This is a genomic window from Acerihabitans sp. (assembly GCF_036398755.1).
Taxonomy (GTDB): domain Bacteria; phylum Pseudomonadota; class Gammaproteobacteria; order Enterobacterales; family Enterobacteriaceae; genus Acerihabitans.
In genome coordinates, this window is sequence record NZ_DASWOM010000050.1 from 1 (window position 1) to 53,927 (window position 53,927).

The following is a 53,927-nucleotide window of genomic DNA, read 5'->3' on the forward strand; positions in this document are numbered from 1 at the left end:
CAATGAAAATAGTTTCTTGTTTATTAGTTTAATGGATTCATTAATTGTACAGATTAATTAATTACCTGATGGGAAGTGTTTTGATTGTCCATATATCTGGGGAGCATAATAATGGCTAGCCATCACTCATTTGAAGAAATAAAAAAAACGCTTGCCATGATTTCCGGATATATTGCGGATGATCAGACGGGCCGGCTTAACGTCGATGATGAACAAAACTTCGATGCTATCTACCAGGAACGCCTGACGCGTCTTTTCGCCAGCTATGCCGATGCCCGGCTTGCCGCGCAGCGCAATGACCACAGGATGCTCAAAGCCGCGCTTATGCAGGCCAAGATGCGCACCATGTCGTTAACCACCTTTTTCACCGCCCTGGAAGACGATTGCATCGCCCTGTTGTCTTATTGCGATGCCGATGCTATGCCCGCCGGGCAGGATGCGCAATAGGGCAATAACCGCCATTAACCTCGGTTTTTTAACTTGTTGCCGGTGCGAAACAACCCGTTGGGGACGTTGCCGGACAGGCCGGCCATGCGCCTTTGGCCGCAAGGGGTTCACGCCAGATTCGCGCTGTAAATGTTATCGCCGTACCTGTTTTTACATCAAGTCCATCCCAGGCTTTACTTGCCTACCTCGGGCTAATACTCTGTTGGCGTTGAAGTGACGTTTTAGCGATCAAAGAGGATGCGATGGAACAAACGGAAAAGGGCAAGCAGCGCCTGGCGGTGCTGTTCGGTGGGAAATCCACCGAGCATGAAGTCTCGCTACGGTCGTCGATTAATGTAATCAATGCGGTCGACCGGCAGAAATTTGACCTCACACTCATCGGCGTCGATAAACACGGCCGGTGGACCCTGTGCAATGAAGCCGATTACCTGCTTTACCCGGACGACCCGGCGCGAATAGCCCTGGCTCCTTCTACCCGCTATCTGGCGGTGGTGCCGGGTAGCAACGCCGCGCAGCTGATTGATATCACCAGCGGCCAGGCGCTGCCCGCCGTTGATGTGGCCTTTTCCGTGCTGCACGGCGCCGCCGGCGAGGATGGATCGGTGCAGGGTCTGCTGCGGGTACTGGACATTCCCTTTGTCGGGCCGGATGTGCTGGGCTCCGCGGTCTGTATGGACAAAGACATGACCAAACGGGTGCTGCGCGACGCGGGCCTGCCGGTGACGCCGTCGGTGACGCTTCACCGCAGCGATGCCGCCGCGGCGGATTTTGACGCCGTCGTGGGCCGGCTGGGACTGCCGCTGTTTATCAAGCCGGCCAGCCAGGGCTCCTCGGTTGGTGTCAGCAAGGTGGTGGATGCCGCCGGTTTCAGGCAGGCGCTGGATATGGCTTTTACCTTCGATCACAAGGTCCTGGTTGAAACGGCAATCAATGGGCGGGAAATCGAAACGGCGGTGTTGGGTAACGACACTCCCGCCGTCAGTGTCTGCGGCGAGATTGTCGCTAATGATGAATTTTATGCCTATGACACTAAATATCTCAAGGGCGGACAGGCGGAGCTGGAGATACCGGCACTGCTGGATAGCGCCGTCAGCGATGAAATGCGCCTGATCGCCCAGGCCGCTTTCCGGGTACTGGGGTGCGCGGTCATGGCCCGGGTGGATTTTTTCCTGACGCAAGAGCAGGAAATCATTATCAATGAAGTGAATACCCTCCCCGGTTTTACCTCTATCAGCATGTATCCAAAATTGTGGGAAGCCAGCGGCTTGACCTACCCACAACTGGTCGACAGGCTGATTACCCTGGCGCTGGATCGCGCCCGGGACGCGGCCGATATCAAAACCGACCGATAAAGTCACGTCCTACCACGGCGCCCCCTTTCCAGGGCGCCGCGGCGCTTTTTGCTTCCGCCGTAACATTTCATTACTCCCTACAATAACTAATGACAAATATGATCACGCGTTATATTATTTTTTGCATAACGATCATTAAAGGTGAACTATGACTACTCTACGTTTTAAATGGATTGCCGGTGCGGTATTGACCGCGGGATTAAGCTTTCAGGCGCTGGCCGCGCCGGCGGCGGATAAGGTAACGGTATTTGCCGCCGCTTCGCTGACCAATGCCCTGCAGGATATAGCTAAAAATTATCAACAGGATCATAAAGTCGAGATCGTCTCGTCTTTTGCCTCATCCTCCACCCTGGCGCGCCAGATAGAGCAGGGCGCGCCGGCCAATATGTTTATCTCCGCCGATCAGCAGTGGATGGACTACGCGCAGGATAAAAAGCAGATTGTCAACGACACCCGTTATACCCTGCTGGGTAACGAACTGGTGCTGGTGGCGCCGACATCGAGCACCCTCAAGCCCTTTACCATCGACAAAAAGACCGACTGGACCGCCTTGCTGAAGGGCCAGAAACTGGCGGTGGGCGATCCGGATCATGTTCCGGCGGGTATTTACGCCAAGGAAGCGTTGCAGAATCTGGGCGCCTGGGATCAACTGTCGCCGGTGATGGCCCGCGCCAGCGACGTTCGCGGCGCGTTAGCGCTGGTTGAGCGTGAAGAAGCGCCGCTGGGTATCGTTTATGGCTCGGATGCGCTCTCAAGCAAAGGGGTCAAGGTGGTGGCCACGTTCCCGAAAGACAGCCATAAACCGGTGGAATATCCTATGGCGCTTATCAAGGATAACGCCACGCCGGCGGCCAAAGCCTTTTATGACTACCTGAAAACCCCGGCGGCATCGGCGGTGTTTAAACAGAACGGCTTTACCCCGAGATAATGCCGCTGACAGAGTACGAGTGGCAGGCGGTTGCCTTAAGTCTGAAAGTATCGCTCCTGGCGGTCGCCTGCAGTTTGCCTTTTGGCATCCTGATGGCATGGATACTGGTGCGCTGGCGATTTCCCGGCAAAGCCTTATTAGACGGCATTATTCACCTGCCGCTGGTGCTGCCGCCGGTGGTGATCGGCTATCTGCTGCTGATAGCACTCGGCCGCCGGGGATTTATCGGCTCATGGCTGTACCAGCTTACCGGCTTTAGCTTTAGTTTCAGCTGGCGCGGCGCGGCGCTGGCCTCGGCGGTGGTGGCCTTTCCTTTAATGGTGCGCGCCATCCGCATGTCGCTCGAGGCCATCGACCTGCGGCTGGAGCAGGCGGCCCGCACCTTGGGCGCTGGCCCCTGGCGGGTCTTTTTCACCATTACGCTGCCGCTGTCGTTTCCCGGCATCGTCGTGGGGACGGTATTGGCTTTTGCCCGATCGCTTGGCGAGTTTGGCGCCACCATCACCTTTGTATCCAACATTCCCGGTGAAACCCGCACTATTCCGCTGGCCATGTACACCCTGATCGAAACCCCCGGCGCGGAAGGCGCGGCGGCGCGCCTGTGCGTGCTGGCCATCATCCTGTCGCTGGCCTCGCTGCTGATAGCCGATTGGCTGGCCAATTGGGGCCGCAGGCGGCTGGGGGGCTGATGCTCGAGATCGATATCAGCCAACGGCTCGGTGACACCACGCTCGAGGTCAAGGCCGACGTGCCCGCCAGCGGCATTACCGCTGTTTTTGGCGTTTCCGGCGCCGGCAAGACTTCGCTGATTAATGCCGTTGCCGGCCTGACGCGCCCGCAGCGCGGACATATTATCCTTAACGGACGCATCTTGTTTTCATCACAACGGCGCATCGCCCTGCCGCCGGAGAAGCGCCGGATCGGCTACGTTTTCCAGGACGGGCGGTTGTTCCCCCATTATCGGGTGCGCGGCAACCTGATGTACGGTATGGCGGCGTCCATGCGTCCGGAGTTCGACGCCATTGTCTCATTGCTGGGTATCGATCATCTGCTCGGACGTTTCCCCATCACGCTTTCCGGCGGCGAGAAGCAGCGGGTCGCCATCGGCCGCGCGCTGCTGAGCGCGCCGGAGATACTGTTAATGGACGAGCCGCTGGCGTCGCTGGATTTGCCGCGCAAGCGCGAGCTGCTGCCTTATCTGGAGCGTTTGGCCGCTAAGGTTAACATTCCGATCCTGTATGTGACCCATAGCATGGAGGAGATTGTGCAATTGGCGGAACGGGTGCTGATCCTCGATAACGGCCAGTTGAAAGCCTTCGGCGGCCTGGAGTCGGTATGGGCGAGCAGTGCGCTGCGGCCCTGGCTGCCGCGCGAAGAGCAAAGCAGCGTGCTGGCGGTCAGGGTGGATGGTCAGCATCCGGATTACGCCATGACCGCCCTGTCGCTTGGCCGAGAGCGATTGTGGGTCGGCCGCGTGGCGTTGCCGGCGGGCAGCCCGCTGCGCATTCGCGTTGCCGCCACCGATATCTCCCTGGTGATGACGCCGCCCGCGCGCAGCAGTATCCGCAATATCCTGCCCGCCACCGTGCGTGAATGCCTGACGGTGGGCGACCAGATTGAGGTGCGGCTGGATATCGACGGCCATACGCTCTGGGCGCGCGTAAGCCCCTGGGCCAGGGATGAGCTGGCGCTGGCGCCGGGCATGGCGCTTTATGCGCAGATTAAAAGCGTTTCGATCAACGCGTAAGCCCGGTCATCGCCCGGCCCGTTGCGCCACGACGGGTAATGCGCCGTCCGGCTTAACCGTCTGAAGCGTTAGCCCAGTACTCGCTGATAAATAAAGTCGGCAATGGCCGTGGATTCATTATCGCCGATGGTGGTGTCGGCGCGCGCCTTGATGGCGTCATCGCTATTGCCCATCGCCACGCCCAGGCCCGCCGCTTCCAGCATGCTCAGATCGTTAAAATTATCGCCGAACGCAATGACCTGATCCATGCTTAATCCTTCGGATTCCACCCACTGCTGCAACATCTTGCCTTTACTGTTGCCCTGCTGTGCGATATCCACCTGATCATGCCATGACCATTCGCAGGCCAGCCCCATCTCCTGCTCCACCACGCCGGCAAAGGCGCGCAGTTTTACCGTATCCGGATAGGAAGTGGCGAATTTCCAAATGGAGTCGGCGCGCTCGGCGGCCTCAAACAGGTTGTCCACCTGTACCAGGTTTGGCCGTTGCGCCTCCGGCAGGGTCTGTGCCCAGGCCTGCGAGCGGATCACGTGATCGCTGGGCTGTTCGTAGATCATCGCGTCATCAACATAAATCAAGCCATGGATATCATAGCGCTTAAGCAGCTCCAGCACCCGCCGTGCCTGTGCTTTTTCCAGAGGATTGGCGCTGATGACCCGCTTTGCCTGGTAATCATAAAGATAGGTGCCGTTACAACAAATAGCGGGCGTTTCAATCTTTAGCGCCTGGTAGAAAGGATGGATTGCCACGTGATGGCGACCGGTCACAACGACCACCTGCATACCCGCCGCGCGGGCGTCATTCAAGGCATTAAGCGATTGCGGCAGAATTCTCTTTTGCCGATCCAGTAGGGTGCCGTCAAGATCCAGGGCGATTACGCGATAGGTCATAGTTTTCTCATTATGCGAAAGAGTAAAGTCATGGCAGATGGTACACCGTTAGCCGGGTGTGGAAAACTGGGAAAAATGTCGGTGGATAACAAACAACAACAGTGAGATGCTAAACGCGGAAGAATTGTTAACCTCTTATAAATGCCTGAGCGCTCGTGCCAATAAAGGAGAACCCATGAAGCAGATCGTCTATGTCGCCAGTCCTGAAAGTCAGCAACTGCATGTCTGGCAAATGGATAACGAAGGTCAGCTGGCCCTGCTGCAGGTGGTAGACACCCCCGGGCAGGGGCAGCCGATGGCGATTAACCCGGCGAAAACCCATTTGTATATCGGCGTACGCCCGGATTTTGGCGTGGCCAGCTACCGTATTGATGAACAGGGCCTGTTGACCGAGGCCGGTATGGCGCCGCTGCCCGGCAGTCCAACCCATGTGAGCACCGATCGCCAGGGGCGTTTTTTATTCTGCGCCTCTTACAGCAACAGCTGCGTCAGCGTCAGTCCCATCGATGAACATGGTATCGCCGGCGCGCCGATCCAGGTAGTGCATGACCTGGTTAACTGCCATTCCGCCAATGTCGATCCCACTAATCAGATACTTTGGGTGCCCTGTCTGAAGGAAGATCGCATTCGTCTGTTTGATATCGCCGCCGCGGGCCAGTTAAGTCCGCGCCGGCCCGAGGCGGTGGATACCGTCAGCGGCGCCGGGCCGCGCCATATGGTCTTCCATCCCCAGCGGCAGTATGCCTATTGTATCAATGAGCTTAACAGTTCGGTTAATGTCTTTGCGCTGGATGAGTCGGGAAGCGTGCCGCGCATTATCCAGACGCTGGATCTTATGCCGCCGGGATTCACCGATACCCGCTGGGCGGCGGATATCCATATCACGCCGGACGGCCGTTATCTCTACGCATGCGATCGCACCGCCAGCGTTATTACCCGTTTTGCCGTCTCTGAGGACGGCAGCATACTGGAGATACTCGGCTACCAGCCGACCGAAACCCAGCCGCGCGGCTTTAATATCGATAATGAAGGCCGCTTCCTGATAGCCGCGGGGCAGAAGTCGGGGCATATCGGGGTTTACCGCATAGAAGGCGACACCGGCGGATTGACGCCGCTGGCGCGCTATCCGGTGGGGCAGGGACCGATGTGGGTCTCGATCCTGGAACTGTAGTTTCGTTTGCGGCGGGGTATGAGATAGTGTTTATGCCGTCTCGGTGACGGTTTCGCCGAGGCGGCATAAACCAAGCTGCAAGTCGCGAGCGTCCCGCCGAGGCGGCATAAACCATGCCGCAAGCCCCCGGGGGAACCGTGACCGTGGCGCCATCAGTTATAGGTAACGGTCAGCGTCGCCTTGCCCAACGAATGGAAATGCACGTTAAATCCCACCACCGCGCCGCTGGCGTTCTCATCCACCTCAATGCTCTCTACGTCCAGCGCGTGCACGCTAAACTGATAACGATGAGTATCCCCTTGCGGCGGCGCCGCGCCGCCATAGCCCGCTTTGCCGAAATCGGTACGGCATTGCACCGCCCCGGCCGGCAGATTCACCAGGCCTGACCCGGCCCCCTGCGGCAACGCCCGCGCATCGGCCGGTAAATTGGCCACCAGCCAATGCCACCAGCCGGAACCGGTCGGCGCATCGGGATCATAAACGCTAATCACAAAGCTTTTGGCGCCCTCGGGCGCGCCGTCCCAGGCCAGGTGAGGCGAAATATTCTCACCGCTATAGCCCATGCCGTTAAATACGTGCCGTTCAGGCATCTTTTCGCCATCCCGTAGATCGTTACTGCGCAAGGTAAAAGCCATATCCGCTCCTTATCAGCAATTAAGCAATTTCAACACATTCTGCGCGGTGACCGCCGATGACCCCGGATTCTGGCCGGTGACCAGATGACCGTCTATAACCGACAACGCCTGCCAATCGTCCCCCTTGATATAATCGCCGCCCAGCCGTTTAAGCTCATCTTCCACCAGGAAAGGCACCACCTTGGTTAACTGCACCGCCTCTTCCTCGCTATTGCTAAAACCGGTCACCCGCTTGCCCGCCACCAGCGGCGTGCCGTCTGGTTTCTTCACATGGCGCAGCACGCCGGGCGCATGGCAAACCGCGCCGACCGGTTTGCCGGCGGCGAAGGTATTTTCAATCAGGGCAATCGAATGCTTATCTTCCGCCAGATCCCACAACGGGCCGTGGCCGCCGGGATAAAATACCGCGTCGAAATCCGCCGCGTCCAGGGTCGCCAGTTTAACCGTATTGGCCAACGCCCGCTGAGCGGCGCGATCGGTGCGAAAACGCTCGGTATCCTGGGTCTGGGCATCGGCGTCGTCGCTTATGGGATCGAGCGGCGGCTGGCCGCCCTTGGGCGAGGCCAGGGTAATCTCGATTCCGGCATCGTGGAAAATATAATACGGCGCCACCAGCTCTTCGAGCCAAAAACCCGTGGGTTTACCGGTATCGCCCAATTTATCGTGCGACGTCAGGACTATTGCAACTTTCATCGATTATCTCCGTCATTCAGTCATCGTATTATGGCGGCGGCGAAGGGGATATTTACAGCTGGTCGCTACCGACCCGCACCACCAGCTTGCCGAAATTCTTGCCCTCCAGTAAGCCGATAAAGGCCTGCGGCGCCTGTTCAAGGCCATCGACGATATCTTCGCGCATGACCACCTTGCCTTGGCCGACCCACGGACTCATCGCCTGGATAAATTCGTCGTAACGGTGGGCATAGTCCAGGGTAATGATATATCCCTGCATTCGGATGCGTTTGCGCAGCAGCAGCGCCTGTAAAAAGGGCAGGCGATCCCGGCCTTCGGGCAGCTCTTGCATATTGTAGTTGGCAATCAGGCCGCACAATGGGATACGGGCGGAGGTATTGAGCAACGGTATCACCGCGTCGAACACCGCGCCGCCGACATTTTCAAAATAAATATCGATGCCGTCCGGGCAGGCGCGGGCCAGCTGCCCGGCGAAATCCGGGGCGCGGCGATCGACGCAGACGTCAAACCCCAGCGTCTCCACCGCGTAACGGCACTTGTCCTTGCCGCCGGCGATGCCTACCGTCCGGCAGCCTTTCAGCCGCGCCACCTGGCCGACCACCGAGCCGACCGCGCCGCTGGCGGCGGCCACCACCACTGTTTCGCCGGCTTTAGGCTGGCCGATATCCATCAGGCCCATATAGGCGGTAAAACCGGGCATGCCCAGCACGCCGAGCGCCCATGAGGGATGCGCCAGGGCATCGCCCTGGAGTTTTTTCACATCGCCGCCGTCGGACAGGGCGTAATCCTGCCAGCCGCTATAGCCCAAGACCCAGTCTCCCGGCGCAAAATCCGCATGATTACTGGCCTCGACGCGCGACACCGTGCCGGCGCCCATCACCGCGCCAAGTTCCACCGGGGCGGAGTAGGATTCGGCGTCGTTCATCCGGCCGCGCATATAGGGATCGAGCGACAAATAAACGGTGCGCAGCAAAACCTGGCCATCGCCGGGCTGCGGGATGGCGGCGGTTTCCAAACGTAAATTGTCCGGCACCGGCGCGCCCGCGGGGCGGGAGGCCAGGACAATGCGCCGGTTGGTTTGCTTAGTCTGGTTCATCATATTTCCCTAGGCTACTTTTACCTGTATCAAGCCGGATGCGGATCGCCAGGCGTTGATCGCCGGGTATTGATCATAGCGTATAGACCCTCGACCCGCTTGGCCGGCTACCTTTATCTTGTCGTCACGGCGTTTTCAGGCGGTGAAATGCGCCGGTTCGTCCAATGACGCGGCCAGCGCGCTTATCAGCATCGATAACTGGTCCGGCTGGATAATATAGGGCGGCATGAGATAAATTAAGCGGCCAAACGGGCGGATCCACACCCCGCGTTCGACAAAAAAGCGTTGCAGCGCCGCCATATTCACCGGCGAGCGGGTTTCAATGACGCCGATGGCGCCCAGCACCCGCGCGTCGATAACCTGCGGATGCGCCCGCAGCGGCAGCAGCCCCGCGCGTAGCTGCCGCTCGATCGCCGCCACCTGTTCCGGCCATTCGCCCCGTTCCAGCAGCGCCAGGCTGGCGTTGGCGGCGGCGCAGGCCAGCGGATTGGCCATAAAGGTCGGGCCGTGCATAAAGCAGCCGGCCTCGCCGTCGCTGATGGTATCGGCCACCGCGCGGGTGGTCAGGGTGGCGGACAGGGTAAGGTAGCCGCCGGTCAGGGCCTTGCCCAGGCACATGATATCCGGCGCGATGTCCGCGTGTTCGCAGGCGAACAGCCTGCCGGTGCGGCCGAAACCGGTGGCGATCTCATCGGCAATCAGCAGCGTATCGTGGCGATCGCACAGTTCACGCACCCGCCGCAGGTAGGTGGGATGATAAAACCGCATGCCCCCCGCGCCCTGCACAATCGGCTCCAGGATCACCGCCGCCGGCCGTTCGCCGCCGCGCGCCAGCCGGGCGGCCAGCTCGTCGGTATCCTCTTCCCGCCACGCTTCGCCAAAACGGCACTGCGGCGCCGCGACAAAATCATGTTCCGGCAGGTAACCCTGGTACAGCCGGTGCATGGAGGTGTGCGGATCGCAAACCGCCATGGCGCCGAAGGTATCGCCATGATAGCCCTGGCGCAGGGTCAGCAGGCGTTTGCGGCGCTCGCCCCGCGCCTGCCAGTATTGCAGCGCCATCTTAATCGCCACCTCCACCGCCACCGAGCCGGAATCCGCCAGGAACACGCATTCCAGCGGCGCGGGGGTCATGGCGACCAGGCGACGGCAAAGGGCGACGGCCTGCGGATGGGTTACTCCGCCGAACATCACATGGGACATCCGCCCGAGCTGCGCGCCCACCGCCTGGTTGATTGACGGGTGGTTGTAGCCATGGATCGCCGCCCACCAGGAGGACATGCCGTCCACCAGCCGGCGGCCGTCGGCAAGCTCCAGCTCGCAGCCCGCGGCGGCGACGACCGGGTAGACCGGCAGCGGCTCGGTCATGGAGGTATAGGGATGCCAGATATGACGCTGGTCGAAAGTCAGATCGTCGGGATGCATAAATAAGTTGTAAACCGGATTATAGAATATTTGGTTGACAGTATAACGGCTTGTTTTACACTGGCGAAACTATTTTACGTCATAACGCGAGACGAAAACTCCCATGCAGCATAACCCGCACTGGACACTGCAACAGGCCCAGGCTCTGTTTGCCAAACCCTTCATGGATCTTATGTTTGAAGCGCAGACCGTTCACCGCCAGCACTTTGATCCCCATCAAATCCAGGTCAGCACGCTGTTGTCGATCAAGACCGGCGCCTGTCCCGAGGATTGCAAATATTGCCCGCAAAGCGCCCGCTATAATACCGGCCTGGAAGCGGAGCAGCTGATGCAGGTGGAACAGGTGCTGACGTCGGCGCAAAAGGCCAAGGCGGCCGGATCCACCCGTTTTTGCATGGGCGCGGCGTGGAAAAATCCACGCGATCGCGATATGCCCTACCTTGAGCAAATGGTGGAGGGCGTCAAGGCCATGGGCATGGAAACCTGCATGACGCTTGGCATGCTAAGCGAATCGCAGGCGCAGCGGCTGGCGGCGGCCGGCCTGGATTTCTACAATCATAACCTGGATACGTCGCCGGAGTTTTACGGCTCGATCATTACCACCCGCACCTACCAGGATCGCCTGGACACGCTGGACAAAGTGCGCGGCGCGGGTATCAAGGTCTGTTCGGGCGGCATCGTCGGACTGGGTGAAACCATCGCCGATCGCGCGGGTCTGCTGGTGCAACTGGCCAACCTGCCGGAGCCGCCGGAAAGCGTACCGATCAACATGCTGGTCAAGGTCAAGGGCACGCCGCTGGCGGAGAATGACGAGGTCGACGCGTTCGATTTCATCCGCACCATCGCGGTGGCGCGGATCATGATGCCCCGTTCCCATGTCCGGCTGTCCGCCGGGCGCGAGCAGATGAGCGAGCAGACCCAGGCGATGTGCTTTATGGCGGGCGCCAATTCCATTTTTTACGGCTGCAAGCTGCTGACCACGCCCAATCCCGGCGAGGATCAGGATCTGGCGTTGTTTCGTAAACTCGGCCTCAATGGGCAGCGGCATCAGACCGACGCCGGGGATAACCAGCGTCAGCAACAACTGGCCGGACAACTGCTGGCGGCGGATACCGCGCAGTTCTACAACGCGGCGCGCTGATGGACTGGGGCGAAAAAATCGACCTGGGCCTGCGCCAGCGGCGGGAAGCGGATGCCTACCGTCAGCGCCGGGCCATCACCGACGGCAACCACCGCCTGCTGGAATACCAGGGGCGGCGCTACCTGAATTTTTCCAGCAACGATTACCTTGGCCTGGCACGCGACGCGCGGGTTATCGCCGCCTGGCGGCAGGGCGCGGCGCGCCACGGGGTGGGCAGCGGCGGGTCCGGCCATGTTACCGGCCACAGCGCGCGCCATCAGGCACTGGAACACCGGCTGGCCGATTGGCTGGGCTATGAACGCGCGCTGTTGTTCACTTCCGGCTATGCCGCCAACCAAGGGGTGGTCTGTGCGCTGGCCGGCAAGGACGATCAGATCCTGGCGGACAAACTTAGCCATGCCTCGCTGCTGGAAGCGGCGGCGCACGCGCCGGCGCAGCTGCGCCGTTTTCAGCATAACGACGCCGGATCCCTGGCGCGGCTGACGCAAACGGCGTGCGCGGGCGTGCGCCTGGGTATTACCGAGGGGATATTCAGCATGGACGGCGACGGCGCGCCTTTGGCCGCCCTGCATCAGGTGATGCGCGCCGCGGGCGGCTGGCTGCTGGTGGACGATGCCCATGGCTTCGGCATCCTCGGCGAACAGGGCAGGGGCAGCGCCTGGGCGCAGGGGTGCCATCCGGAACTGCTGGTGGTGACCTTCGGTAAAGCCGCCGGGGTGGGCGGGGCGGCGATATTGTGCGCGCAGCCGGTGGCGGAATATCTGCTGCAGTTTGCCCGCCATCTTATCTACAGCACCGCCTTGCCCCCGGCCCAGGTGTGCGCCATCGACGCATCCCTGGACGCCATCGCCGCCGGTGATGAACTTCGCCACCGCCTGCGGCGCAATATCGCCCGGTTTCGCCAGGGCGCCGCCGGGCTTGGCTACCCGCTCGGACCATCGGAAACCGCCATCCAGCCGCTGCTGGTCGGGGATAACCAGCGGGCGCTGGGCCTTTGCGAACGCCTGCGCGAACAAGGCTGCTGGCTCACCGCCATCCGGCCGCCGACGGTGCCGCCGGGCGGCGCCCGGCTGCGCATCACCCTTACCGCCGCGCACCATGAGGCGGATATCGACAGGTTATTGGAGGCTTTGCATCATGCACGCCAATGCGCATAAAGCGGGCATTGCCCGCGCCTTTGGCCGCGCGGCGGCGGATTACGAACATCATGCCGCCCTGCAGCGGGAAAGCGGCGATCGCCTGACGGCGCTGCTGGGCGCGCAGCCGGGCCGCTGCCTGCTGGATGCCGGTTGCGGCACCGGCTGGTTCAGCCGCCGCTGGCAGGAGGCCGGCAGCCGGGTGGTGGCGCTGGATCTCTCGCCCGCCATGCTCGCCGAGGCGCGGCGCCACCGCTCGGCATCGGTCTACCTGGCAGGGGATATCGAGCGTTTGCCGCTGGCCGACGCCTGCGTCGATATCTGCTTTTCCAACCTGGCGGTACAATGGTGTGACGATCTGCCCCGCGCGCTGGCGGAGTTTTATCGCGTCACCCGCCCAGGCGGCCTGATTGCCCTCTCCACGCTTGCCGAGGGATCGCTTGGGGAATTGCAGCATGCCTGGTCGCAGGTGGACCAGGGGGTCCATATCAACCGCTTCCTGACGGCCGGGACGATTGACCGGGCGTTTGCGCCGTACCGGCACCGGCTGAGCGCGGCGCGCCATACCCTGCATTACCCGCACCTGTCGGCGCTGCTGCACGGGCTGAAGGGCGTGGGCGCCGGCTACCTGCGCGACGGACGTACCCCCGGGCTTACCGGACGGCGGCGTCTGGCGCTTCTGGACGCGGCATGGCAACGGCAGACAGCGGGTTTGCCGCTCAGCTATCAGCTGATTTATGGACTGATTTATCGGGACTGACTATCGTGACACAACGTTATTTTATTACCGGCACCGATACCGATATCGGTAAAACCCTGGCCACCCGCGCCCTGTTGCAGGCGGCCAAAGGTGCCGGGTGGCGCGCCGTCGGCTATAAGCCGGTGGCCGCGGGCTGCCGTCGGACCGCCGACGGGGCGCGCAACGACGATGCGCTGGCGTTGCAGGCCGACAGCGGCATCCGGGTTCCTTACGAACAGGTCAATCCGCTGGCCCTGTTGGCGGCAACCTCCCCCCATCTCGCCGGCCGCGATGAGGGGCGAACCCTCGACCCCGCCGTCATGACGCACGGCCTGGAAATCCTGGCGCGGCAGGCGCACTGGGTCTTTATCGAGGGCGCGGGGGGATGGTTCACCCCGCTTGGCGACAGCCTGTCCTTTGACCAGTGGGTGGCGGACCAGCATCTGCCGGTGATCCTGGTGGTCGGGCTGAAGCTGGGCTGCATCAACCATGCGCTGCTGACGGCGCAGGCGATCCGCCAGGCCGGCCTGCCCCTGGCGGGATGGATAGCCAACGATCTCTCGGCAACGCCGCACCGGCGCGCCGACTACCTGGCGACGCTGCGCCAGCGGCTCGTTGCGCCGCTATTGGGGGAAATACCCTGGCTGGCGGATCCAGACACGGCGGCGCTTGCCGACTTTATTGATTTGGGGCCGCTGCTGGCGCATTCGCGGGAAGACGTTAACGCCGCGGAGAGGGCGTAACGATAACGGCCGGGACGTTAAAACCTGCGCATGTCCCGGCGGGGGGATAAACCTGGGTAATACTTTGCCATGAAGTTTGCTGTGAAATGAGTCATATACCGGCGTCTTAGGTGCGTGGTTGCTATTATACGTATACGGCTATACGGCAAGATAGGTTTGGATCAGGCTGTCATCAAGCTTGTCCAGCGTACCCTGCGCGACGTTGCATCCCCCTTCCAGCAGGCAAAACCGGTCTCCCAGGGCGGGGGTAAAAGGCAGTTGCTGCTCAACCACCAGCAGCGTCAGGCCAAAATCCCGCTGCAGCCGGCGGATATTCAGGCCTATTTCCTCCACCACCGACGGCTGGAAGCCTCCGGTGGGCTCATCCAGGATCAGCAGTTCGGGTTCCAGCACCAGCGCGCGCGCAATGGCCAACTGCTGCTGCCCGCTTTCCGTTAAATCCCCGGCGCGCTGATGGCGCATCTTATGCAAGCCGGGAAACAATTCGTAGACCATGGGGGGAACCTGATGGGTTTTATTGCGGCCCGCCAGCAGGGCGACGCGCAGGTTTTCGTCCACGCTGAGCTGCGAAAAAACCTGGCGGCCCTGCGGGACGTACCCGATGCCCAGCGCGGCGCGGCGCTCCACCGGATGCTGAAGTAAATTCAGTTCCGCCTCACCGGCCGGTTGCCAGGTAACGGTGCCGCTTGAGACCGGCAGATGACCCATGATACAGTTAACCAAGGTGGTCTTGCCGACGCCGTTGCGCCCCAATACATAGGTACAGTGGCCGGGAGGCAACTCCATGCTGATGTCCCGCAATATCTGCTTGGGTCCAAAAAACTGATTCACCGCCTGCAAACGTAACATAAGAATCCTTCCCCCATTTTTTAACATTATTACCCTAACCACCAAGCAACTATCAGGCCAATCTTGGCGCAACCGCGCGCGATAACGGGATGACCGCGCTTGCGGTGGTATGCCGGCGCAGAAACGTGGCGGCGCCCGGCCTTGTTCAGGCAAATCGCGGCCGTTTGCACGCTCAGGGTGCCGGGAAGGATTTTGGTGGTGCAATTCAGCAACGCGCGGCTAAACCAGCACTATACCGGTGCGTGGGCGGGTATTTTTTGCTGAAGACATTCACTCTTTAGCTGCCGGGCAATAGTGCTTTTTAGTATAAGAAAAGTCTTACAGCGGATGAAAAATAGCTAAAAAAACGCCAATTTGTCATTTGCCTGTCATCAATGTCGGCATTGCGGAACACAGGCCACCAGCGGGGCGGTAAGACTTATCCACTATTCCTGTGGATAACCGTGTGCATTAGGTTTAGAAAAGCCCGGCTGAACGAGAGCGGGCGCGGCCTCGTGCGGATTTGCCTGTATTCTCCACGTTTTTTTTAAATGGTATAAATACAAACGGTTAATTAAAATCAAGCGAATTTATAGGAGGCACATCGCCAATGTGTCAAATTGCATCATTCTATGCCTCTTTATTAATTTCATAACGATTTGTAAAAAAATCACCTATTGTACGATCCTGCCGGATCGCATCGCACCGGTCGATGGTTCAATACTATTGCACCCTTTAACGGATAGCGTATTATAATACTGGTTTTGTATCCAGTGCTATCGCGCTGGTAAATTCGCCGCTCTGTTCCCATACTCAAACATGTTCCTCAGCAGGTAGCCCACTAGATATGAGTAAAGCGTTTAAACTGCAATCAAGCTTCAAGCCGTCCGGCGATCAGCCGGAGGCGATACGTCGTCTGGAAGAAGGATTGCTGGACGGCCTGGCCCATCAAACGCTGCTGGGGGTGACCGGTTCAGGCAAAACCTTTACCGTGGCCAACGTGATTGCCGATCTGAACCGTCCCACCATGGTGCTGGCGCCCAATAAGACGCTGGCGGCCCAGCTGTATGGCGAAATGAAGGCGTTTTTCCCGGATAACGCGGTGGAATACTTCGTTTCTTATTACGATTATTACCAGCCTGAAGCCTATGTGCCCAGTTCGGATACCTTTATCGAGAAAGACGCCTCGGTGAACGAACACATCGAACAGATGCGTTTATCCGCCACCAAGGCTTTGCTTGAGCGGCGCGACGTTATCGTGGTGGCGTCGGTGTCCGCCATCTACGGTCTGGGCGATCCGGACGCCTACCTGAAGATGATGCTGCACCTGACGCGCGGGATGATCATCGATCAACGCTCGATCCTGCGCCGGCTGTCCGAACTCCAGTACACCCGCAACGATCAGGCCTTCCAGCGCGGCACGTTCCGCGTGCGCGGCGAAGTCATCGATATTTTCCCGGCGGAATCCGACGAGGTGGCGCTGAGGGTGGAACTGTTTGACGAGGAGGTCGAGCGCCTGTCGCTGTTTGACCCGCTGACCGGCCAGGTGGATCAGGTGGTTCCCCGTTACACCATTTATCCGAAGACCCACTATGTTACGCCGCGCGAACGCCTGTTGCAGGCGATGATAGACATCAAGGTCGAACTGGCGGATCGCCGCAAGCACCTGCTGGAAAATAACAAGCTGCTGGAAGAACAGCGCCTGTCGCAGCGCACGCAGTTCGACCTGGAAATGATGAACGAGCTGGGTTATTGCTCCGGGATTGAAAACTATTCGCGGTTCCTTTCCGGCCGCGGACCGGGCGAGCCGCCGCCGACGCTGTTCGATTACCTGCCTGCCGACGGGCTGCTTATCGTCGATGAATCCCATGTGACGATACCGCAAATCGGCGGCATGTACCGCGGCGACCGCGCGCGGAAAGAGACGCTGGTGGAGTATGGCTTCCGGCTGCCTTCCGCGCTGGATAACCGGCCGATGAAATTTGAGGAATTCGCCGCGCTGGCGCCGCAGACCATCTATGTCTCGGCGACACCGGGCAAATATGAGCTGGAAATGTGCGGCGGCGAGGTGGTCGATCAGCTGGTGCGGCCGACCGGATTGCTCGATCCGCTGATCGAAGTGCGTCCGGTGACGACCCAGGTGGATGATTTGTTGTCCGAGATCCGCAAGCGGGTGTTAATCAACGAACGGGTGCTGGTCACCACCCTGACCAAGCGCATGGCGGAAGATTTAACCGAATATCTTGAGGAGCACGGCGAGCGCGTGCGGTACCTGCATTCGGATATCGAAACCGTGGAACGGGTCGAGATCATCCGCGATTTACGCCTCGGTGAATTCGACGTGCTGGTGGGCATCAATCTGCTGCGCGAGGGGCTCGACATGCCGGAAGTCTCGCTGGTGGCCATCCTGGACGCGGACAAGGAAGGTTTCCTGCGCTCCGAGCGCTCGCTTATCCAGACTATCGGCCGCGCCGCGCGTAACCTCAACGGCAAAGCCATCCTCTATGGCGATAAAATCACCCCGTCGATGGCGCGCGCCATCGACGAGACCGAACGCCGGCGCGTCAAGCAGCATGCCTATAACCAGGAACACGGCATTATTCCCCAGGCGCTTAACAAGTCGGTGGCGGATATCATGGATCTGGGCCAGTCACCGGCCCACGCCAAGCAGAAAAAACGCAAGGCGATGGAGGCGGCGGCCCATTACGGCGATATGACGCCCAAGGCGCTGGATAAAAAAATCACCGAACTGGAAGCGAAAATGCAGGCCCACGCGCAAAACCTGGAGTTCGAGGAAGCGGCCAGCGTGCGCGACGAAATTCACGCGCTGCGCGAACATTTTATCGCCATCTCCTGATCGGTCGCCGCGGCTCAGCCAAGCGCCAGCAGGGCGCTGTCCAGCGCCGCGCGCAGCAACATGCGGTCGTGATGATGGGGCACGTCGGCGGCGGCCAGCGGCTGCTGGATCAGGATACGATCCTGGACGCCGGCGGTATCGGCGGACGGGCCGGTTATCAACGCGGCGATTATCGGCTGCCGACCGATGGCCCGCTCCATCATGTCCAGCTTGTGCTGCAGGCGCATGTTGGCCGCCGCCAGGCTCAGCTCCCGCCCCAGGTTATCGATGAAAAACACCGGCGCCTGGGTGCGGCGCAGGGCCTGGGCTAAATCGGGCAGCAGCAGCAGCGGCATCAGGCTGGTAAGAAAGCTGCCCGGGCCTATCAGGATAAGATCCGCCGCGGCAATGGCCTGCAACGCCTCGCGGGTGGCGCTGACCTGTGGGGTAAGCCGCAGGCTGGCCGGGAGTTCCGCCAGTTGGTCCACCGCCATTTCGCCATGGATGGTTTCACCCGCGACGGTAATCGCCTGCAGGTCCACCGCCTGCTCGGACATGGGGATCAGCAGGGCGTCCACCTTAAGCATATTGCGGATCAGGTTGATGGCTTCCAGCGGGCGCACACTCAGGTTATCCAGTGCCTTAAGCATCAGGTTGCCCAGGTTATGGCCGGCCAGTTCTCCCTGGCCGTGAAAACGGTATTCAAACATCGCCGCCGCGATGCTCGGTTCTGAAATCAGCTGGTTCAGGCAGTTGCGGGTATCCCCCCAGGCGATACCGCCCTCCGACTGGCGTATCCGGCCTGTGGAACCGCCGTTGTCGGTGGTGGTGACGATCCCGGTCAGGCGCGAGCCCAGCGGGGAAAGGGCGGACATTACCCTGCCGAGGCCGTGCCCGCCGCCCAGCGCCACCACCCGATCGAGATCGGACAAGGTGCGATTGCGCATAACATTCCTTTATCAGTGCGGTTTGTTTGCCGCGCCATACCTAGTCAGGCTAAACATAGCCGATGACGGGCCAAAAGCGAAATGCCCCAACCGAATTCGCGTACTGGCTCGCAATATCATGATGTTCCATCACATTTTCAGGCGGCGAAAACCTGCCGCAATAACGCTATATATTTGTTTATATAGCGTTATTTCTCCATCATGTCATGGCGTAAGGTAATAATTAAGGATAGAATAATTTTCAACCAGGTTTCACCGCGCGTATAAACCGCCGGTGAAGTTGACTCCTAGCCTTTAGGCCTAAGTGGCTCTCGCGAGCGATATGGCGTTCAGGCCGTGGCGACAGCCACCAGGGTGCAGGATAGAAATGTCCGCATCTCCCGTATTTGGAAAGGTGTTTAACGGTGCCAGAGCTTATCGATGCGTTTGCGCGCAAGTTTTATTATTTGCGCCTGTCCGTCACGGACGTCTGTAACTTTCGTTGTACCTACTGCTTGCCCGACGGCTACCGGCCCGACGGCAATACCAACAAAAGTTTCCTGTCGCTGGATGAAATCCGGCGCGTTACCCGCGCCTTTGCCGAACTGGGCACGGAAAAAGTGCGCCTGACCGGCGGCGAGCCTTCCCTGCGGCGCGATTTTCGCGAGATTATCGCCGCCGTGCGGTCCCATGCGCAAATCAGCACCCTGGCGGTCACCACCAATGGCTACCGGCTGGCGCGGGATATCGCCGGCTGGCGCGAGGCCGGCCTGACCGCGCTTAACGTCAGCGTCGACAGCCTTGACCCGCGCCAGTTCAGGCTTATCACCGGACAGGACAAGTTCCGCCAGGTGATGGCCGGTATCGACGCCGCGTTCGCCGCCGGTTTCAGTAAGGTAAAAGTCAATACCGTGCTGATGCGCAACGTCAACGATATCCATCTTGATGACTTTCTCGCCTGGATTAAAACCCGGCCCATCCAGCTGCGGTTTATCGAACTCATGGAAACCGGCGACGGCGCCGATTTGTTCCGCACCCGCCATGTGTCCGGCGAGACCCTGCGCCGCCGGCTTGAGCCGATGGGCTGGGAATTGCAGCCGCGCGGCCGCAGCGACGGCCCGGCGCTGGTGTTCCGCCACCCGGATTACCAGGGCGAGATAGGTCTTATCATGCCTTATGCCAAGGATTTCTGCGCCAGCTGTAACCGGCTGCGGGTCTCCGCCGTCGGCAATCTCCATCTGTGCCTGTTTGGCGAAGACGGCATTCCCCTGCGCGATCTGCTGGGCGACGACCAGGGGCTGGCAATGCTTAAAGAGCGTATTACCGGCGGACTGCGGCTTAAAAAACAAACCCATTTCCTGCATGACGGCAATACCGGCGGCACCCGCAATCTGTCTTTTATCGGCGGTTAAGGAAGAGTATGTCATCATTTACCCATATCAACGCCAGCGGCGAAGCCCATATGGTGGATGTTTCCGCCAAGGTCGAGACGCTGCGGGAAGCCCGCGCCGAGGCGTTTGTCACCATGGACGCGCAGACGCTGGCGATGATTGTCGACGGCCAGCATCACAAAGGCGATGTGTTCGCCACCGCGCGCATCGCCGGCATCCAGGCCGCCAAGCGCACCTGGGAACTGATCCCGCTGTGCCATCCGCTGGCGCTCAGCAAGGTCGAGGTCCACCTGACGGCGGACAGCGCGCGGCATCGGGTGCGCATCGAAACCCTATGCCGGTTGACCGGCAAGACCGGCGTGGAGATGGAGGCGCTGACCGCCGCCTCGGTGGCGGCGTTGACCATCTACGACATGTGCAAAGCGGTGCAGAAGGATATGGTTATCGGGCCGGTCAGGCTGCTGACGAAAAGCGGCGGCAAATCCGGGGATTTTACGGCGGAGGATTTATGATTACCGTGCTGTTTTTTGCCCAGGTGCGGGAACTGGTGGGGGTCGACAGCCTGACGCTTGACGCCGGATACGACAACGTCGAAGCGCTGCGCCTGGCGCTTGCGCAAAGGGGGGACCGCTGGTCGCTGGCCCTGGACGCGGAACAGCTGTTGTCGGCGGTAAACCGGGCGCTGGTGCCGCGTGAGCATCCGCTCGCCAGCGGCGATGAAGTGGCGTTTTTCCCGCCGGTAACCGGAGGCTGAATGACTATCGACGAATGGACCGAGAGGTCCGACACCCGTATTTACGTCGGCCCGCAGCCTTTCGACCTGGCGCGGGAGTACGCCTGGCTGGCGGATTGCGACGACGACGGCGCGGTGGTCACGTTTACCGGCAAGGTGCGTGGCCGTAACCTGGGCGACGAGGTCAGTACCCTGACGCTTGAACACTATCCCGGCATGACGGAAAAGGCCCTGGCGGAAATTGTGGCCGAGGCCCGCCGGCGCTTTTCGCCGCGTCGCGTTACGGTTATCCACCGGGTCGGCGCGCTGGCCACGGGCGAGCAGATCGTACTGGTCGGCGTCAGCGGCGCGCATCGCGGGACGGCTTTTGCCGCCGCCGAATTTATCATGGATTACCTCAAGACCCGCGCGCCGTTCTGGAAGCGTGAAACCACCGCCCAAGGCAGCCGCTGGGTGGATGCGCGCGACAGCGATCGTAAGGCGGCGGACCGGTGGCAGGTCACCTGAGGCGCTCATTTACCCGGTGATTTTGCGTTGCGCCTTTGATTCGGCCGGCGGTTTTTGTGGTATGCTATTTTCAGGTGGGCCGGATTATCGGCCTGTGTTTTCCGTTTACGTTAAAGGTGACAGTCATGGACCGATTTCCCCGTTCCCAGGGTTCGATAGTTGAACGCGCTGATGCCGGCATCCAGCCTTTTATGGCCCAGGTATATGGCTGGATGACGTGCGGATTATTATTAACCGCCTTTGTTTCCTGGTACGCCGCCCGCACGCCGGCCGTGCTGAATATGATTTTCTCCAGCCAGATAACCTTCTTTGGCCTGATTATCGCCCAACTGGCGCTGGTGTTCGTGATTTCCGGCATGGTCAACCGCCTGAGCGGCACGGTGGCCACCGGGCTGTTTATGCTCTACTCCGCCCTGACCGGCCTGACGCTTGCGAGTATTTTTATCGTTTATACCGCCTCGTCCATCGCCGGCACCTTTGTGGTGGCGGGAGGCATGTTCGGCGCGATGTCCGTTTACGGCTACACCACCAAACGCGATTTAAGCGGCTTCGGCAGCATGCTGTTTATGGCGCTGATCGGTATCGTACTGGCGTCGGTGGTCAATATCTGGCTGAAGAGCACCGCGGTGATGTGGGCGGTGACCTATATCGGCGTACTGGTGTTTGTCGGTCTGACCGCCTATGACACCCAGAAGCTGAAAAACATGGGTTCGCAGCTCTCCATGGACAACAGGGATCAGTATCGCAAGTATTCCATCGTCGGCGCGCTGACCCTGTATCTGGATTTCATCAACCTGTTCCTGATGCTGCTGCGTATTTTCGGCAACCGCCGATAACGATAGTCGCCCCCTGGCGCGCCAGACCCGCTACACAAAGCCCAATGCGGTGGTGTTCAAGGGAGGGCGCGCCGACGGGGTCGAATCGGGCGTGGCGTTTCCGCCCGACCGAGCGCTCCCCGGCTCGGGAGGCCCGCTAACGCCGAACCCAATGCGGACGTGTTCAAGGGCGAGCGTGCCAACACTGAACTCATAACGATCCTGTTAAAGGAAGCCGCAAATGGATTTATCGCTACAGCTTGCCAACTTTCACCGCCTCGATCTCATCGGGCCGCCAACACCCCTCGAATACCTCCCGCGCTTGTCCGATCATCTTGGACAGGACATTTATATCAAGCGCGACGACATCACCCCGCTGGCGATGGGCGGCAACAAACTGCGCAAGCTGGAGTTTCTCGCCGCCGACGCCCTGCGCCAAGGGGCGGATACGCTCGTTACCGCCGGCGCGATCCAATCCAACCACGTACGGCAAACGGCGGCGGTGGCGGCCAAGCTCGGCCTCCACTGCGTCGCGCTCCTCGAGAACCCGATAGGCACCCGGGCGGAAAATTACCTCACCAACGGCAATCGTCTGCTGCTGGATCTGCTCGACGTGGAGGTTAGCCTGTGCGACGCCCTCGACGATCCCGATAGTCAACTGGCCGACATCGCCGAACGCCTGGAAACGCAAGGGTACCGGCCTTATATCGTGCCGGTGGGCGGCTCCAATACCCTGGGCGCGCTGGGCTATGTCGGCTGCGCGCTGGAGATTGCCCATCAGTGCGCCGGCCAGCTCGCCCCCGGCTATGTCGTCACCGCGTCAGGCAGCGGCGGCACCCATGCCGGGCTGGCCGTGGGCCTGCAGGCGATGATGCCGGAAACACAGCTTATCGGCGTGACGGTCTCCAGGACCGACGCCCGGCAGCGGCCGAAGGTCGCGGGCCTGCAGCGGCAATTGGCCGAGGCGCTGGATTTTACCGCGCCGCTGGCGCCCATCGAGCTGTGGGATGACTATTTTGCGCCCGGCTACGGCGCGCCCAACGAAGAAGGCATGGCGGCCGTCAGGCTCCTGGCCCGGCTTGAAGGGATGCTGCTCGACCCGGTCTACACCGGCAAGGCCATGGCCGGGCTTATCGACGCCATCGCGCAAAAACGCATCGGCCCCGAGCCGGTGATATTTATCCATACCGGCGGCGCGCCGGCGCTGTTTGCCTATCATCCCGGCGTATAATCCGGCGCCGGCACGTTCGCGCCCTTTGCCTGATGCGAACGGCGCGTTCCCATGCTAATCTGCGCCATAGGTTTCAAGCAGGTATCCCGCGGGTCAATGTCGCGCGTCGGATCGGGAGTCGTGATGAGTACTATTGAAGTGAAGCAACTGGTCAAGACCTTCAACGGCCAACGGGTGTTGAACGGCATAGATTTGTCGGTGAATACCGGCGACGTGCTGGCCATTGTCGGCCCCAGCGGCTCCGGCAAGACCACGCTGCTGCGCAGCATCAATTTGCTTGAGGAGCCCGACAGCGGCACCATCCAGGTCGGGTCGATCGTTATCGACGGCGCCAGGCCGCTCAGTGCGCAAAAGCGTCAAATCCGCGCCCTGCGCCAGCAGGTGGGCTTTGTCTTCCAAAGCTTTAATCTGTTTCCCCATCGCACGGTGCTGGAAAATATCATCGAAGGGCCGGTTATCGTCAAAGGCGAACCGCGCGCCGAGGCTATCGAGCGCGCCCGGGCGCTGCTGGCCAAAGTGGGCCTGAGCGGCAAGGAAGACGCCTATCCCAAGCGTCTTTCCGGCGGCCAGCAGCAGCGGGTGGCCATTGCGCGCGCGCTGGCCATGCGTCCCGAGGTGATTCTGTTCGACGAACCCACCTCGGCGCTGGATCCGGAGCTGGTGGGTGAAGTGCTGAGCGCCATCCGCGCGCTGGCGGAAGAAAAACGCACCATGATCATCGTCACCCATGAGATGAGTTTTGCCCGCGATGTGGCCGACCGGGCGATATTCATGGACCAGGGCGTTATCACCGAACAGGGCTCGGCCAAGGCGATTTTTACCTATCCCGAGCACGAACGCACCAAACAATTCCTGGATAAATTCCTTAAAGCCCATTAATGTTTAGGTCATTTTTCCTTGGTTTATCAGCAACAAAAGCCGCCTGTAGCGCCAGTAGGGCAGGCCAGATTACAGTTATTTACCGGATACCCATCCCCTTTTGCCGGTAATTTTGCTACAATCCGTACAATAGTTTTTGTCCGTTCACCATGGTAAGGCTTTGCCTCCCATCTGATTATCCCCCTGAGCGCAGACTGGACAGGCGACGTCGGGGCGGATCTGGAGTTTTTCATTATTATGTCATTTGATTCACTTGGCCTAAGTGCCGAGATTTTGCGTGCGTTATCCGAGAAGGGCTACGACAAGCCGACTCCCATACAATCCCAGGCTATTCCGTTTGTGCTGCAAGGCCGCGATATCATGGCCAGCGCACAGACCGGCACCGGTAAAACCGCCGCGTTTACCCTGCCAATCCTGCAACTGCTGACCCAGAACCTGGCGGTAAAAGGGCGGCGTCCGGTACGGGCGCTTATCCTGACCCCGACGCGTGAACTGGCGGCGCAGATAGGCGAAAATGTCGTTGAATACAGCGCCCATCTTCCTATCCGTTCGCTGGTGGTTTTCGGCGGCGTGAGCATTAACCCGCAGATGATGAAGCTGCGCGGCGGCGTTGATGTGCTGGTCGCCACCCCCGGCCGTCTGCTGGATTTGGCGCAGCAGCGCGCCGTCGACCTGTCGAGCGTCGAAATACTGGTGCTGGACGAAGCGGACCGCATGCTGGACATGGGCTTTATCCACGACATTCGCCGCGTCATGAAACTGCTGCCGGCGAAAAGACAGAGCCTGATGTTCTCGGCCACCTTCTCCGATGAAATCAAGGTGCTGGCCAATACGCTGCTGAGCAATCCGGCCGCCGTCTCTGTCGCGCGCAACAATGCCGCCGCCGATCAGATTGAGCAATGCGTGCATCTGGTGGATAAAAAACGCAAACGCGAACTGCTGTCATATATGATCGGCAAGCATGACTGGCGGCAGGTGCTGGTGTTTACCCGCACCAAGCATGGCGCCAATCACCTGGCGGAACTGCTCAATAAAGACGGCATCACCTCGGCGGCAATCCATGGCAATAAAAGCCAGGGCGCGCGCACCCGGGCGCTGGCGGATTTTAAAGCCGGTCAAATCCGCGTGCTGGTGGCGACCGATATCGCCGCCCGCGGCCTGGACATCGATCTGTTGCCGCACGTAGTCAACTATGAGCTGCCGCAGATTGCCGAAGACTATGTACACCGCATCGGCCGTACCGGCCGCGCCGACGCCACCGGCGAGGCGCTGTCGCTGGTCTGTGTTGACGAATTCGGCCTGCTGCGCGATATCGAACGCCTGCTTAAAAAACCGATTCAGCGCATTGCGGTACCCGGCTATGAGCCGGATCCGACCATCAAGGCCGAACCGCTGCAAACCGGCCGCGGCAGCCGCTCAAGCGGCCCGTCGCGTGGTGGCCCCTCACGTGGCGGCCCGTCGTCCGGCAATGTCGGCGCGCGTGATAGCGGCAATAGCGCGCGCGAAGGCGGCGCCCGCGACGGCCGTCCCCCGCAGCGTCGCCGCCCGGGTGAAGGCGCTTCGCAGCCGGGCCGCAGCGGCGCGCCGCGTCGTTCGGCCGGCGGTTCCTCCGCGTATGCGGGTGCCGGCGCGCGTGGTGACAGCCGCGGCAAGAAATAAGCCGCGCTTGATTGCCTGAGGCCCGGGATTAACCCGGGTTCTCGGGCACCGCCCGGCGCCGCTTGGCCCGCGTTGGATTCCCGGCCCAATCCACCCGAATTTATCTCGTTTCCTGACCGCCCGCGCAAGCGCGGCGGTTTTTTTATGGGCGCAGTTTGTCGCCGACCGAATGGTAAAAACGTTGATTTTGTCAGGTCTAATCACCTACTATGGCGCCTCTCTCCGGCCGGACACTTTATGCGCGTATTACTGGCACCGATGGAAGGCGTTCTCGACTCGCTGTTGCGGGAACTGCTTTGCGAGGTTAACGATTACGATCTTTGCATCACCGAATTCCTGCGGGTGGTGGACAGCCTGCTGCCGGTAAAATCCTTTTACCGCTTGTGTCCGGAACTGCATCACGCCAGCCGCACGCCCGACGGTACGCCGGTGCGGGTTCAGCTATTGGGTCAATATCCCGAATGGCTGGCGGAAAATGCCTGGCGCGCGGTGCAACTCGGCTCCCTGGGCGTGGATCTCAACTGCGGCTGTCCTTCCAAAACGGTAAACGGCAGCGGCGGCGGCGCCACGCTGCTCAAAGATCCCGAACTTATCTACCGGGGAGCCAAAGCCATGCGCGCCGCCGTGCCGGCCCATTTGCCGGTAACGGTAAAAATCCGCCTGGGCTGGGATAATTCCCATCGCAGCATTGAAATTGCCGACGCGGTCCAGCAGGCGGGCGCGACCGAACTGGTGGTCCACGGCCGCACCAAGGAGGACGGTTACCAGGCGGAGCGCATCGACTGGCCGGCGATTGCGGCAATCCGCCGGCGTTTAACCATTCCGGTGATTGCCAACGGGGAAATCCGTGACGGAAAAAGCGCCGGCGACTGCCTGGCGCTAACCGGCTGCGACGCGGTGATGCTGGGCCGCGGCGCGCTAAGCCTGCCGAACCTGAGCCGGGTGATAAAATATCATGAGCCGAGGATGCCGTGGCCCCAGGTGATGGACCTGCTGCAAAAATATGTACACCAGGAAAAGCAGGGCGATACCGGGCTGTACCACGTAGCGCGCATCAAGCAATGGCTTGGATTCCTGCGCCAGGAGTATGACGAGGCGGCCATGCTGTTTGGCGAAGTCAGGGTGTTAAAAACCTCCGCGGACATTGCCCGGGTGATTTGCCGCCGGTAGCCACATCAAACCCTAGGATCCAGGCATGGCCTATGCCCGATGATCCGGTGACACGCCGTAAATAATAAATTATGTAAAACTATTGATGCCTGCTCGCTGAATTGCTTTAGTCTAGCTATGTTTTTTTAGACATCCTGCTTTAGCTATCAAAAATTCAGTGGCCTCATTAATCCAAGGAATTTATTATGCGTGGAGATTATCTTATTTCTAATGCCTCCCTACAAATTTATAATACTTCTAATATCAATTTCATGGCAACAAAATCTCATATCCTAGATGAGCTAAGTCATGTATATAATATGGAGTCAATTTTTTGTGACAATATTAATAATGAGAATAACTATAGTTTAACCTATGGCAAAAAAAATAATGATCACGGGAAAAATATTGACTACCTTTTGGCATGCAGTAATGAACTCAACAGTCGCCAAGAACTTTTATTATATGACCACGATAGACGATATATAAAAGTTGAAGTTGGAAATGATGGCGCATTTGTTACCGCAAAAAAAATTACGCTACCCAGTGGAAATAAAATTTATGTCGGCTTATTCCAGGGAAGGCTTTTGGTGTCAGACGGTACTGATTATCATGTTGAAGACGTTATAGCTAATATCAATGACAGCGTATTTACAGTGTTTTTTTCATTAATCAATCATTTGATCGGCGTGTTCAATTCCTGTTTCCGATTGGCACCCGCAAGGGATACAGTTAATAGCCATAGGACAAATGACCCAGGCCCTTCAGTGCTAGCCGTGCCAGTTGAAGGAGTACGCCTCCACCCACGCGCGCCAATGCTACAATCAGCCACGCCAAAGGTATTCGCATGGCATGCTATTTTGGATAATATGTTTAGTTTTCCTGGCGCGCAGGCCACCGGCGAGACCAGTCCATCAAACCCTGGCCGTGCCGCAGAACAGATAATGTTTGCCGACAGGGACAGCGACAATAGCGATGGTGCTCAATGCTATATCGCCATAAATTTACCTAATGTAAATGCAAATAAATTACATCAGCGTTTTTTCGATGAATTTAGTAAATTGACGCATGAGAACAGCTGGACGACGGCATGGCTGCTGGAATATGATCAGTTTTTAGCAGCAAAGGTGAAATTTATTTTTGACCATTTGACCTATCTGGATAATAAAAGAGAATCCCTTGATACTCTTTTGCTCAAAAAATATTGCGAGAGACTTATCACTCAATGTTTATCCGTTCCCCCATCACTATTAGTGTCAAAAAGCGGGTTTTTTGATAATAGTGATGGTAGAGTTATGTTGGATGATTTTTTCACCGATATTGATAATGACTTTCGGGATGCTTTTAAAAAAATAGATTTTAGTATTATCCGTCAAACCGTTGCTTTAAAAAATGGTATGACCTTTTATGAGGCAAAGGAATACCTCAATAAAATGTTCTTGAATGATGCTACGGAACATGAAAAAAAAACGCAGAAAAAAATTTTTAGCTATATGGTAATACTGGAGGAAACGCATAAACAATACACCAATGAATTATCATTTGAACCTGATTATTCCCCCTTGGAAAAATTATTATATCTCAACGATCGTCAGCTATATATGTCGTTGATAGAAGAAGATATCTCGGGGCTGGCGAAGGCAATAGTTATAAGGTTTTGTTATTATATTTTAGAATATAGCAGGGCTAATGGTATCAGTGTATATGGTAATAATCTAATAATGCCAGGGGAAATTAGTGACTATTGGGAAATATTCAGTGATGTCTACTCAGACATACATCCGGAAAAGCTTAAAGAAAATTTTTGTCAGCAAATATTCTCCTTTCTAAAACAGGAGGTGAATGATAATTCGCATATTAGCAGAGTGATGAAACTAATGGAATTTATCCGGGTAACCGATAACGAAGAGGTTTCATCTCAGGACTGGTTTATTACCAATATAAGAAATTATGATAAAAGCATCGATATAATAGAACAAAGTGTCAGGCGTAATTTGAATTTTTCACCAGATTATGTTGAGCCGAGTCATAATCAGTGGTATATGACAATGAGCCAGCAGATTATATTTGATAAGGAATGTATAATTTTGCTGGAGTATATTAAGGAGATGCAGCATACTTTTAATCAATATGCTGAAGTATTTATCAATAATGAGGTCAGTTTTCAAGTTGTCACCCAGGCACAGCGTTTAGCCATGGCTAAAGTTGCCGCCATGAGAAATATTTTATTTGGACATGTTACGCCTAACGCTACGCAGGATATTCTTATTGAGTATAATAGGCAACTGCAGCAGGGAAATATAAATGTTCTAATCAAATCAGCCACTTTTTGGTACATGGATTTTTTCCCCGAAAGCAGGAATTATATGGCTTCATTAAACGTGATAGATGTCATTAAAGAATACTATCATTATGAACTACTTAATTACAATGATTACGAGCTGCGCAAAAAAGAAAATTATACCAGCATATTTAATGTGGTTTCTTTGCAAGAAATAAAAGATGGCGATTTGTATTTTAATCAATTTGAAGAATACAAGTATCATGACATTTATATGGAGGCAAGAAATATCACTAGGAAGCTCGTTGAGCACTCGAATATTGATTTTTTGGATATAATATTTCCGCCGCGAGAGCTTTATACTTTCAAAATATATTCAAGAAAATACCTGTTGAATCCGCTATCCCATGATACATGGGTCTTTGTGCCGGCGGATAATATAGGTTATATATCCATTGTTAAAACCCAGAACAACAGACTGGCCGTAATATCTACTTTGCTTAATGCGCCATTTACCAAAATACTGGATAATGCGGAAGAAAATTATTTTATCAAACGATTGATGTATGAATGGAATGAGACACTTTTTGATTTGTCAATTAAGAGCAGGCGACAAATCGGTGCTAGCGTGTCTGAAATTTCTTCTTTGTTTTATTCGAATCAAACGATGCAAAATGAAGATAGTGATTTTCTGCGTATGTTACTGATCCATCCAGAAGACAATCAATATACCAATCCAACTACCGCTTATACTCTGATCGCTGATGAGCCAAAAAAATCGCTCACCTCATTACTCGATGTGATGGATTATTGGAATGAACGTACATTAGAGGATGCCGCCCTGATTTTGAAGGAGTCGTTAGTAGAGAAAAATTGGCTGGCCATATTTACTTCTCAAATTCCGTTTTATGATGTCGTTTGGAATTCATGGTATGATGCTGATTATACCGTGCAGTTCAGAGATGTGGTATTTGATATATTCGATATTTTAGTGTCTTTTATTTCAGGCGGGCTGTCAATGCATAAGCTCAGTCGCGATGGAATAAAAAATATCCTAGCCCAGGCTAAGCGGGCAAAAATACCAAATAAATCATTAAAAAATTATATTATCAGTAGTATGACAACATCCACCCACTCAATGAATTTTAAAATAACCGAGGGGATATTTGATACATTAGCCAGTGTGAATCCTTTACCGTTTTATAATGTTATTGAGAATGAGATTAGCCGTTTCTTTCTTTCTAAGGCTGTGCATAAAATAAATTGGCTGAAAGAGTATAGCGGTAATTATCTAAAAAATAAAAACTCAAGACTCAAGGCATGGGCAAGTGAAGCTCATCGGGCGAAAATGATTATCATGGAAGATGATATTTTTTCAGATTCCTCTCAGCTTATCGCTGAAAACAATTTTATCTTGATAGAAAATAACTATTTTTCGATAATTTGGGATTCATCTTTGCTAAGATGGCGGATAACAAATTCTGCTGAATCCAATGGCTACAATTATGCCATCCCCGTCATTAAAAATAAAAATAATACCTGGGTTTCCGCCATGTTTGTCGATCGGGGTCCGATATTTTCTCTAAATGATTTGAACCTGAACACGCAAACACTGTACTCACCGCTTAATGAAATAAAATTTGAGCCAATCAGACAACGGGCTATCCCAGGCATGTTAACTGAAATCAATGAAAATTATATGTTAAGAAATTTACTATCCTATATGATGTATTTAAAGCCAATAATAGTAGCGCTTTCACCAGAGTTGGACGATGACGCTATCATAATAGATACATTATTAGATTATTTTAATAATATTAATAAATTACATGACGAATTGATAAAAAATGAAGATATAAGCAATAAACACAATTTGTTATTGTACAATATAAATATCATAAAAAGTCAAAATATTCAGCACAAATTCAGAATGGTCTATTTTTGGGAAGACGAATATGATCCCGTTGCTTTTACTCATATTGTTCTGAATATCTTTATTGGGACAAGTTCATTTATCGTTGATTTGAAACCGGCTCTTATGCAGCTTGATGGAGCCGTATCGAGTAAATCGGTATTTTTAGAAAATAACTGGCTTGCATATTATGCACGTAACAAAAATACCGAGTCTTATTTGATTAAATACAGAGACTTTAGTAACCTTCAAAAAGTTAAGGAATACTATAATGGATTGTCTGATGCTCCGGGTAAATTTGTTAAAGGTGCTTTTATATTAAGAGAAGCCCTGTGGTATAAGGCCGCAGTAATCAAATATATTGTCAAAAGAAAGCCTCATAAAATAGCTATTGCTGATAATGAAAATTTTTCTATAGTAGATATTGCAAGAAAAATGGCTGCACATTGGAGAGAATATGAATCTCCTCAACAGACGTCCATGGGCAAAGTACATTTCCCATACTATTTTCTCAGGGAGGCCAATTTAATAACCAATGCAGAACTTGACAGGATGGTTGTCATCATAGGTTGGGCGGAGAGGTCGGATACGTCTGTTGATAACTACCTGCGAGAATCAATACAGATAGCTGAGTTTTCCGACTTATTGCGTATCAGCGCTGGTAATTTATTGGCCGTTTTAGATGATAAGGGAGTAATTGTTAATTTATTAATTAGTTTAGGTAAGGGAAAATTTTTCGGCGCGCGGAATAATTATTTTAATGCCCATTTTGAAGAAGGTCCCTGCATCATAGTGGCGGAAGAAATGGGCACCATGGTGTCTGGAAAATTACATCCACGGCATGCATCAAGACAGTATTATTTATTTGCCGGGACCCCTCATGGTGTCTCAAGGCCATTACCCATTTTAATTGAAGACGCCAGCGCTGTAGAGAGTATGAAAACGGCCAGTCAACCCGCGCCCATTGCGGTGGTCGATGAAGCGAAAAAACGCCAGAAACTGCTGCTGGGCCATCAGTGGTCACTGTCTGCGCCAGGAAACGCAAACAACCGATTAGATATTGTTATGCATGTGAAAGGTTTTGGCAGAGATGATATGGATATCGACGAATTCACCCATATACTCCACGCTTTGACATACATCAATCCCACCCTGCCGGTGTTGTCTGAACTCAGATATATAGAGTATGTTTCGTGTTTTGAAGGGTTTGAGATGATAAATAGTACCGGGCAATATTTAGCTGATAAGTTTGGGGTTACCGTGGGTTATTATCCTTATCTAGGCGGTGACAGTATCAGGCGACGGCAGCCACAGTGGTTTTCTATGTTTACACCAACGGAAAAGAAAGCGGTTAATCGCGCCACTATTTATTATGAAACTGAAAAAATTGCCATAAACGAGGAGATTATGTTGAAAAGAGCGCGGCTAATCAACCTGTTGAATATAGTAGTGAGTTTGAAGCACAGCATTGGCACAAGGGCCAGGAAACGAGCGAACCGTTATTTACCCTATATCTATATCAATATTGCCCAGTTTATTCTTGGAGATATAACGCCCGAGGCTTTCGTTGAGCACCATGCGTTAAATGAGCGTTCTGCCAACCTGTTGAACACGGTGAGAATGGATTATGTTTTGACGGAAGATAACTCAGATAATATTTATATTCAATGCTACTTAGATATACTTTCCTCAGTAGACGAGTTTAAGCATCTTTTGAAATGGGTTATGCCAACGCATAGATTGCCCGGCCATACACCTTGATCCCAGTACCGCGTGGCTAATGTCAGCCGGTAGGCCGCAGCTTTTTGCCCATGCCATGATGATACCCGCCTGGTGCTCCCGCAGGGCCAGGGGCACCAGTGTAAAACCCGGACGCCAGCCGCAATTTTTCTGGCGTTGCTTGTTTTTCCGACCTGGCCGCTCTATTTTTATTTTAAACTATATTTCATCTACAGGCCTGGACGATGCCTCGACGTCTCATGGGTTTGCTGTTCTTTCACTAATGACAAGGCCGACCCAGTTTATGCGCTTTCTCCATCCCGTTAAGCACTATTTTACCGCCCGGCCCCGGCTGCTGATTGCCATCGCCGCCGGCGTTTTCTGCTACTGGTGCCTGCCCGCGCCGTTTTCCACGCTGCTGCGCCTGATGATCAGCTGGAACGCCCTGGCATGGCTGTATTTATTATTTTTGTGGTGGGAGATGATGCGCGCCGGGCCGGAGGATATGCACGCCATCGCCTTGCGCCAGGACGAAAGCGCCAGTACGGTGCTGGCGCTGGTGACCTTGACCTGTATGGTCAGCGTAGCGGTGATCCTGCTGGAACTGAGCACGGTAAAACAGCTTTCCGGCTCGGTAAAAGCCTGGCATTTGATCCTGACCGGCGTAACGCTGGTGGTCTCCTGGGCGCTGCTGCCCACCGCCTTTGCCATGCACTATGCCCATCTGTTCTACCGCGACCGGGACGTGGATGAAGTGCCGCTGCTGTTTCCCAAAGAGCCGGAAAAACCGCTGTACTGGGATTTCCTCTATTTTTCGTTCACCATTGCCGTCGCCTCCCAGACCGCGGATGTCGCAACCGGCACCACCGAGGCGCGCAAGGCGACGTTGCTGCAATCTGTTATTTCCTTTATTTTTAATCTCGCCATCCTCGGCCTGTCGATAAACGTCGGCGCCGGCCTGCTGGGATAGCCGTCCGTCGCCAGACACCCGCGGATCCAGCACCGCCCCGGCAACTTAGCGCGGCGGATTGCAGCGCCGCCGGCAACTTAACACGGCGGCTTTCCGCGCCCGCGATCATTATTCCGTCATGCTTTTGTCTTAAAACCGTAAAGCACGCCCCTTAGCATAGGGGCCACTTGACGTCGCCGTGCAGAAGTCTATTTATGTTAAAACGCTTTTTCCCCTATTTGCTGCTGGCGCCAACCCTGGTCTTTTTAGCCGGCTTTACCTATTTTCCCCTGATGCGCTCGCTGGTGGATAGCCTGTATGACTCACGGCTCTCCAGCGATAATCCGCCTTTTGTCGGACTGGACAATTTTGTCCGCCTGTTCCGGGACCCGGTGTTTTGGCTCTCCGTCGGCAATAACCTGATCTATATCCTGATTACGGTGGTGCCCGGCGTGATCCTGGCGCTGTCGCTTGCGGTCTGGCTGGCGCGCAATACCCGTTTCAACCGGCTGCTGCGCGCGGCGTTTTTTTTCCCGACCATTATTCCCCTGGTCAGCGCCGCAACGCTTTGGACCTTTATCTTTATTCCCAACCTGGGCCTGCTGGACTATTACCTGGCTAAAATCGCCGGCCCCATGGGCATTAACTACCTCGGCATGGGCAAGAGCGCGCTGTTTGCCCTGGCGCTGGTCGGCATCTGGAAGTTTGCCGGCTATTATATGCTGTTTTTTCTGGCCGCCCTGCAGGGCATGCCCGCTTCGCCGCGCGAGGCCGCGCTGATGGAAGGGGCGACGGAGCGCCAGATATTCTGGTATATCACGCTGCCGTTGCTCAGGCCGACGCTTAACTTCGTCATCATTATCGCCCTGGTGTATTCCATCACTCAAATCGATCATGTGGCCATCATGACCCAGGGCGGCCCCAATAACGCCACCTCGGTGCTGTTGTATTACATCCAGGATCTGGCCAACAACAGCCACGATTTCGGCAAAGCCTCGGCCGCCACCTTTTTTACCGTGGTCGCGCTGTTTGTGATATCAGTCGTGAATCTGCGTACCCTGGAAAAAGGGGTGCACTATGAGCGCTAATCCTTCGTTTCCGCTGAAAACGTTATTCCTGCTGCTGGCGTGCGCCGCTTTCCTGTGGCTGTCGCCCCTGCTGTGGATGTTTTCCGCCGCCATCAGCCCGGACAGCTTTTCCCCGGCGATGGCCTCGCTGGTCCCGCGCCGGCCGTTGACGCTGGCCACGCTTGCCGGGGCCTGGGACAGCGCCGATTGGCTGCGGCTGTACGCCAATACGCTGATTTTCGCGCTGGGCACCTTCCTGGCGCAGTTGGTCACCATCACCACCGCCGGATATGTGTTCGCCTACCATGAGTTCCGCGGTAAAACCCTGCTGTTTTACCTGTTGTTGATCCAATTGATGATCATGCCGGTAATGCTGATGGTGCCCAATATGATGACCCTGCACCAGCTTGGCCTGCTTAATACCCTGACCGGCGCCATGATGCCGTACTTCGCGTCGGCCTTCGGCGTCTTCCTGATGCGCCAGGCCTTCCTGAATATTCCACGCGAACTGGAAGACGCGGCGCTGATGGAAGGCAGCCGCTGGTGGCAGGTGGTGCTGTATGTGCTGCTGCCCATGACCCGCCCGGCGCTGATGGCGTTTGCCGCCGTGACCATTACCTATCACTGGAACGAATTTCTCTGGCCGCTGATGGTGCTTAACGATCCCGATAAGCAGGTGCTGACCGTCGGGCTGGCGTCTTTCGCCATGGGGGCGGAGTCCGGCGGGCAGTGGGGCATGATCTGCGCCGGCTCGCTGATGGTCTGCCTGCCGTTGATGGTGGCCTTTATATTCTGTCAAAAGCACTTTCTCAGTGGTTTTGGTTTTTCCGGCATCAAATGAGGGGATAGCGATGTATCTCGCCCAATTATCCGATCTGCATTTCCGCAGCCGGGGCGCCCGGCTGTACGATTTTATCGATGTGAACGCCATGAACGCGGAAATCATCAACCGGGTCAACGCCCTGACTGAACGTCCCGACGCGGTCATCATTACCGGCGATGTGGTGAACTGCGGCGAACCGGGCGAATATCGCCTGGCGCGCCATATCCTCGGACAGCTTGACTATCCGCTGTATGTGATCCCCGGCAACCATGACGATAAGGCCCTGTTTCTCGATGCTTTCAGCGGACTTTGCCCAAAGCTTGGTCAGGATCCGGACAATATCGCCTACGCAGTGGATGAGTTTCCGGTACGCCTGCTGTTTATCGATACATCGGTGAGCGGCGCGTCCTGGGGGCACCTGAGCGATTTTACCCTGGGCTGGCTTGAGAACATGCTCTCCCGCGACGATAAGGAAAGCTACGTTTTCATGCATCACCCGCCGGTGGCGTTCGGTTCGGCGCAGATGGACCCGATTGCCTGTCGCAACGGCGAGAAGCTGCTGGCGCTTATCGAGCGCTTTACGCAGCTGACCCGGGTGTTCTGTGGCCATGTACACCGGATGATCGCCACCCAATATCGCCAGGCGCTGATTTGCTCCGCGCCGGCTACCGTGCACCAGGTGCCCTATATGCATACCGACCCGCGCCCGCTTTACAGCCTGGAGCCGGGGGCGATGATGATGCATCACCTGGTGGCGGGCGTCGGCCTGGTGACCAGCTATCATTCCCTGGCCAACTATGCCGGCCCCTGGATCTACGACCCGCGCATCAGCTGCCCGGGCGAGGGGTTCTGATGTCGGTCATTGCTATTGAGGGCTTGGGTAAACAATTTGGCGGCGCCGATGTCCTGCGGGATATCGAACTGGAGATCCGGGATGGGGAGTTCCTGGTTTTGGTGGGGCCGTCGGGCTGCGGCAAAAGTACGCTGCTGCGCCTGCTGGCCGGGCTGGAGCGGGCCAGCAGCGGACGGATCCTGCTCGACGGCGTGGATATCAGCCAGCGCGCGCCGCGGGAGCGCAACTTTTCGCTGATCTTCCAGAACTACGCGCTGTTCCCCCACCTGAGCGTCAGGGACAATATTTCGTTCGGCATGAAGATGCGCGGCGAGCCGAAGGCGGATTTCCCGCGCCGCGTTGCCAAGGTCGCCGATTTGCTGCAGCTGCGGCCGCTGCTGGATCGCAAACCGGCGCAGCTGTCGGGCGGCCAGCGCCAGCGGGTGGCCATGGCCCGGGCCATCGTGCGCGAGCCGGCGCTGTTTTTGATGGATGAGCCGTTATCCAATCTTGACGCCAAGCTGCGCGGCGAAGTGCGCGACGGCATCATGGCGCTGCATCACACCCTGAAAACCAGCACTGTCTATGTGACCCACGATCAAATCGAGGCCATGACCATGGCCGATCGCATCGCGGTGCTAAACGGCGGGAGGTTGCAGCAAACGGGCACGCCCGAGGCGTTGTACCGGCAACCGGCCAATCTGTTCGTGGCCGGTTTTATCGGCACTCCGGCCATGAACATCCTGCGGCTGCCATGTCATGACCAACAGGCCTGGCTAATGGCGCAATCGATTGCCCTGCCGCCGGATTATGGCGAGGACGCGGTGTTTTTCGGTATCCGGCCCGAGCACCTGTCGGAACATCGGGGTGGATCGGGTCCGGTGCTGCAGGGCCGGGTGCTGCGGCGTGAACTGCACGGGGCGGAATACCTCATCACGCTGGATACCCCGGCGGGGCGGGTGCAATACCGCCGGGAAAACCGCGGCGCGGTTGCCGCGGTGGGCCAGGCGCTGACCCTCGGTTTTTCATCCCGCGACAGCTATCTGTTCTCGGTATCAAGTCAACTCAATTTATTACTGGAGCGATAAATGAAGATGTGTGGATGGGTAGTGGTGCTGACCGGTATGGCGTTAAGCCCCGGAGCATTGGCGAAAGAAACGATAGATTTTATGTTCCCGGCGCCGGTGGACGGCAAGCTGACCACCGAGATGACCCGCGTCATCAGGGAATACAATCAATCACAGGATCAGGTGGAAGTGCGCGGCATTTTTACCGGTGGCTACGACACCACCAAAGTGAAGGCCGAGTCGGCGGCCAAAGCCGGATCGCCGCCGGCGCTGGTGATTATGTCGGCTAACTTTACCGTCGATCTGGCGCTGAAACATGAAATCCTGCCGATGGACGAATTATTCAAATTTGCGCCAGACAAAAAGTCGGCCAGCGACTTCCTGCAGGAAAACTTTTTCCCGGCGGTGCGGCAAAACGCCCTGGTAATGGGCCAGACCTATGCCATCCCCTTCCATAACTCCACGCCTATCCTGTATTACAACAAAGAGATGTTTGATAAGGCCGGCATCGACCATCCCCCGCGCGATTGGAATGAACTGGCGGCGGATGCCAAAAAGCTGACGGATAAAGAGAAAGGCCAGTGGGGCATCATGATCCCCTCCACCAACGATGATTACGGCGGCTGGATGCTGTCCTCGCTCACGCATGCCAACGGCGGCGATTTTAATAACGCCGTCTATCCGGGCGAAGTGTATTACAACAGCGCCAGCACCCGCGGCGCGCTGCAATTCTGGCAGAACCTGGTGTACCGCGATGAGGTGATGCCGGCGGGCGTGTTGAATTCCAAACAGATCGGCGCCGCGTTTTTCTCCGGCAAGCTGGGCATGGCGCTGCTCAGCACCGGGGCGCTGGGGTATATGCGCGAAAACAGCCGCGATTTTACCCTGGCGGTGGCGATGCTGCCGGCGAAAGAACGCCTGGCGGTGATTATCGGCGGCGCCAGCCTGGTGAGCTTTAAAGGCATCAGCGAAGCGCAGAAAGAGGCGGCCTACCGGTTTATGACCTATCTGGTCAGCCCTGAGGTCAACGGCGCCTGGAGCCGGTTTACCGGCTATTTCGCCCCGCGCATGGCCGCCTACGACACGCCGGAAATGAAGGCCTACATGGCGCAGGACCCGCGCGCGGCGGTGGCGCTTGAGCAGTTGCAGTACGCCCATCCCTGGTATGCCACCTATGAGACCGTGGCGGTGCGCAAGGCCATCGAAAACCAGTTGGCATCCCTGCTGACCGATAAATCGCGCAAGGTGGATGACGCGGCGCGCGATGCCCAGCGGGAGGCGGACGGGTTGATGAAACCTTATGTGGACCAAACGGCGCTGAAACTGCCGTAGACCACCGGATGCACGGTCAGCCCGTCATGAAGCACAAACCGGGCAGGGCGCGCCGGGCGCATAAAACGTCACGCACCCCTCCGCCGCAAGCGTATTGCCGGCGTCGTTATCCTCTTCCGCGCGCGCCCAACGGACGCCGCTTATGGCATGCCGTTGCGCCCATGGGCCAGATAGCCCGGACGCCGGCTCAGACGCTCATAATAGGCGTTGACCGCGGGCAGTTCAGGATGGGTAATGGGGGTGGAGAACCAGCGGTTCACCGACAGGCCGATGGGGATATCCGCAAGCGTAAAGGATTCGCCGGCCACATAGGCGCCGGTGGCGGCCAACTGCCGGTCAAGGAGGGTCATCGTCCGCGACCAGTCGGCGACCGACCCGGCGATGCGCTGCGCGTCGTTATGGGTGGCAAGGCGTTTTACCAGGGCGCTGAACGCGTAGCTCCAGGAAGGGTTGAGCTCGGAAGCCTGCCAGTCGATCCACTGATCCACCCGCGCCCGGCTTTTCGGCGCCGCCGGATATATCGCTTCGCCCCGGTAGGCGCGGGCCAGGTAGCGGATAATGGAATTGGACTCCCACAACACAAAATCCCCATCCTGGATAACCGGCACCATGGCATTGGGATTTAACGCCAGAAAAGCCGGATCATGAGGGTCTTTATACCCGCTGCCCCAGTCCTCCCGCTCGAATTCGATGCCCAGTTCCACGCAGGTCCACAGCACCTTGCGCACGTTGATGGAAGTTGACTTGCCCAGAATGTTCAGCATAGATATCCCTCTTGTCGCCAGGTCGCCTATGAGGTCGATACCGCATAATGACATTGTTTTCCTCCGCGTTAAATAGCGCGCGCGCGGCATACTTTTCCCGCCGACCCGCGGGCCGGCGCCGGATTATCTGTTATGATTGCCGCCGGGATGGGTTTCGCGCGCGCCGGATGCGCGGCTCGCCCCGGCGCTGAAGGCGCCGCCGGAACTTCCAGGATAAGAGGGTAATATGACCACGGCATTACTGATCATAGATATGCAAAACCATATTCTGCACGGTCTGGCCGATGCGGCTCGCCAGCCGTCGCTCGATCGTCGGCTGAACGAGGTGGCGGCGCGGCTGGCGGCATTGCAGGTGCGGGCGCGCGCCGCCGGTGCGCCGGTTATCCTGGTGCAGCATGACGGCGACGGCGTTCACCGGCTGGCGCGCGGTAGCGAAGGCTGGCGGATACGCGCCGAACTGGCTCCCGCTCCAGGGGATATCGTGGTGCACAAGCGCAGTTGCGATTCATTTTACGCCACCGATCTGGCCGATCGGCTGCGAAGCCTGGGCGTCACGCGTCTGGTGGCCGGGGGGTGCATGACGCAATTCTGCCTCGACACCACCGTGCGCCGGGCGGTTTCCCTGGGGTATGACGTGGTCCTGGCCGGCGACGGCCATACCACGGCGGACAGCGGCGACCTGGGGTTTGAACAGATTATCGCCCATCACAATACCCTGCTGGACGGCTTTGACGCCGGGCCGCACAGCGTCAGCGTACGCCCTGCCGCCGGGATTACCTTTTAAGGCCGGTGCCGGTATGTACCCGGCGTCGGCTTATCATGCCAGCCCCAAGCCATGAGGACAGAATGATGTCGCAGCCTTTAATAATCGTCATGCCGCTTTACCCCGGCGTTACCCAGTTGGATTTCACCGGCCCGCATCAGTTCTTTTCCCGTCTGCCGGATACCCGGGTGATCGCCGCTTCGATGGGCGGCCTGCCGGTCAGCGCCGACGGCCTGGTGTTTTCCGGGCTGGCCGACCTGTCGGCTGTCGCGCGATGCGATATTCTCTGCGTGCCCGGCGGCTCCGGCAGCACGGAAATGATCGCGGACCCGGTGTTTATGGCCGAAATCCGGCGGCTGGCGGGCCAGGCCCGTTATATCACCTCGGTGTGTACCGGGTCGCTGATCCTGGGGGCGGCCGGGCTGCTGGTGGGTAAACGCGCCGCCTGCCACTGGGGTTGGCGCCATTTGTTGACGTTGTTCGGCGCCATTCCCGACGCGGGCCGCGTGGTGCGGGACGGCAATATCATCACCGGCGGCGGCGTGACCGCGGGCATCGATTTTGCGCTGGTGGTAATCAACGAGATAGTCGATAAAGCCACCGCCGAGGCTATCCAGCTCGGACTGGAATACGCCCCGGAGCCGCCATTTAACGCCGGCCGGCCGGAAACCGCCCCAGAGTCGGTGCGGGAGCCGGTGGCGGGGCGGATCGCGGCCAACGTGGCCACGCGCCAGCCTGTGGTCGAAGCGGCAGCCCGCGCCATGTTTGCCGACCGGGTTGGCGGATAACCGCCAACGCGTCCCGCTCGGGATTAGGCGCGGCGCTAAGGGATGGCGAGCATAAGCCGTTCGCGTAGGCGCCGGGTTCCCCGGACAAACAGATCGCTATCATTCAGCGCGCGGGCCAGCGTCAGCGCGCCCTGGATACCGGCGACGATGTCCTCGGCCACGGCGCCCGCCCGCGGTTGACAGACCCCGGCGCGTTGCAGCGCTTGGCGTAACGCCCCGATCCAGCGGGTAAAATAAGCGGCGATGGCGGCGGCAAATCGATCGCGCGTGCCGTCCAGGGCGAAGGCACCCATCAGGCAGATGCGCTGTCCGGACAGGAAATACTCATCCACCGCGCGCCACATGCCGTTAATCGCATCCAGCGCGTCATTACGCTCCAGCGGGTGGAAAATATGGTGGTGGAACCAGGCGTCGACCTCGACAAGCACCGCCGCCGCCATGGCGTCTTTTCCACCGGGGAAAAAGTGATAGAGACTGCCTTTGCCCAGGCCGGTATTTTCGCTGATACGGCTCAGTGAGGCGCCTTCAAAGCCGCATTCGCGAAAAGTCTCGGCAATCCGCGCAATCAGCAGCGCGTTATCCGCGCTTTGCGCGGCCATCTACAGGCCGAAATCGGACAGGCCGGGATGATCGTCGGGACGACGTCCCAACGGCCAGTGGAACTTGCGATCCCGATCGGTAATGGGCAGATCGTTGATACAGGCGAAACGGCGGGCCATCAATCCCTCGGCGTTGAACTGCCAATTCTCATTGCCATAGGAACGAAACCAGTTACCGCTATCGTCATGCCATTCATACGCAAAGCGTACCGCAATGCGTTCGCCGGTATACGCCCACAGTTCCTTGATCAGCCGGTAATCCAGCTCCCTCGCCCATTTACGGCTCAGGAATGCCACGACTTCCTCGCGGCCGGTGACGATTTCCGCGCGATTACGCCATTGCGTATCGGCAGTGTACACCAGCGACACGCGCCGCGGGTCTCGGCTGTTCCAGCCGTCCTCAGCCATGCGGACTTTGGCGGCGGCGGTTTCAAGGTTAAAGGGAGGAACCAGGTTTGCCATGATGGATGCCTTATTTAACTAAGAGGTGCCCAGACTGTACCAATCGGTACAGTTGATGGCAAGCGGTTTTACGCCGCCGGAAAGGCAGCCGCTTGACGGCGGGTTCAAACAGGCAAGGGCCGGGGTATAAACATCTGGTGGCGCGGCGGGATTACGGTCCCGGCGGCGGGCAGGCGCAGCGCCATCCCACCCGGCAGCGCGGCGGCCGGTGGGATCAGCGCAACGGCATCTTGACGAGGTGCGTCCGTCTTTGTCCGGTTAGTTTACCTGCCATTCCGGCGGTGTGTTGGACAGCACGTACAGCGTGACCTCTTTCAGGTTGTCCCAGGCTTCGCGCCAGGAGACCATTTCAACCGATAGCGTAATGCCCAGCAGCCCGGTAACGAACCAGCAGGCCATGCTGATGCCGACGCCACTGAAGATAAACGCCAGCGCATTGTGGCTGCTTTTACGGCAAAAGACATTTAACGTGCTGGCGAAAAACATCATCACCGCGCTGAGCAATTCCCAGCGCATCATGAAGAAGCCTGCGGTAAGAGTACCCATGGCAACCACCCCCCATTTGTAAGATGGTGTAATTTTCTCCTGTTTTGTTGCATTGCGCTACAAAAATATGTGATGTAGATCTACTTTTTTAAGGGATTTGTGCTTGCGCCCAGGATTTTGATGATTTATTGGTCAATTGCACCGCAGATGCCGGACCCTGAGCGACGCGCGGCGGTTAACGCCCGCGGCTTGAAACGCGCAGCTGTAATTTGCGGTGTTTTAGGATTTTACTGAGAAAATTAATTAACCAGATAAAAAGTATCATTTTAACGACGTTTAACGTCATTAATGCGTTGTTGCCCTGTTTTATAACATAAATTAATTGCTTTGCGTCCGTAAACGGCACATATTCGTCACCTGTTTCAATTTAATTGAGCAGCCGGTATTTAACTTTATATACTGGCTTGCGCGCGGATTTTAGCGCTATTTATCCAACGCTGGCTTTCGGTCGGCGGAGATTATTAAAAAGCAACATGAAATTCACCGTCCGGGTATTGACGCCCTGTGCCGTCAGTCAATTTTTTGCCTTGGCAAACCGTTAATGGCTTTCCCCCGGGGATACTGTTTATATGACCAAAACTGCCATGCCCGCTATTGCCATCGCCTTTCCCCTGCGCGAGGATGACCCGGCGGGTACCCGGCTGGCCCTGCCCGGCGGCACCCGGGTGCGCCGGGTGATTATTCTGACCTATCCCGGCTGCTTTTTCGGCGAAATGGTCAAGCTGCTGGAGATGCTGGCGGGGCTGAACGACCTTGCGGTGATGCAAGGCGGGCAAAAAATACACTTCATCCCGCAAATCTACTCGGCGATGGGCGGGCGCATCTCTTCGCCGGCCAGCCGTTTAATCCACGCCCAAACCCTTACGGTGAGCGGGCCAATCCCGATCGAGCCTGACCTGCTGATCATCGCCCACGGCACCCGTGCGGCGGCGGCGGCGCCTAACGAATCATTATCCCTCTGGCTAAGGGCGGTCTGCCCCGGCGCCGGACAGATTGTCGCGCTTGGGTCAGGCGCGCTGCGCCTGGCGGCGGCCGGGCTGCTTAACCACCGCCGGGCCACTACCCATACCGCGCTGGCGCCCTATCTTGCCGAGCATTATCCCCTGGTCAAGGTGAATATGCCGGCGCCGCTGCAAATTGACGGCAATATCCTGACCACCAGCGAACATATCAATTTGCGCGAACTGGCGCTGCAGCTGTTGAAAGGCCCGTTGCCGCTGCTCCTCGCCAGCCAGACCCAGTCAGGGGCCGGCGAGCGTGCGCCGCGGCTGGCGGCGGATACGCCGGTAACGGCGCAGATATTCACCCGTCGGGACACCATCGCCCACCGGGTGACGCTCTGGTGGCTGAAGCACATTGATGAGGATTTGGGCATGGAGAAATCGGCATGCTTCTTGGCCATGAGCGAGCGCAGTTTTCGCCGCCATTTCACCCTCGAAGTGGGCTATTCGCCTTCTCTTTTTTTACTGCTGCTGCGGTTGGAATTGGCGCGTCAGGCGTTGCTTGACAGCACTTTGCCCATCGACAAGATCGCCCGGCGCGGCGGATTGCATGATGGACAGCAGCTGGCGCGCATTTTCCGCAAATTTTTCAACGTCAGCCCGCATCAATACCGCACGCATCCGGACAAACTCAAACCCACCCTTGACTACCCTTTGTACGCCGCCCTGTTCAACGGTTGCGCCATTCCCTCCTGGCTGCGGCAATTACAAGACTACGCCGTCGCGGAATAAGGCACCGGCATGATATGAATAAAAATAAAAAATAGATATATTCAAAATATGTGCTAGCGCTTAAATAAGTGAAATATCGAACTTGTGATGTCGTTTATTGCAAGCTCATGCTCAATATTCAATGTCTTCCTTGCGCAAAGTAGTTATTCCCGCCTTTGGCCGCTTAAGCATGTATTCCGGCCGGATCTGCACTGGTAAATATTACCGCGCCCTTGTGTTACCGGCTAAAATAATGGCGAGAATTGGCCGGTTTAATAAGCCAATTCCATTCATGTCGTATATCGAATTTTTCAAGGAAATATCATGCTCAGCCAACGTCTTTTTAAAGCCGGTGCTTTGTCACTGTTATGCCTCGGCGCCACCGTTGCCTCTCCCGCTTTTGCCGCCGGCACCGCCACCACCAATATCGCGGTGACCGCCGCCGTTGAATCGGCCTGCACCATTGCCACCACCACCATGGTGTTCCCGGCGTATACCGGTACCGCCGTAGTCGATACCACCGCCACCCTGTCGCTGACCTGTACCAATGCCGCGCCTTATGTCGTTGCCTTGGGCGCCGGTACCGGCGACGGCGCCACCACCGCGTTACGCGTCATGACGGGATCGGTGACCGGCTCGGTACTGAATTACGGCTTATACCAGAATGCCGGGCATACTACCTCCTGGGGCGATACCGCCGGCACCGATACCGTAGCGGGTACCGGCAACGGCACGGCCCAGGATATCACCGTTTATGGTGAAATCGCCGCCAACCAGCTTTCCTCGGTGGTGGGTAATTATACCGATACCGTCGCCGTAACCGTTACCTACTAATACAAGAAAGCCATGATGCCCCGTTACGTAAATCTTATCCGGGCGCTTATGCTGGCGGGCCTGTGGGCGATATCGCCACAGGTCTTTGCGCAGGCATTGGCTATCGTGCCCATCCGCCAGGATCTCTCGCCGGCGCACCGTTCCGCCAGTTTCACCCTGACCAATAACAGCGAAACGCCGAGTGTTATCCAGATTCGCGGTTACAGCTGGATCCAGCAAGGTAATAACGACAGCTTCGTCAGTACCGCCAAACTGTCGGTAAGCCCGCCTTTCGCCACCATTCCCGCCGGAAAGTCGCAAACCGTCAGGCTGCTGCTGCGTGAGCCGGCGGGTAAGGTCGAGGAGTCCTATCGCATTATTTTTGATCAAATCCCCGATCGCGACGCCGCCAAGGTCCAGTTGGCGATACGCTTTACCGTGCCGGTGTTTTCCCTAAGCGCGGCGCCGGCCAAGCCTGACGTGCAATGGCGCATTGAACGCCGGGGGGAGGGCATGATGCTAATGGCGAATAACCAGGGCCTTAAGCACAGTATGATATACAACCTGAGCGCCACTACCGAGAACGGCGAGCGGTTGAAACTGACCGGTCCCGGCATGCCCTATCTCCTGGCGGGTAACCAACAGCATTGGCTTATCAGCGATCCCCGGCATGTGCTGACCACCGGGAGCCGGGTCCATGTGCAAGTACCCGGTCCGCAAGATAAATCGGATCAATGGATCAATGTCGGCCCGACGCGTTGACAGTCGCGGGGAGGCGCCGGCGGCCCGGCCGCGTGCTGACCCTGGCGCTGCTGTGGCCGCTGGCGGCGGCGGGCGCGCAAACGGCAACGGCGCCCGCCGCCGGCCAAAGTCTGCTGCTCAATGTGGTGGTCAACGGCCTGAACCACGACAATATCCAGGAAATCGCCGGGCAGCAGGGCGCCCTGCTGCTGACCCGCGAGCAGATTACCGCGTCCGGGCTGAAGCTGAACGGGCCTTATACCGACACCGGCGGCGGCCTGATTGCCCTGAACAGTATCCAGGGATGGACCTGGCGGCTGGATGAAAACGCCCAGACGCTGTTTATACAGGTACCGTCCGGCGACCGGATCGCACAGCAGTTTACGTCGGATGTCCTTTCCCCGGACGATACCGCCCCCTATAGCGACCGTGGCGCGGTGCTGAATTACGACGGACAGGTAACCGATGATGATGGCGAGGAGAGCCATAGCCTGCTCGGCGATTTGCGGCTGTTCAGCGACAGCGGCGTGCTGGCCAACAGCGCCATGCAAACCCACAGTCCCTATCTCGATCGCAGTGTACGGCTGGAGAGTACCTACAGCCATTCAGCGGTATCCACCCTGCGTACCTGGAACACCGGCGACTATATCAGCGGCGGCCTGGACTGGACCCGGCCGGTGCGCATGGGCGGCTTGCAGATGACCACCAATTTCGGCCTGCGTCCCGATCTCGTCACCTTTCCCCGCCCGGGCATCAGCGGCGAGGTGGCGGTACCCTCGTCGGTGGATATCTACGTCAACGGACTGCGCCAGATGACCCGCCAGGTGGATGCCGGCCCGTTTGACATCACCTCGCTGCCGGTGACCGCCGGCGGCGGCGATGTCTCCATGGTGGTCAAGGACGCCAACGGGCGGCAAACCACGCGGACCTTGCCTTTTTACGCCAGCAATTCGATGCTCAGCCAGGGACTGGAGTCATTGTCGGTGGAAGCCGGCTCGGTGCGCCGCGGGTATGCCAGCCGGTCCGCCGATTATACCGGCGGCGCGGCCTCGGTAAGCTATCGGCGGGGCGTATGGCCGGCGCTGACGCTGGAAACCCATCTGGAAGCCACGCAAAAGCTGGTGATGGGCGGCGCCGGCGCCGATCTGCTGGTCAGCGATGTCGGGGTGTTGTCCGGGTCGCTGGCCGCCAGCCGTTATGGCGAAAAACAGGGACGGCAATACGGTGTGGGTTTTGCCCATACCCTGCACAGTTTCAGCTATGGTTTCAGCGCGCTCAGGGCCGAAGCCGGCTTTTATGATATCGCCGCGGCCTATGGCGACAGCACCGCCGGCACCACCCTGCGCGCCAGCCTGGGTTTTCCGGTCTACCCCGGCAACGGTTCCTTCGGCCTGGTGTACGCGCGTAAGTTAGTCAACTACTACAACAGTTATAATTATGAATCTCAGCGTATCAGCACCTCGACCCTTTCGGCCACCTATTCGTCCGCGCTGCCGCTGTTGGCGGCGTTTGGTTATCTCACGCTATTACATGATTTTGATTACGATAAGGGCAATAGCCTGTTTGTCGGCATCTCCATCCCCTTCGGCGCCAGGGCGAACCTCAGTACCAGCGCCAGTGTCGGCCAGGGCGGCGGCGCGCAAACCGTGCAGGCGCAGCAATCGGCGGTACGGCGCGGCGATATCGGCTGGAGCCTGGCTGAGCAACATGGCCCGGTGTCGCGGCAAAATGCCGGGCTGGAATACAAAGCCGACTGGGGGCTTATCGGCGCCGACGTCGAGCAGGGCAACACCGGCCACGCGGTCCGCGCATCCGCCCGAGGTTCCCTGGCGGCCATCGGCGGCCATGTCTTTGCCGCCAACACCATCCAGGACAGCTTTGCGCTGGTGGATACCGACGGCCTGCCGGGTATTACCGTCTTGCAGGAAAACCGTCCGCTGGGCAAGACCGACGGCCGCGGCCTGATGTTTATCGAGGATATCCGCGCCTACGAGAGCAACCGCCTCTCCGTTGACGCCAACGATGTGCCGATGGATGTCTCGCTTACCAACGACGCGCTTACCGTCAGGCCGCGCGATCGTTCCGGCGTTATCGCCCGTTTCCCCATCCGCCGCAGTCGGGGCGCCACCCTGCTGCTGGTGGACGCGCAACAGCGGCCTTTACCGCTCGGCAGCGTGGCGACCCTGACGGCGAGCGGCGCCCAGGCCATGGTGGGCTATGACGGCCAGACTTTTTTTGAAGACCTGGCGCAACATAACCAACTGAAGGTTGAAATTCCGGGGCGGCCCGGCTGCGCCTTGAGTTTCGATTACCATCCGCAGGCGAATGTCCTGCCGCAAATCGGGCCTTTGACCTGTGGCCCGGGAGCTTGAATATGTCTTTTACCAGCGTACAGCGTAATCTGTTTGTCTTGCTTAGCGTCCTGTTTGCCGGTCCGGCGCTGGCGTACGACTGTTCCATCGCCGCCACGCCGCTGAATTTCGGCGCGCTGGCCGGGGTCGACGGAACCACGCGCCGGTCCACCGCCACCCTGACCGTGGTTTGCCGCGGCGGCGCGGCGGCGGCCAACGTCAGCTACCGGATTTTGCTGGACGGGCCGGCGGGGGAGGGGCGGCGGCAGATGTCGGCCGGCGGCCACAGCGCCGGTTATCAGCTCTATACGTCCAATAATTACCAGCAGGTCTGGGGAAACAGCGGCGGCGGGATGATAACCGATGGCTACAGCCTGGAGGCCAATGCCACGGTCAGCCGGACATACACCGTTTACGCCAGCATGAAGGCCGGCCGCGACGATCGGCCGGGAAGCTATAGCGCCACGACCGTTGTGCAACTGTTATATTGAAGCCTGGGCCGGCACGGCGTCACGCACGCCAGGCTGATGATTCCAGACGGGAATAGGGATATCCATTTTCATGCCATCGCAAAAACAGCTTGGTTTCGCCCTGGTGCTGGGCTCATTGGCCGCGCTCGGCCCCTTATGCACCGATTTTTACCTGCCCGCCCTGCCGCAACTGGCCGGATCGCTTGCCACCACTACCGCCACCGCGCAGCTAAGCCTTACCGCCGGCCTGCTGGGCCTGGGCGCCGGCCAACTGGTGTTCGGCCCGCTCAGCGATAAGCTGGGGCGCATGCGGCCGCTGCTGTTTTCGCTGATGTTGCCGCTATTGGCCTCCATCGCCTGCGCACTGGCGCAGAACATCGGCGGCACCTCGGTGGTGACCATGGGGCTAACCATCTGGGGCTGTTATCTTACCGCCGGGCTACTTTTCCTGGCCATGGTCAATAAAAAAACGTCGGCCCGCGCCTGAATCGGGATTATCCGCGTCCGGGAATAGGACGCGGATAAAACATATTGCCCGCAGGGGATTAATAAAGAGAGTTCGCCGACAATAACCGGACTATTGCCGCCGTCGCGGTGAAATCGTCCGTTAAGCTAAATTCGCAGGCGATAACGTTAAATAGCGCATTTTTTATATTCATTAATTGGTCATTAAATGATTAACCCTGGAGAAATATCACCCTCATTGATGTTGCGCAATGCGGATAATTGTCAATAAACGGGCCGCCTTTTTTAGTGACAAAAAAATACAGGCGTTAAGCGATTTTCGTTTGTGAGGAATCAGATATACTATGGCGTCATCAACTGCGGTCCCGCAGTATCTTTCAGGTAATGGCTAATGTTATCTTTTTTTCGTGTCGCTTGTTTTGGCGTGTCACTTTTAACGCTTACAAATGTGATGATTAACGATGCACGGGCCGCCGTCGACGCACAGGCGGCGCCCCTGGTCTCGCCGCTGGTGATTGCCTCCGGCAGCGCTATTGTCTTCGATATGACGGATAATCACCTGCTGTATTCCTCCAACGCGGATAAAGTGGTGCCTATTGCCTCGCTGTCGAAGCTGATGACCGCCATCGTGGTATTGGACGCGCAGCAGCCCATGGATGAAATCATTTCCGTGGATATCCATGAAACACCGGAATTAAGAGGGGTGTTTTCACGCGTGCGCGTGGGCAGCGAAATCAGCCGGCGCAATATGCTGCTGCTGGCGCTGATGTCCTCGGAAAACCGTGCCGCCGCCAGCCTGGCGCATCATTATCCCGGCGGGTATACGGCCTTTATCGCCGCCATGAATGCCAAGGCGCGCTCGCTGGGCATGATGAATACCCATTATGTCGAGCCGACCGGTTTATCATTTAACAACGTGTCGACGGCGCGCGATTTGTCCAAGCTGCTGATCGCCAGCCAGCAGTACCCTTTGCTTACCGAACTCAGCACCACGCATGAAACCATGGCTTCGTTCAGCAATCCGCCTTATACCCTGCCGTTTCGTAATACCAACCATTTGGTTTATCGCCCGGACTGGACCATTCAATTAACCAAAACCGGCTTTACCAACCCGGCGGGACATTGCCTGGTGATGCGCACCGTCATTAATCATCGTCCGGTGGGACTGGTGGTATTGGACGCCTTCGGCAAATATACCCATTTCGCCGACGCCAGCCGCATCCGCAATTGGCTGGAAACCGGCCAGGCCAGCCCGCTGCCGTCACCGGCCTATGCGAACGCCAAGACGCTGCGCTCCACCCGTTCGGCGTACAAACCCGCCGCCCATCGCGCCCTGGCCAATAAAAAAGCGCCCAAACGCCATGCGGCGGGCCTGACGGCGAAAAAGGCCGGCGGCGCCAAAACCGTCCAGACGGCGTCCGCCGCGACAACCAAGCGTGGACCTACGGCCTCCGCCGCTAAGGCGAAACCCGGCCAGACGGCTTATAAAAAGGCCAAAGCCGCCAAGACCGGCCAGACGGCGTTTAAAAAGTCCAAGGTCCATGCCTCCGGACAAACGGCGAAAAACGGCGCCGGCGATCGCGACAAACAGGTCGATTAACCTGCCAACCGCGGCCGGCGTTATTCCGTCCGGCCGCGCAGATCCTCGATAATCTCTCCCTGACCGACCGATTCCTCTTCATGGGAAGGATCGCGCCATTCCTCGGCCAACGCCTGCTGATACCACTCACGCAGCGCGGGCAGCGCCAGCATGGCGCGGCACCAAGCCTGCGCGGCATCCGACAGCGGCAAGCCATAGGTCTGGACCCGGAATACCACCGGGGCAAAAAACGCATCCGCGGCGCTAAAGGCGGGACCGGCCAAAAACGGACCGCCAAAACGGGAAAGCCCCTGGCGCCACAGGGCGTCCAAACGCGTCAGGTCGGCGCGCAGGGCATCGGGCAACGCCGGCAAACGCACCCGCAGGCCGCAGTTCATCGGGCAAAGGTTGCGCAGCGTGCCGAACCCGGCGTGCATTTCCGCCGCCGCGCAGCGCGCCCAGGCCCGGGCCTGGCGTTCTTCCGGCCAGATACCGGCATGGGTATCCGCCAGGTATTCGGCGATGGCCAGCGAGTCCCATACCGCCGTGGCGCCGTCATACAACACCGGCACCCGGCCGGTGGGGGAAAAATGCGCGAAGAGATCGTGATTGTCGCCCGACTGGAAAGGATGCAGCGCCTCATCAAAAGGAATATCCAGCGTCTTCATCAATACCCAGGGACGCAGTGACCATGACGAGTAATTTTTATTGGCGATATGCAGTTGATACACGATGAAACGCTCCGTTGCTGTAAAGGTGGGCCATTCCGCTGCCTGCGGCGCGCATCATGCCGCCGGCGGTTTACTCCCTGGCGACGGCCCGGCAGGGGGTCAGGGTAATGCGAAAACGCGGTGTCGGCAGGCCGGGCAGCGGGCCCTTGTCGACCCTTTCCTCCGCGCGCGCGCCCATGCGCTGATAAAAACCGGCGGCGAGCGGGTGGCAATCGATTAACAGCCGTTCGGCGCCGGCGCGGTGGGCGGCGTTGAGTGACCAGCCGAACAGCGTTTTGCCGATGCCGGTCATGGCGTTCGCCGGCGAGACGAACAGGCGCGCGAGGAATGCGATATCATCCTGAAGCAGCAACTGCGCGGCCCCAAGCAACGCGTTATCGGCCTCGGCGACACAAATCAGCGAGTTTTCCATGTCCGCCGGACGGAAGGCCAGCCTGTCGCGGCAGGATTGCCGCAACGCGTCGTCATAACCCACCAAGGCCGTTGACTGCACGCAGAGTTCGGTCAGTTGGGGCAACTCATCGAAACGCGCCGCCCTGAGCCGCAGCATCAAGGTTTTCACGCCCGACATCGGTAAATCCGCAGGATAAGATCGGTGGCGCGCCGTGCATCGCTACCCTCGGCCAGCGGCTGGCCGCGCTCGGCGACCGCCCGTTCGAAATCCGCGAGCACCGCTTCATGGCGCGAAGTATCGGTCACGGCCGGGTTGCTGGCGCCGTCATCCGGTGCCGGCTCCGCGCGCGCCGCCGGGTTTTCGATGCCGGCAACGTGCCAATGGCTGATACGGTCGTTGGTGAGGGTAAACGTGCCTTTTTCACAGCTGACCTCCAGGCGCGGGGGATATCCCGGCGGGGCGCAGGTGGAGGCGACGATGGTGCCTATCATGCCGTCGGCATGGCGCAGCACCACGGCGCCGTGATCCTCGGCCTCCATCTGATGGGCAAAGGTGTCCAGCTCTGCCCGCACCCGTTCCGGCATACCGAAAAACCAGATGTAGTTATCGATATTATGGCTGGCCTGCTGGATAAAGACTCCGCCGCCGTCGATGGCATAGCTGCCGCGGTAGGCCGCGCTGTCGTAATAGGCCTGATCGCGCCAGAAGCGGCAGCTCAGGTCGGCGGAATAGATGCGGCCGAACGCCTGCTGCTCGAGCAGGCGCTTGACAGCCAGGTTATCCGGATTGGTGCGCCGCTGGTAGCTTACGGCCAGGACGACCCGGTGCCGGGCGGCCTCGTTTATCATATCGTCCATGGCGGCCTGGGTGATATCCAGCGGCTTTTCCACCAGCACATGCTTGCCCAGCCGCGCGGCCTCGATGGCGCTTTGATGGTGCAGCGCATTCGGCGTGGTGACGATAACCGCGTCATACGGCCGATCGACCTGCGCCAGGGACGGCCAGCAGGGCAGTGCCCCAACGGTGGCGCCCGCCGCGTTGCTGCGGGAAACGTATCCCACGGCGTCGCTTGCCGGCAGTGCCTCCAGCGCCTTGAGATAGGTGCGGCTGATGTTACCAGTACCCACGATGATATATTTCATAACAGAGTCGATGCCTTGTTGTAATAAGAAAAATCCATCGTCCCTGACGGTCACGACTACCGGCGCGGCCGGTCTTGGCTGCGGACCGCGTACCGACGCTGCCGGATGATTGTCAGCGCCTGTATAGACCGATCATGACTTGTAACACTGCCAAGCAGTATTGCAAAGGTCGTCGCGCTTGCCAAGTCCCCCGTGACGGCTGCGGGGGTATCAGGCGTAACGGCGTCGTCGTCAGGGCTGCTTTTGCTCCGTGTCACGCTCGCGCCAATGCTTTAGCCGGGCGGTTTTGCCGATGCCGGGATTAAAGGTATTGGTGGGATCAATCTGGCGGTAGAACGCCGCCAGCTGCGGCTTGGCCTGATATAAATGGCCGACGTTATGTTCGGCCGGGTACTCGGCGCCGCGTTGATTAAGCAGCTCGAGCATCCGCTCTTTCAGCGCATGGCTGTCCACCCCCTTGCGCACGATATAATCCTGATGAAAGACGTGGCACATAAAATGGCCGTAATAGAGCTTGGCCACCAGTTG

48 protein-coding genes, 3 pseudogenes and 1 riboswitch are annotated in these 53,927 nt (G+C 57.8%); of the genes and pseudogenes, 36 read left to right on the forward strand and 15 right to left on the reverse strand.

The genetic code is table 11. The features are described 5' to 3' along the window. Positions 1-111 precede the first annotated feature (111 nt). From VGC33_RS08785 to modC, 5 genes are all read left to right on the forward strand, one after another. Positions 112-447, forward strand: coding sequence for a hypothetical protein (locus VGC33_RS08785; protein ID WP_331120374.1), 336 nt, complete (start codon positions 112-114; stop codon positions 445-447). Between the two features lie 242 nt (positions 448-689). After that, positions 690-1,799 (forward strand): D-alanine--D-alanine ligase, encoded by a 1,110-nt coding sequence (ddlA, locus tag VGC33_RS08790; RefSeq protein ID WP_331120375.1) that lies wholly within the window; start codon positions 690-692, stop codon positions 1,797-1,799. A gap of 148 nt (positions 1,800-1,947) precedes the next feature. After that, positions 1,948-2,727 carry a molybdate ABC transporter substrate-binding protein gene (gene modA / locus VGC33_RS08795; protein ID WP_331120376.1) on the forward strand — a complete coding sequence of 260 codons (780 nt, stop codon included), beginning with the start codon at positions 1,948-1,950 and terminating at the stop codon, positions 2,725-2,727. Then, on the forward strand, positions 2,727-3,416 hold the full coding sequence (gene modB, locus VGC33_RS08800; protein ID WP_331120377.1) for a molybdate ABC transporter permease subunit: 690 nt from the start codon (positions 2,727-2,729) through the stop codon (positions 3,414-3,416). The genes modA and modB overlap by 1 nt, the downstream gene beginning before the upstream one ends. Further along, entirely contained in the window at positions 3,416-4,474 is a 1,059-nt protein-coding gene (gene modC, locus VGC33_RS08805) for a molybdenum ABC transporter ATP-binding protein ModC (protein WP_331120378.1), read from the forward strand. Before modB ends, modC begins: the two co-directional genes overlap by 1 nt. Before the next feature lie 68 nt (positions 4,475-4,542). Here the strand turns inward: modC and VGC33_RS08810 are convergent, their stop codons facing one another. Next, complete coding sequence (locus tag VGC33_RS08810) at positions 4,543-5,364, reverse strand: pyridoxal phosphatase (protein ID WP_331120379.1); 822 nt, start codon at positions 5,362-5,364, stop codon at positions 4,543-4,545. A 175-nt stretch (positions 5,365-5,539) separates the two neighbouring features. On the opposite strand from VGC33_RS08810, the gene pgl reads away from it, so the two are divergent. Beyond that, positions 5,540-6,535, forward strand: coding sequence for a 6-phosphogluconolactonase (gene pgl, locus VGC33_RS08815; protein WP_331120380.1), 996 nt, complete (start codon positions 5,540-5,542; stop codon positions 6,533-6,535). Between the two features lie 152 nt (positions 6,536-6,687). Here pgl and VGC33_RS08820 read toward each other — a convergent pair whose 3' ends face one another. From VGC33_RS08820 to bioA, 4 genes are all read right to left on the reverse strand, one after another. Further along, positions 6,688-7,170, reverse strand: a complete 483-nt coding sequence (locus VGC33_RS08820) for a kinase inhibitor (RefSeq protein ID WP_331120381.1) — start codon at positions 7,168-7,170, stop codon at positions 6,688-6,690. Positions 7,171-7,182: 12 nt separating this feature from the next. After that, positions 7,183-7,863, reverse strand: coding sequence for a type 1 glutamine amidotransferase domain-containing protein (locus VGC33_RS08825; protein WP_331120382.1), 681 nt, complete (start codon positions 7,861-7,863; stop codon positions 7,183-7,185). 52 nt (positions 7,864-7,915) lie between these two features. Continuing rightward, positions 7,916-8,959 carry an NADPH-dependent curcumin/dihydrocurcumin reductase gene (curA, locus tag VGC33_RS08830; protein WP_331120383.1) on the reverse strand — a complete coding sequence of 348 codons (1,044 nt, stop codon included), beginning with the start codon at positions 8,957-8,959 and terminating at the stop codon, positions 7,916-7,918. A 135-nt stretch (positions 8,960-9,094) separates the two neighbouring features. Then, a complete protein-coding gene (gene bioA / locus VGC33_RS08835) occupies positions 9,095-10,384 on the reverse strand; it encodes an adenosylmethionine--8-amino-7-oxononanoate transaminase (RefSeq protein ID WP_331120384.1) in 1,290 nt (429 codons plus the stop codon). Between the two features lie 103 nt (positions 10,385-10,487). Here bioA and bioB point away from each other — a divergent pair, with 103 nt between their 5' ends. Genes bioB through bioD form a run of 4 tightly spaced genes read left to right on the forward strand, consistent with a single transcriptional unit; the run spans position 10,488 to position 14,143 of the window. Next, entirely contained in the window at positions 10,488-11,525 is a 1,038-nt protein-coding gene (gene bioB, locus VGC33_RS08840) for a biotin synthase BioB (protein WP_331120385.1), read from the forward strand. Beyond that, positions 11,525-12,682 (forward strand): 8-amino-7-oxononanoate synthase, encoded by a 1,158-nt coding sequence (bioF, locus tag VGC33_RS08845; RefSeq protein WP_331120386.1) that lies wholly within the window; start codon positions 11,525-11,527, stop codon positions 12,680-12,682. The genes bioB and bioF overlap by 1 nt, the downstream gene beginning before the upstream one ends. Continuing rightward, positions 12,663-13,421 (forward strand): malonyl-ACP O-methyltransferase BioC, encoded by a 759-nt coding sequence (gene bioC / locus VGC33_RS08850; protein WP_331120387.1) that lies wholly within the window; start codon positions 12,663-12,665, stop codon positions 13,419-13,421. Before bioF ends, bioC begins: the two co-directional genes overlap by 20 nt. Positions 13,422-13,426: 5 nt before the next feature. Further along, on the forward strand, positions 13,427-14,143 hold the full coding sequence (gene bioD / locus VGC33_RS08855; protein ID WP_331120388.1) for a dethiobiotin synthase: 717 nt from the start codon (positions 13,427-13,429) through the stop codon (positions 14,141-14,143). Between the two features lie 138 nt (positions 14,144-14,281). Here bioD and VGC33_RS08860 read toward each other — a convergent pair whose 3' ends face one another. Continuing rightward, positions 14,282-14,992, reverse strand: a complete 711-nt coding sequence (locus VGC33_RS08860; protein ID WP_331120389.1) for an ATP-binding cassette domain-containing protein — start codon at positions 14,990-14,992, stop codon at positions 14,282-14,284. An 826-nt stretch (positions 14,993-15,818) separates the two neighbouring features. Between VGC33_RS08860 and uvrB the strand changes: the two genes are divergently transcribed. Next, positions 15,819-17,828 (forward strand): excinuclease ABC subunit UvrB, encoded by a 2,010-nt coding sequence (uvrB, locus tag VGC33_RS08865; protein ID WP_331120390.1) that lies wholly within the window; start codon positions 15,819-15,821, stop codon positions 17,826-17,828. A 14-nt stretch (positions 17,829-17,842) separates the two neighbouring features. Here uvrB and yvcK read toward each other — a convergent pair whose 3' ends face one another. Further along, positions 17,843-18,754 carry a uridine diphosphate-N-acetylglucosamine-binding protein YvcK gene (yvcK, locus tag VGC33_RS08870; protein WP_331120391.1) on the reverse strand — a complete coding sequence of 304 codons (912 nt, stop codon included), beginning with the start codon at positions 18,752-18,754 and terminating at the stop codon, positions 17,843-17,845. A gap of 272 nt (positions 18,755-19,026) precedes the next feature. After that, a riboswitch (molybdenum cofactor riboswitch) is annotated at positions 19,027-19,167 on the forward strand. Here yvcK and moaA point away from each other — a divergent pair. The 16 genes from moaA (at position 19,159) to VGC33_RS08950 (ending at position 39,079) form a co-directional block, all read left to right on the forward strand. After that, on the forward strand, positions 19,159-20,145 hold the full coding sequence (gene moaA, locus VGC33_RS08875) for a GTP 3',8-cyclase MoaA (RefSeq protein WP_331120392.1): 987 nt from the start codon (positions 19,159-19,161) through the stop codon (positions 20,143-20,145). Its footprint overlaps the riboswitch before it by 9 nt. 8 nt (positions 20,146-20,153) lie before the next feature. Further along, on the forward strand, positions 20,154-20,636 hold the full coding sequence (gene moaC / locus VGC33_RS08880; RefSeq protein ID WP_331120393.1) for a cyclic pyranopterin monophosphate synthase MoaC: 483 nt from the start codon (positions 20,154-20,156) through the stop codon (positions 20,634-20,636). Further along, positions 20,633-20,878 (forward strand): molybdopterin synthase sulfur carrier subunit, encoded by a 246-nt coding sequence (gene moaD, locus VGC33_RS08885; protein ID WP_331120394.1) that lies wholly within the window; start codon positions 20,633-20,635, stop codon positions 20,876-20,878. Before moaC ends, moaD begins: the two co-directional genes overlap by 4 nt. Continuing rightward, entirely contained in the window at positions 20,879-21,364 is a 486-nt protein-coding gene (gene moaE / locus VGC33_RS08890; protein WP_331120395.1) for a molybdopterin synthase catalytic subunit MoaE, read from the forward strand. A 125-nt stretch (positions 21,365-21,489) separates the two neighbouring features. Then, positions 21,490-22,200 (forward strand): Bax inhibitor-1/YccA family protein, encoded by a 711-nt coding sequence (locus tag VGC33_RS08895; RefSeq protein WP_331120396.1) that lies wholly within the window; start codon positions 21,490-21,492, stop codon positions 22,198-22,200. Between the two features lie 220 nt (positions 22,201-22,420). Then, on the forward strand, positions 22,421-23,410 hold the full coding sequence (locus VGC33_RS08900; RefSeq protein WP_331120397.1) for a D-cysteine desulfhydrase: 990 nt from the start codon (positions 22,421-22,423) through the stop codon (positions 23,408-23,410). A gap of 123 nt (positions 23,411-23,533) precedes the next feature. Further along, positions 23,534-24,289 (forward strand): L-cystine ABC transporter ATP-binding protein TcyN, encoded by a 756-nt coding sequence (gene tcyN / locus VGC33_RS08905; RefSeq protein WP_331120398.1) that lies wholly within the window; start codon positions 23,534-23,536, stop codon positions 24,287-24,289. 237 nt (positions 24,290-24,526) lie between these two features. Then, positions 24,527-25,948, forward strand: coding sequence for an ATP-dependent RNA helicase RhlE (gene rhlE / locus VGC33_RS08910; RefSeq protein ID WP_331120399.1), 1,422 nt, complete (start codon positions 24,527-24,529; stop codon positions 25,946-25,948). A gap of 237 nt (positions 25,949-26,185) precedes the next feature. Further along, entirely contained in the window at positions 26,186-27,118 is a 933-nt protein-coding gene (gene dusC / locus VGC33_RS08915) for a tRNA dihydrouridine(16) synthase DusC (RefSeq protein ID WP_331120400.1), read from the forward strand. A 185-nt stretch (positions 27,119-27,303) separates the two neighbouring features. Further along, positions 27,304-33,051 (forward strand): hypothetical protein, encoded by a 5,748-nt coding sequence (locus VGC33_RS08920; protein ID WP_331120401.1) that lies wholly within the window; start codon positions 27,304-27,306, stop codon positions 33,049-33,051. Between the two features lie 262 nt (positions 33,052-33,313). After that, a complete protein-coding gene (locus VGC33_RS08925; RefSeq protein WP_331120402.1) occupies positions 33,314-33,979 on the forward strand; it encodes a DUF1345 domain-containing protein in 666 nt (221 codons plus the stop codon). Positions 33,980-34,173: 194 nt separating this feature from the next. Further along, positions 34,174-35,046, forward strand: a complete 873-nt coding sequence (locus VGC33_RS08930) for a carbohydrate ABC transporter permease (protein ID WP_331120403.1) — start codon at positions 34,174-34,176, stop codon at positions 35,044-35,046. After that, a complete protein-coding gene (locus VGC33_RS08935) occupies positions 35,036-35,866 on the forward strand; it encodes a carbohydrate ABC transporter permease (protein ID WP_331120404.1) in 831 nt (276 codons plus the stop codon). Before VGC33_RS08930 ends, VGC33_RS08935 begins: the two co-directional genes overlap by 11 nt. Before the next feature lie 10 nt (positions 35,867-35,876). After that, a complete protein-coding gene (gene gpdQ, locus VGC33_RS08940; RefSeq protein ID WP_331120405.1) occupies positions 35,877-36,701 on the forward strand; it encodes a glycerophosphodiester phosphodiesterase GpdQ in 825 nt (274 codons plus the stop codon). Further along, positions 36,701-37,768: an ABC transporter ATP-binding protein gene (locus VGC33_RS08945; protein WP_331120406.1), complete on the forward strand. Its 1,068-nt coding sequence runs from the start codon at positions 36,701-36,703 to the stop codon at positions 37,766-37,768. The genes gpdQ and VGC33_RS08945 overlap by 1 nt, the downstream gene beginning before the upstream one ends. Continuing rightward, a complete protein-coding gene (locus VGC33_RS08950; protein ID WP_331120407.1) occupies positions 37,769-39,079 on the forward strand; it encodes an ABC transporter substrate-binding protein in 1,311 nt (436 codons plus the stop codon). 140 nt (positions 39,080-39,219) lie between these two features. On the opposite strand, the gene VGC33_RS08955 is transcribed toward VGC33_RS08950, so the two are convergent. Continuing rightward, positions 39,220-39,843: a glutathione S-transferase family protein gene (locus VGC33_RS08955; RefSeq protein ID WP_331120408.1), complete on the reverse strand. Its 624-nt coding sequence runs from the start codon at positions 39,841-39,843 to the stop codon at positions 39,220-39,222. 226 nt (positions 39,844-40,069) lie between these two features. On the opposite strand from VGC33_RS08955, the gene VGC33_RS08960 reads away from it, so the two are divergent. Then, positions 40,070-40,627 (forward strand): cysteine hydrolase family protein, encoded by a 558-nt coding sequence (locus VGC33_RS08960; protein WP_331120409.1) that lies wholly within the window; start codon positions 40,070-40,072, stop codon positions 40,625-40,627. Between the two features lie 65 nt (positions 40,628-40,692). After that, entirely contained in the window at positions 40,693-41,394 is a 702-nt protein-coding gene (locus VGC33_RS08965; protein WP_331120410.1) for a DJ-1/PfpI family protein, read from the forward strand. 35 nt (positions 41,395-41,429) lie between these two features. Here VGC33_RS08965 and VGC33_RS08970 read toward each other — a convergent pair whose 3' ends face one another. From VGC33_RS08970 to VGC33_RS08980, 3 genes are all read right to left on the reverse strand, one after another. Further along, complete coding sequence (locus VGC33_RS08970) at positions 41,430-41,993, reverse strand: TetR/AcrR family transcriptional regulator (protein WP_331120411.1); 564 nt, start codon at positions 41,991-41,993, stop codon at positions 41,430-41,432. Next, complete coding sequence (locus VGC33_RS08975; RefSeq protein ID WP_331120412.1) at positions 41,994-42,455, reverse strand: nuclear transport factor 2 family protein; 462 nt, start codon at positions 42,453-42,455, stop codon at positions 41,994-41,996. Between the two features lie 258 nt (positions 42,456-42,713). Beyond that, on the reverse strand, positions 42,714-43,001 hold the full coding sequence (locus tag VGC33_RS08980) for a YjcB family protein (protein ID WP_331120413.1): 288 nt from the start codon (positions 42,999-43,001) through the stop codon (positions 42,714-42,716). Between the two features lie 569 nt (positions 43,002-43,570). Here VGC33_RS08980 and VGC33_RS08985 point away from each other — a divergent pair. The 7 genes and pseudogenes from VGC33_RS08985 to pbpG all read left to right on the forward strand — a co-directional run. Then, the gene (locus VGC33_RS08985) at positions 43,571-44,734 is read left to right on the forward strand and encodes a helix-turn-helix domain-containing protein (protein ID WP_331120414.1); all 1,164 of its coding nucleotides are present in this window, start codon (positions 43,571-43,573) and stop codon (positions 44,732-44,734) included. Between the two features lie 303 nt (positions 44,735-45,037). Then, on the forward strand, positions 45,038-45,547 hold the full coding sequence (locus VGC33_RS08990) for a Csu type fimbrial protein (RefSeq protein WP_331120415.1): 510 nt from the start codon (positions 45,038-45,040) through the stop codon (positions 45,545-45,547). Positions 45,548-45,562: 15 nt separating this feature from the next. Continuing rightward, on the forward strand, positions 45,563-46,288 hold the full coding sequence (locus tag VGC33_RS08995) for a fimbrial biogenesis chaperone (protein WP_331120416.1): 726 nt from the start codon (positions 45,563-45,565) through the stop codon (positions 46,286-46,288). 32 nt (positions 46,289-46,320) lie between these two features. Continuing rightward, positions 46,321-48,639 carry a fimbria/pilus outer membrane usher protein gene (locus tag VGC33_RS09000; RefSeq protein ID WP_331120417.1) on the forward strand — a complete coding sequence of 773 codons (2,319 nt, stop codon included), beginning with the start codon at positions 46,321-46,323 and terminating at the stop codon, positions 48,637-48,639. A 2-nt stretch (positions 48,640-48,641) separates the two neighbouring features. After that, positions 48,642-49,109 carry a spore coat protein U domain-containing protein gene (locus VGC33_RS09005; protein ID WP_331120418.1) on the forward strand — a complete coding sequence of 156 codons (468 nt, stop codon included), beginning with the start codon at positions 48,642-48,644 and terminating at the stop codon, positions 49,107-49,109. Between the two features lie 70 nt (positions 49,110-49,179). Next, positions 49,180-49,467: pseudogene (locus VGC33_RS09010) on the forward strand (MFS transporter); the annotation flags it as partial. Positions 49,468-50,004: 537 nt separating this feature from the next. Further along, positions 50,005-50,823: pseudogene (gene pbpG / locus VGC33_RS09015) on the forward strand (D-alanyl-D-alanine endopeptidase); the annotation flags it as partial. Positions 50,824-51,173: 350 nt separating this feature from the next. Here the strand turns inward: pbpG and VGC33_RS09020 are convergent. The 4 genes and pseudogenes from VGC33_RS09020 to VGC33_RS09035 all read right to left on the reverse strand — a co-directional run. Further along, entirely contained in the window at positions 51,174-51,863 is a 690-nt protein-coding gene (locus VGC33_RS09020) for a glutathione S-transferase family protein (protein ID WP_331120419.1), read from the reverse strand. Positions 51,864-51,933: 70 nt separating this feature from the next. Continuing rightward, entirely contained in the window at positions 51,934-52,434 is a 501-nt protein-coding gene (locus VGC33_RS09025) for a GNAT family N-acetyltransferase (protein ID WP_331120420.1), read from the reverse strand. Then, entirely contained in the window at positions 52,422-53,399 is a 978-nt protein-coding gene (locus VGC33_RS09030) for a Gfo/Idh/MocA family protein (RefSeq protein WP_331120421.1), read from the reverse strand. The genes VGC33_RS09025 and VGC33_RS09030 overlap by 13 nt, the downstream gene beginning before the upstream one ends. Positions 53,400-53,630: 231 nt before the next feature. Next, positions 53,631-53,927, reverse strand: a pseudogene (locus VGC33_RS09035) (D-lactate dehydrogenase); the annotation flags it as partial.

Excerpts from the sequence above, each read along its gene's own strand:
- VGC33_RS08785 (WP_331120374.1), top strand. The coding sequence starts at position 112 with ATGGCTAGCCATCACTCATTTGAAGAAATAAAAAAAACGCTTGCCATG.
- ddlA (WP_331120375.1), top strand. The coding sequence starts at position 690 with ATGGAACAAACGGAAAAGGGCAAGCAGCGCCTGGCGGTGCTGTTCGGT.
- modA (WP_331120376.1), top strand. The coding sequence starts at position 1,948 with ATGACTACTCTACGTTTTAAATGGATTGCCGGTGCGGTATTGACCGCG.
- modB (WP_331120377.1), top strand. The coding sequence starts at position 2,727 with ATGCCGCTGACAGAGTACGAGTGGCAGGCGGTTGCCTTAAGTCTGAAA.
- modC (WP_331120378.1), top strand. The coding sequence starts at position 3,416 with ATGCTCGAGATCGATATCAGCCAACGGCTCGGTGACACCACGCTCGAG.
- VGC33_RS08810 (WP_331120379.1), bottom strand. The coding sequence starts at position 5,364 with ATGACCTATCGCGTAATCGCCCTGGATCTTGACGGCACCCTACTGGAT.
- pgl (WP_331120380.1), top strand. The coding sequence starts at position 5,540 with ATGAAGCAGATCGTCTATGTCGCCAGTCCTGAAAGTCAGCAACTGCAT.
- VGC33_RS08820 (WP_331120381.1), bottom strand. The coding sequence starts at position 7,170 with ATGGCTTTTACCTTGCGCAGTAACGATCTACGGGATGGCGAAAAGATG.
- VGC33_RS08825 (WP_331120382.1), bottom strand. The coding sequence starts at position 7,863 with ATGAAAGTTGCAATAGTCCTGACGTCGCACGATAAATTGGGCGATACC.
- curA (WP_331120383.1), bottom strand. The coding sequence starts at position 8,959 with ATGAACCAGACTAAGCAAACCAACCGGCGCATTGTCCTGGCCTCCCGC.
- bioA (WP_331120384.1), bottom strand. The coding sequence starts at position 10,384 with ATGCATCCCGACGATCTGACTTTCGACCAGCGTCATATCTGGCATCCC.
- bioB (WP_331120385.1), top strand. The coding sequence starts at position 10,488 with ATGCAGCATAACCCGCACTGGACACTGCAACAGGCCCAGGCTCTGTTT.
- bioF (WP_331120386.1), top strand. The coding sequence starts at position 11,525 with ATGGACTGGGGCGAAAAAATCGACCTGGGCCTGCGCCAGCGGCGGGAA.
- bioC (WP_331120387.1), top strand. The coding sequence starts at position 12,663 with ATGCACGCCAATGCGCATAAAGCGGGCATTGCCCGCGCCTTTGGCCGC.
- VGC33_RS08860 (WP_331120389.1), bottom strand. The coding sequence starts at position 14,992 with ATGTTACGTTTGCAGGCGGTGAATCAGTTTTTTGGACCCAAGCAGATA.
- uvrB (WP_331120390.1), top strand. The coding sequence starts at position 15,819 with ATGAGTAAAGCGTTTAAACTGCAATCAAGCTTCAAGCCGTCCGGCGAT.
- yvcK (WP_331120391.1), bottom strand. The coding sequence starts at position 18,754 with ATGCGCAATCGCACCTTGTCCGATCTCGATCGGGTGGTGGCGCTGGGC.
- moaC (WP_331120393.1), top strand. The coding sequence starts at position 20,154 with ATGTCATCATTTACCCATATCAACGCCAGCGGCGAAGCCCATATGGTG.
- moaD (WP_331120394.1), top strand. The coding sequence starts at position 20,633 with ATGATTACCGTGCTGTTTTTTGCCCAGGTGCGGGAACTGGTGGGGGTC.
- moaE (WP_331120395.1), top strand. The coding sequence starts at position 20,879 with ATGACTATCGACGAATGGACCGAGAGGTCCGACACCCGTATTTACGTC.
- VGC33_RS08895 (WP_331120396.1), top strand. The coding sequence starts at position 21,490 with ATGGACCGATTTCCCCGTTCCCAGGGTTCGATAGTTGAACGCGCTGAT.
- VGC33_RS08900 (WP_331120397.1), top strand. The coding sequence starts at position 22,421 with ATGGATTTATCGCTACAGCTTGCCAACTTTCACCGCCTCGATCTCATC.
- tcyN (WP_331120398.1), top strand. The coding sequence starts at position 23,534 with ATGAGTACTATTGAAGTGAAGCAACTGGTCAAGACCTTCAACGGCCAA.
- rhlE (WP_331120399.1), top strand. The coding sequence starts at position 24,527 with ATGTCATTTGATTCACTTGGCCTAAGTGCCGAGATTTTGCGTGCGTTA.
- dusC (WP_331120400.1), top strand. The coding sequence starts at position 26,186 with ATGCGCGTATTACTGGCACCGATGGAAGGCGTTCTCGACTCGCTGTTG.
- VGC33_RS08920 (WP_331120401.1), top strand. The coding sequence starts at position 27,304 with ATGCGTGGAGATTATCTTATTTCTAATGCCTCCCTACAAATTTATAAT.
- VGC33_RS08925 (WP_331120402.1), top strand. The coding sequence starts at position 33,314 with ATGCGCTTTCTCCATCCCGTTAAGCACTATTTTACCGCCCGGCCCCGG.
- VGC33_RS08930 (WP_331120403.1), top strand. The coding sequence starts at position 34,174 with ATGTTAAAACGCTTTTTCCCCTATTTGCTGCTGGCGCCAACCCTGGTC.
- VGC33_RS08935 (WP_331120404.1), top strand. The coding sequence starts at position 35,036 with ATGAGCGCTAATCCTTCGTTTCCGCTGAAAACGTTATTCCTGCTGCTG.
- gpdQ (WP_331120405.1), top strand. The coding sequence starts at position 35,877 with ATGTATCTCGCCCAATTATCCGATCTGCATTTCCGCAGCCGGGGCGCC.
- VGC33_RS08945 (WP_331120406.1), top strand. The coding sequence starts at position 36,701 with ATGTCGGTCATTGCTATTGAGGGCTTGGGTAAACAATTTGGCGGCGCC.
- VGC33_RS08950 (WP_331120407.1), top strand. The coding sequence starts at position 37,769 with ATGAAGATGTGTGGATGGGTAGTGGTGCTGACCGGTATGGCGTTAAGC.
- VGC33_RS08955 (WP_331120408.1), bottom strand. The coding sequence starts at position 39,843 with ATGCTGAACATTCTGGGCAAGTCAACTTCCATCAACGTGCGCAAGGTG.
- VGC33_RS08960 (WP_331120409.1), top strand. The coding sequence starts at position 40,070 with ATGACCACGGCATTACTGATCATAGATATGCAAAACCATATTCTGCAC.
- VGC33_RS08965 (WP_331120410.1), top strand. The coding sequence starts at position 40,693 with ATGTCGCAGCCTTTAATAATCGTCATGCCGCTTTACCCCGGCGTTACC.
- VGC33_RS08970 (WP_331120411.1), bottom strand. The coding sequence starts at position 41,993 with ATGGCCGCGCAAAGCGCGGATAACGCGCTGCTGATTGCGCGGATTGCC.
- VGC33_RS08975 (WP_331120412.1), bottom strand. The coding sequence starts at position 42,455 with ATGGCAAACCTGGTTCCTCCCTTTAACCTTGAAACCGCCGCCGCCAAA.
- VGC33_RS08980 (WP_331120413.1), bottom strand. The coding sequence starts at position 43,001 with ATGGGTACTCTTACCGCAGGCTTCTTCATGATGCGCTGGGAATTGCTC.
- VGC33_RS08985 (WP_331120414.1), top strand. The coding sequence starts at position 43,571 with ATGACCAAAACTGCCATGCCCGCTATTGCCATCGCCTTTCCCCTGCGC.
- VGC33_RS08990 (WP_331120415.1), top strand. The coding sequence starts at position 45,038 with ATGCTCAGCCAACGTCTTTTTAAAGCCGGTGCTTTGTCACTGTTATGC.
- VGC33_RS08995 (WP_331120416.1), top strand. The coding sequence starts at position 45,563 with ATGCCCCGTTACGTAAATCTTATCCGGGCGCTTATGCTGGCGGGCCTG.
- VGC33_RS09005 (WP_331120418.1), top strand. The coding sequence starts at position 48,642 with ATGTCTTTTACCAGCGTACAGCGTAATCTGTTTGTCTTGCTTAGCGTC.
- VGC33_RS09025 (WP_331120420.1), bottom strand. The coding sequence starts at position 52,434 with ATGTCGGGCGTGAAAACCTTGATGCTGCGGCTCAGGGCGGCGCGTTTC.
- VGC33_RS09030 (WP_331120421.1), bottom strand. The coding sequence starts at position 53,399 with ATGAAATATATCATCGTGGGTACTGGTAACATCAGCCGCACCTATCTC.